The following is a 57671-nucleotide window of genomic DNA, read 5'->3' as shown; positions in this document are numbered from 1 at the left end:
AAATCAAGATTTTATTCCTATAGAAAAAGAGTTAGAGTTTTTAAATGTATATCTACAACTAGAAAAACTTCGTTTTGGTGATGATTTCACCTATACAATTACCTACGATGCTCATGAAGAATTGGAGGTTCCTTCTTTACTAATTCAACCTTTTATTGAAAATGCTTTAGTACATGGTTTACTACATAAAGAAGGAGAAAAAAAACTAGACATCACCTTCAATCTATCAGAAAACACCTTACAATGTATTATTACTGATAACGGTATTGGAAGAAAGAAAAGTAAAGAAATTAATCTCCGCCAAGGAAACCGTCATGAATCTTTTGCTTTAAACTCCATAAAAAAACGTTTAGAAATTTTTCAAAAACAATATGTTACTAAAATAGGTTTTGTTATTGAAGATATTTATAAAAACAACAATCCTAATGGCACAAGAGTAATTGTAACCATGCCTTTTAAGTATTTATTCTAAATTAACATCGCTTTTTATTTGCTTGCAAAAAACTATTCATAAACTCTTTTTACTGTTCACAAAACATTTTCTTACAAAATAACCCTTTACAACTACTATTGCATATCAAATACTAAAAATAGTAAAAATGAAAAGTTTAAAAGAAAGATTATTTATTTTAATGATTGGACTACAATTAATATCATGTGGAAATAATGATGACAATGTAGTTGATACTCCTAAAAACAAAAGTATCACAAAAGCCTATTTCACAAAAACGTTTGCTAACTTCAAAGACACCTATTTCATTTATGATTTAGGAGATGTAATTAATAATTTTTGGGTTCCAGAAGTTTCGGTTGAGGGATATAATAGTGATTACAATTATGAAATAAAAATTAAAGGAGATGTATTAAAACAAGAATATACATTACCTCTAGAATTTTCAAAAGTTGATGACACTAATGCAAATATCAATGTCTTAAATTTTATAAAAGAACATTTTAAAGCTAAAACAGACATTTACAAAGCTTTTATTGTAGAAAAAGAAAGTAACACAGAATTAGAAATAAGCATACCTCCTACTTCACCTAACAGACCTTATATTATGGTTGATGGAGATGAAGATGATTTTTTATATCACTTCTTTTTCCTAAATGATAGAATTTCAAGTGCTACAATTTTAACTGAATTAGACTTACCTACTCGTCAAAGATTCGATTTTCACTTTGGATCATCCGCAGCTTCTGCTATTGCCAACAACTTGACTATAAGTATGGAAATATATGATTTAAGTTTAAATAAATTAGGAGAAGTTTCTACTACTCGTTTCTTATCAGGAAACACTTGGGCATACTCTTTTATTACTTCAAATTTTTCAACCTATATTCCAAGTACAGGGAATTACTTTTTAAGATTAAAAGGTTTTACAACAGGTGAATTAAGATACAGTCCTTATCAGAAAATCAATATAATAAAATAATAGATGAAAAAAATATTCTTACTAAGTGTATTAACTTTGTTAGCAATAACAATACAAGCACAACAAAATCTTTTTGAAGCCTTAGAAAATAATGGTGATGGAGCTACCTATCATGGTTTTGGTGCTTTGGTAGCTAAAGGCGATGGAACTTATAATTTTAAAACAGATTATCTCCCTGTTAAAATTGAATTAGAGCGCACCCCATCGGGTATTCCTGTTGGTTTTGAAGCTAGATTTATCAGTGAAGATAAGCGTGCTTTTCGTGAAACTGAATTAAGCGATTATGGCACAATAGATAACTACATCCATCCTATTAGTATAAAACATAGGTACACAAAAGAAGGCTATGTGGTAATTGATGATTTACTATTCCGGTTAGATAAAATATACGACGGAAGTTTTCCTAGTATGGAAAATGTAGCTTCGGTTTATGTGCTTGAAAAAGACAGAAAAGCTACAACTAAAGCCCCAAAAAAGAAAAAAGGAGGTTTTCTATCTCGAATGAAAGCTAAAATTAAATCAGCCAGAAACTCATCAGTACCTTCTTCACCTACTTACAAATACCTTACTTCTTTAAACCTTGATAAAAAGTTTAATGATTATATCGCTGCTATGAAGCTAAAACAAGCAATTCCTTTAACAGCAAAAGACAATGCTAAAATAGAAGCTATTAAAAAAGCAAAAAAAATGGATGCTGATGAAATAAAACGTTACAACGATTCAGTTAAAGCTACTCCAGAATATAAAAGACTTAAAGAATACCAAGCATTTGTAGCCTCTATAGATGAAGAAAAAGCGTCAACTATTGTTACTATTATAAACCGAACAGGTAAAGATATTTATGTTTTTGAAGAAGGTTCAAGAAATGGTAGTAGAGTTGGTCATGCTAATTCAATAAAAGTACCATGTACTAAAAATTATTACTACAATTTCAATCCTAACTCTTCTAACAAATCTCATTGCTACAGTGCCAATAGCGGATGCAATGCTAGTGTAACAATTAAATAAAAACAATTAACAACAAATATTTTTTATGAAACTATTCAAAATTTTCAGTGTAATCTTACTTACACTAAGTACATTCTTTTTTACCGCTTGTAATAGTGACGATGATACTATTCCTAAAAAATTAAATGAAATTAAAATAGGAGCAAAAAGTTTTGAAATTAAAAACTCAGTACTTATTAAAAAAGGAACACATAATGATATTACCTATTTTACACTATATCTCTCTAGCTCAGGACTTACTATTGATGCTAGTGAAGATCCACAAGGCAGTGGGGATATTTTAGCCTTTCAAATTAATGCTGATGAACAAACAAAGTTAACCGAAGGGACCTATACTGTTAACAACCAAAGCAATAGTAGTTTTATTATTGAAAAAGGATTTCACTTTATAGGCTTTGATGCTTCTTTAGGAGATAATCAAACAGGTAATATTGATATAAAATCAGGAAGTATTACTGTTACTTCTAATACCAACGAATACACCATTACAATTACCTTAGTAGATAAAAACGGAACCAATGTTATAGGGTACTACAAAGGAAGTATACCAATTCTAAATTACGACGCCCCTTAATAAAACCAACTGCAAAATACCTCAACGTTATAAATTAATATTGAGGTATTTTATACAACAAATATAGCGTCATAACAAACTATTTCAATTTACTCTTCGTAAAAACGTTTTTTATAAAACTATATATTAAAAGTACTCTTATATTATTGATTATAAAAAAAGACAAATGAAAATTTTTAAATATATTTTCGTATTTATATTACCTTTTACAGTCTATGCTCAAAATGAAGTACCTACTAAAAATATTAATGGTCTTTATCATTTACTTGAAGGAGAAAGAACTGTTGGAAATAAGCAAACCAAAACTAAGTTTTTTCAATATAGCTTATTAGGTACTACAAAAACAGTAGCCGTAGCTGCTTGTAAAAAATGTATCCCTGCAATTTACAAATATCAAGAAGCAGAAAGTAAAGAGCTGAACAGGCCAGTTTTTTATAATAATATTGGTCTTTTTTTAATTTCATATGATAAAGAAAGTTTTGTTATGGTAATGGCAGCCAATAAGCAAGATGCAGATTGGACTAACTTTGCATACAGTAATTTTTACAGTAAAAATAGCACAAAGGTAAAGGCAATGTCTCAGAAAAAAATTAAAGAGTTTATTGTAGAAATAGCAAATTAGTAATCGTCTTTCATAAAACATGCCCCCTAAAATTTAATTGATTTTTAGGGGGTTCATGGTTTATCTTGAATTTACATTTTCAATTTACAAACTCAATTTACTCTTCGTAAACTGTTTTTTAAAATATCTACATATAAAAGTACTCTTGTACTATTAATTAAAAAAAGATCAAAATGAAATTATTTAAAAAAGGAATATTACTAGGCTTTATTGCACTACAACTAATTTCTTGTAGTAAAGACGACGAACCACAAAACACACCTCCTGTTATTAAAGCACAAAGTTTTACGGTAGCAGAAGACAAAGCTGCCAACACCAAAATAGGAGTTATTACTGCTACCGATGTTAATAAAGACGACCTAACTTTTAAAGTCACAAAAAACGACAACAATCTGTTTGCTGTTAATGTTGCTGGAGAATTAAGCATTGCTGCTAACAAAAGTTTAGACTATGAAACCCAGACCAAACACGAAATTACGGTTGAAGTAAGTGATGGTAAAGACAAAACCTCAGCAGTAATAACCATTAACGTTACCGATGTAAACGAAAATAGTCCTATTACCATTAACGATCAAAGTTTTACTGTTTCTGAAGATATTACAGATGCAGATTTGATAGGAACGTTGGCGATTAACGATACTGATGGTGATCTATCAAGTTTTTCAATAGAAAGTGGAGATGCTACTAATTTATTTGTTCTTAGCAATACAGGAGAATTACGACTTGCATCTGGTAAAACATTAGATTATGAAAATAATACTACGCATACATTAAATATAAAAGTAAGTGACAGTAATGGTAGTTCAGACAACGCTACTGTTACTATAAATGTAACGAATATAAACGATGTTGCACCTACTTTTACTGCATTTGGTCCCTTTGGCGTTCCTGAAGATATTAATGATACCTTAATTATTGGGCAAATACAAGCTACTGATGCAGAAGGCGACAACATTAGTTATAGTTTGCCAGGGTTGAGCACAACAGGAAACTTATTTGAAATTGATGCCAATAATGGTAAAATATCATTAATTACAGGTAAAAGTTTAGATTACGAAACCTCTACGTATCACATTTTAACAATAAGAATTTCTGATGGTGTACACAATGTAGATAAACAAATACGAATTAATGTTTCTGATGTAGTTGAAACCGGAGGCAACGTTGTAAACATACCAGACGCTAACTTTAAAGCAGTTTTAGTAGCAAATACTGCTATAAATACGAATGGAGATAACGAAATACAAGTAACTGAAGCTAATAACTTTACAGGAACTCTTAAGGCAAATAATAAAAATATTTCTGATGTAACGGGTATTGAGGAATTTATTAATTTAAATGCATTATTACTAGCTTCAAATCAAATTTCTAATATAAATTTAAGTAATAATACTAAACTAAAAATCATAAATATTTATAATAATCAATTAACCTCTCTTGACGTTTCTAAAAATATAAAACTAGAAACCCTAAGATGTTCTTACAACAATCTCTCAAATATAGATCTTACTCAAAATATTTTACTGGAAGGATTATATATTACAAATAACAAATTAAGTAGTTTAAACCTACAAAATAATTCTTCTTTAATTAATTTATTCTGTAGTGAAAATCAAATTACTTCAATAAATTTGGGTAGTTTAACTGAAATTAAAGACTTCAACATTAATAGAAACAAACTCTCAAGTTTAGATGTGAGTAAACTTGTAAAATTAAGACAATTACAAGTCCATATTAATAACTTATCTAGCATTGATTTAAGTAACAATATAAATTTAGAGAGTTTTATAGCTTTTAATAATAACTTAACAAGTTTAAATGTAGCTAATGGCAACAATACTAATATGACTTATATGGATGCATCATCTAATCCAGATTTAACTTGTATAAAAATAGATACTGGTTTTACCCCACCAAGCACTTGGACAAAAGATAGTACTGCTAGCTATAATACTTCTTGCCCTTAAAAATCATGCTATTAGAAGAAGGTCAAAACATACACTTGTTTTGACCTTTTTTACAGCACCTAAGCTTCTTTATAATTTCTACCTGCTGTTTATCAAATAACTTTTAATGGCCTTCATAAGAAATTGTGTGCCATTAGAAATAGTCCAAAAAGATCTATTAAATGAAACAAATAATAGGAATATTCCTGATTTTAATCACTTTAAGCGCTTGTTCTCAAGATAGAAAAAAAGTAAGCGAACAAAAAGAAACAATACTAAAAGAACCAAAAGTAGATAAACGCATAGAGTTATTAAGCATTGTTTTTAGGCTTGCAGATAACCATGAATACAGTCAAAATCTTTTTCCTAAGTATGTTGAAAACATTCAAAATCATTTTGAGAAATTTAAAAATCACGATTTAATTAAGTATGTAAAAAGTGAATTACATGAAAAAGGAATTGGTTTTAGTTCAGTTATGAGTATGGCTATACATATAACTGAACCTCCAAATATAAAAGCTTTGATAGTGCCTTTTTCAAATAAATCACTTGAGAAATCGTGGACTAAAAAAAACTCTACACAGTTTTTAAAACTGTTAAATGAATTTTATACTGATGCCGACTGTGAAACTTTTTTTAATAACAATAAAGAACTCTACAAAGCTGCATCAAATAGATTTAAAAAAGTTTATCAAAATTTAGACCTAGAATGGTATCAAAAATTTTATGGAGAAGACCCAAAAGGAGAATTTAAAATTATAAATGCCTTGGGAAATGGAGGAGCAAGCTATGGTCCAAAAATAATTTATCCGAATGGAAATGAAGTGGTCTATGCCATAATGGGAACGTGGAGTGTTGATAACTTAGGTATACCCAAATATGAAATGAAAGATTATTTCCCAACTATTTTACATGAATTCAATCATTCCTTTGTAAATCATGTTATAGAAAAACACCACTCTGAACTACAAGAAAGTGGAACAATCATCTTTGATAATGTTAAAGATGAAATGAATAAACAAGCATATAGTAATTGGAAAACTATGTATGATGAAGCTTTGGTTAGAGCGACTGTTATTAAATATATGAAGGACCATAACTTTGATAAAAAAACAATCAAAAAGGAATTGAATGAACAGTTAAATAACGGTTTTTTATGGACTCATGAGTTAGTCAAAGAACTAGAAAGATATGATAACAATAGAGACAGGTATCCAACATTAGAGAGTTTTATGAAAGAGTTAGTAATTTTTTTCAATAAAACGGCTTCTGAGATAGACAAACGAAAAAACATAGGTACTAAAAAATAGAGAACAGTTTTAGAATAAAAAATAACGAACGTACAACAACATTTAAACAAAAGAGCAAATGAAATTATTAAAAAAAGGAATATTATTAATGTACATAGCGCTACAACTAATTTCTTGTAGTGATGATTCTTCTATAATTAAAAGTCCAGCAGAAATTATAGATGATATTTTAAAAGGAAATGTAACTAGTATTGGCTCACAACCCGATTTGGTGGCCTTATCTGCATTCTCATTCCCTTCAGATGTTGTAGTAGATCAAAATGGTGACATTTATGTAGCTGATACTGGTGATAACAGCATCAAAAAAATCACTATCAATACTAGTGGAAACTACCATATAACAACAATTGCAGGAGATGGTTCATCAAATAGTAATGACGGTGTGGGTACAACCGCTTCTTTTCAAAGTCCGCTAACTTTAACCTTTAGCAAAGACTACAAAACATTATATGTAGCTACTCAAATTAAAATTAGAGCTATAAATATAAATACCAAAGAAGTAAGTACTATTGCTGGTAACGGTAGTTATGGAAGTACAGATGGGATAGGTGAAAATGCTCAATTTAAGCATCCTTCTCATATTATAACAAACACCAATGGAACTGTTTTATATGTTCTGGAAAGTGAAAATGGAATTGTTAGTACAGGAAGAATTAGAAAAATTAATATAGCAAACAAACAAGTATCTACTTTAAACTTAACGAATTTACCAACAACTTTTTACCCTCAAGGAATTGTGATAGATAGTAAAGATGAACATCTATATGTTGCAAATTGGCGAACCATATTAAAAATAAACTTACAAACAAACAATGCTACTATTATAGCAGGTTCTGACACCGAAAGTGGTACAACCAATGGTGTTGGTGAGGCTGCACGTTTTACATCGGCAAAAAGCTTAACTTTTAGCCCTCATGAAACCTTTTTATATATAGGCTCTCTTGGTGGTAATTATGGAATTAGGGCTATTAATATGCGTACTCTAGAAGTAACAACTGTAATCGGTAACGGCTATGGTTTTGTAAATGGAGGTGCTTCTACAGCACAATTTAAAGGTCCTTATAAATTGAATTATAACAATGTTTCTAATAAACTATACGTTGCTGATCCAAGCAACAATGCTGTTAGAGTTGTAGAGTAAACTGTTATTTAAAATTTAACATGAGTTGAATCTTTTTATACAATTGTGGAAATTGTTGCTGTAAATCTTCTGGAGTTTCAAAAAAGTGCTCCATAATTACAGCAACAAATTCCAATTTATTTGTTAATGCATATGCTCTAAAATAACCTGATGATTTAATTCTTTCTACATTCGCTTCATCTTTCATGAAACTTGTTATTTCTTCAAACAATCTGTAATAAATGCGTGCACTTACGTCTTTTGATTTTCTTCCGTGAAAGGTTAAGGCATGCGAAAACTCATGAATACCTAAGTTTAAATTATCGTTTAAAACAATATCTCCCAGTAAAAAATCTTCCCAAGAAAACACAATAGATTTTAACCCTGGGTTAAACTCTCCTTTATGATATTGTTTGGTTATAGTTGAATAAAAACTGGTAGGATATATTATAATTTTATCAAACGTAGTAGTTAAGTACTTTCGCATACCAAAAGTAAGCTTTATATATGATGAAGCTATTAAAACTTTTACTTCTGGAGTTAACTCAAAATTATCTCTTTCAACAAAGTCATAGGTTCTGATAAACTTGGTTAATCGATGCTCAAAATATGCTTGTTGTTTTTTATCTAGTCTTTTATAGAATTTTACATTTTCAACTAAAAACTCTTTTTTCTTCTTTGGTAACTTCTTCTTTACAAGATAAAAATGCACAAAAATAGGTCTGTTAAATATGTACACATAAATAGACTCTACAACATTAACTCCGACTCCTATAAAGCCTAGAAGGAAAGCGGTATATTTTATAAGAAAAACAGGTTTCATATCAATTTAAAAAATCAAATATAGTTTATGTAACTTAAGTTACACAAGCTCATATTTATGTTTTGTAATATTGCTCTCAGTTAAACAACTAATTCCCCCAATATTTCCTTAAATAAAAACAGCAGAAAATATATTTTCTGCTGTTTTCTTTTTGCGACCCAGAGAGGACTCGAACCCCCAACCCTCAGAGCCGAAATCTGATGTTCTATCCAGTTGAACTACTGAGTCTTTAAAATAATTATTATGCTAATTTAGCTTTTACAATTGCTGAAATTGTTTTTCCGTCTGCTTGTCCTGCTAATTGCTTCGATACAATTCCCATTACTTTCCCCATGTCTTTCATTCCTTCAGCTCCAACATCTGCAATAGTTTTCTCTACAATATTTCCAATTTCCTCTTCGCTTAAAGCTTCAGGCAAAAATTGCTCTAAAACAGCTGCTTCAGCTAATTCTGGTTCCGCTAAATCGTTACGTCCTTGTTCTGTAAACACAGTAGCACTGTCTTTACGTTGTTTTACCTGCTTTTGAATAATTTTTAATTCTTCTGCTTCTGTAAGCTCTCCTGCTCCCGCTTCGGTATTTGCTAGCATAAAAGCTGACTTTAATGCTCTTAATGCGGTTAAAGCTACTGTATCTTTAGACTTCATAGCTTCTTTCATTTTATCCATTACCTGTTTTTGCAAACTCATAATTTTATATTTTTAAAGTATTAAAAAATCCCGATAAATCGGGATTTTAAAAATAAGTGTTATTCTTTTATTAATCTACATTATCGTGTAAAAACGAGTTATTTGAACGCAATAAATCGTTGTTATCTGTATTTAATGCTGTATCTGACTTACTAATGTCTGATCCTGCTTCAATATCAACCCCTAATCTTTTATAAGCTGGTTGACGCTCAATTTCGTCTATGTTTTTACTAACTTGATCATTAAACTTGTAGTTAAAACCTTTCATCTTTTCACGTCTCTCTTGTGCTCTTTTTTGTAACTCAGAAATTGTTAAGTCTAAAGGAGAAACTTCCTCACTGGAAATATCTATGTTATTAATTTCTTGTTGCGTTTTAGATTTTACCTCAAATTGTAATTCCTCTTCTACCTCTTCTTTAATTGTTGGGGTAGAGCTTTTACCAATGGTTGGTTGTGCACTAAAATCATCTAGTACATAACGCTTTTCAACTTTATGATACTTTACTTCTTCTGCTTTTACTTCAATATTTTTTATCTCGTTAGTTGTTTCAACTAAATGAGAAGCTGGTTTTATTTCTTCGTAAGAATTTAATGGTAAGTCAAACAATAAGTCTTGCTGAGTTGGTTGTTCTTTTACTTCTTCTCTTTCTTCTACTTTAGGTTCAGCTATATTTGTGATGATAAAATCGTCTTCAGAAACGGTTTCTATTTCAATCTCATCATATACTACATCAATATTTTTTATTGCTTCTGTTGTAGGAATTATGTCTGACTTTGGTTCAGGCTTTTCTTCCTCTAAAACATGAACAACTTTATTTGATGGTGTATTTCTTATAGGCTCATCAATTACTGGAGATGTTTGTACTTGTTGATCTCCAAAGTTATAAGTTGCCTTTTGCTCATCTTCTAAAGTATGAACTATTTTTTTCACCTCTGTATTGGTAATATTTCCTTGCTGATCAGCAGCGAAACCCGTAGCTACAACCGTTACAGCTATGCCATCTTCTAACGACTCATCTTCTCCAATACCCATAATAATGTTGGCATCATAACCTGCTTCATCTTGGATGTAGTCATTAATTTCACCTATTTCATCTAGGGTAACTTCATTACCACCAGAAACGATTAATAATAACACGTTTTTAGCTCCTGTAATTTTATTATCGTTTAACAATGGTGAATCTAATGCTTTTACAATAGCATTTTTAGCTCTGTTGGCTCCTGTTTCTTTTGCAGAACCCATAATTGCTGTACCACTATTTGATAATACCGTTTTTGCATCATGTAAATCGATATTTTGTTTGTAGTGATGTGTAATTACCTCTGCTATACCTTTCGCCGCTGTTGCTAATACTTCATCTGCTTTAGAGAACCCTGCTTTAAACCCTAAGTTACCATAAACTTCGCGCAGTTTATTATTATTGATAACAATTAGTGAATCTACATTATTACGTAGCTCATCAATTCCTTTTTGAGCTTGTTTTGAGCGCATTCTTCCTTCAAATTGAAATGGCATAGTAACGATACCTACCGTTAAAATGTCCATATCTTTAGCAATTTTAGCAATGATTGGAGCTGCTCCTGTACCGGTTCCTCCTCCCATACCTGCGGTAATAAATACCATTTTGGTATGTGTACTCAACATTTGTTGAATTTCCTGCATACTTTCAGCCGCTGCTTGTGCTCCAATTTCTGGATTGGCACCCGCACCTAACCCAGAAGTTAAGTGTGCCCCTAATTGAACTTTATTAGGTATCGGACTGTTTTCTAATGCTTGTGCGTCTGTATTACAAATTACGAAATCTACTCCGTGAATTTGTTTACTATACATGTGGTTTACTGCGTTGCTTCCTCCCCCACCAACACCAATTACTTTAATGGCATTCGATTGTGTTTTTGGCATGTCGAATGAAATGTTATCAAATTCTGCGCTCATAATAACTTTTCTTTTTTATTAATTCTTATTCAATTTTACACTCCTTTTTAGGGGATTAATCAGGAGTATTCTTATATATACTAATTACTCTGCGTTATCTAAAAACTCTTTGAATCGCTCAGTAAACTTATCAAAAAACGATTTAGATTTTTTCGCTTTGTGTTCCTTCTCTTCTTGAACTTCTTCTATAACTTCTTTTTCTTCCTCAATAGTTTCTTCTACTAACGCTTCTGGCGCTTCTTCTACAACTACTTTTTCTTCTACTTCTTTTTGTAAACCTTCCATTAACAACCCTACAGCTGTTGCAAATGCTGGACTTGATAATGCTTCATCAGAGTCTCCTGCTAGGTGCTCATTTGGATACCCAATACGAACGTCCATTCCAGTAATATATTCTACTAACTGACGTAAATGTTTTAATTGAGCTCCACCCCCAGTTAATACAATACCTGCGATTAGTTTTCCTTTTTGGGTTTCGTGCCCATAGTTCTTAATTTCTAGGTATACATGTTCAATAATTTCTTGAACTCTGGCATGAATTATTTTTGATAAGTTTTTAAGCGTAATTTCTTTAGGCTCTCTTCCTCTTAATCCTGGAATAGAAACAATTTCTGTTTCTTTATTTTCTCCTGGCCATGCTGAACCGAACTTAATTTTTAATAATTCTGCTTGTTTTTCTATTATTGAACAACCTTCTTTAATATCTTCAGTAATTACATTTCCTCCAAAAGGAATGACTGCTGTATGACGAATAATCCCGTCTTTGAATATCGCTAAATCTGTAGTACCACCACCTATATCAATCAATGCTACACCTGCTTCTTTTTCTTCTTGACTTAATACTGCTGATGCTGAAGCTAAAGGTTCAAGAGTAATATCAGAAAGGTTTAACCCAGCACTTTTGATACACCTGCCTACATTTCGAATAGAAGATACTTGACCTACGACTACGTGAAAGTTAGCTTCTAATCTTCCACCATACATTCCAATAGGCTCTTTAATATCTGGCTGGCTATCTACTTTAAACTCTTGTGGTAATACATGAATAATTTCCTCACCAGGTAGCATAACCAGTTTATGTACCTGACTCACTAAATTTTCTATATCTGTTGCATCTATAACTTCTTCAGACTTTTCTCTTGTTATATAGTCACTATGATGTAAGCTACGTATGTGCTGACCAGCAATACCTACCACAACATTTTCTATCTTGTAACCCGAAATACTTTCTGCTTCTTCAGCTGCTTGCTGAATAGATTGAATAGTTTGCGTAATGTTATTAACTACCCCACGTTTTACACCTAAACTTTTCGCTTTACCAATACCTAAAACTTCAAGCTTACCGTATTCATTTTTACGACCAATCATGGCAACAATCTTGGTTGTACCAATATCTAAACCAACTGCAATTTTATTGTTTTCCATCTTGATTTTGTTTTGTGCACACAACTTGGTTGTGGTATTTTACATTTATCGCTTTATAGTTATTAATGGTTTTGTCTGTAAATGCTTTGTTATAAAAAGCTGTTAGCTTTTTAAACTTCATTGGAACATCTATAAACTCTCCAAAAATTATCTTATAATCGCCACTACGAACTGTAAATGTATATTCGTTTTGGGCGTCTCTTTGAATAGCAACAATTTCTTTAGCGAAAAAACTGTTGCTATTTATGGTCTTTATTAACGTTGTTAATTCTTTGATTTCTTCTGGCTCCCTTACTCCTAAAACTAATGGTACTCTTGCTGAAAAATTTGTTGATAACGGAATTTTCACCCCATACTTATCAACATAAAAAGATTTATCTTTATCAACAATTCGAGCTATCGGTGTTCGTTGTTTTATGGTAGTTTTTAACACCCCATCTACGGTTAAAAACACAGCTGTTTTTTCAACATACGGGTTCGCCGAAACATTAGCCTCTAGAAAGTGTAAATCTACCAATCTTTTTGGTTGGTTTTTAACAAATTCATTATTTTGTATTAACAATTTATCAACCATACTGTGTGTCAAAAAGTTATTGTCACCAGCAGCAAACTCTACCACCGTGTTTTTTACCTTTTTTGCTCCATTTCTATTGGTTGTAAAACCATATAAAAACACCAAAAACATCAACAGCAAGAAAAAAGATAGATATGTTGCTAATTTTTTCATTCTATTTTTTGTGTTTTTCCTCTAATTTATTTTTTACTTCATCAACTAATAAACCAATATCTCCTGCACCTAACATTGCTACTATTTTTGACTCTGATTTTATAATTTCGTCACTTAGTTTTTCCTTAGACACTAACTTTTTAGTATTAATGGTAATTTTCTCTAACAACCAACTTGAGGTAACTCCTTTTATCGGTAATTCTCTTGCTGGGTAAATATCCAGTAACAACACTTCATTAAACAATGATAATGCTCCTGCAAAGTCATCTGCAAAATCTCTTGTTCTACTAAATAAGTGTGGTTGAAATACAGCCAACACTTTTTCTTTTGGATACATTTCTCTAACAGATTGCGCTACCGCTTTTATTTCAGTAGGATGATGCGCATAATCGTCAATTAGCACAACATCTTCTGTTTTTATCTTATACGAAAACCTACGTTGTACCCCTTTAAAACTTCCTAATTGCCTTTTAACTTTCTCTAAAGGCACTCCATATACATCTGCAATAGCTAATGCTGCCAAAGCATTCATCATATTATGGTTCCCTGGTAAATGAAATGCTATATTTTTTATTTCTGATGTTGGTGTTTTTACATCAAAAACATATTTACCTTCTTCTATTCTTACATTATAAGCTTTGTAATCTGCTTCTTCATTAACAGCATATGTTAAACCTTTTAAGGGTAATCCTTTTGCTACAATTAAGGTATCAGAAACTTTGCTTGCAAAATCTCTAAATGATTGTTGTAAGAATTCGTTTTCTCCATAGATATCTAGATGATCGGCATCCATAGAGGTTACACAAGCAATATTAGGTGATAATTTTAAAAACGAACGGTCAAATTCATCGGCTTCAACAACAGAAACTTTATCTTCTCCTAAAATTAAATTAGAATTATAATTTTCTGCAATACCTCCTAAAAACGAAGTTGCTTTTTCAGGCTGCATAATGTGTCCTAAAATTGAAGAAGTTGTTGTTTTTCCATGTGTTCCCGCTACAGCCAAACAAAAAGTATTCTTTGTGATTTCTCCCAGCACTTCTGCTCTTTTCAAGACGGCATATCCGTTGTTTTTGAAATAATTTAATTGTACATGATTTTTAGGAACTGCTGGTGTATATACCACCAATGTTTTTTCTTTATGTAAGAATGAAATTGGAATGTTTTTTACAGCATCTTCAAAACTTACTTCAATTCCTATTTCTTCTAAACTTTTAGTGATAGGTGTTGGTGTTTTATCGTAGCCTGCAACTACTTTCCCATTGACAGAGAAATAGCGAGCTATGGCACTCATTCCTATTCCGCCAATACCAATAAAATAAACGTTATGTATCGTTTTTAAATTCACTAACTAATTAATTTTTCTATTTCGTTAACGATATTACTTGTTGCATTTGGCAACGCTAACTCGTTAATGTTTTCACTTAAACTTTCTTGTTTTCCTTTATCTTTTAATAAGGTTTCTAATACGACAGGAAAAGTGTCTAATTCACTCTCTTTAACTACTAGAGCTCCATGTTTATCGGCAATAGATTTTGCATTTTTTGTTTGATGATCTTCTGCCACATTTGGTGATGGAATAAAAATAGTTGGCTTCCCTACTATACATAATTCCGATACTGAACTTGCTCCTGCTCTCGATACGATGAAATCTGCAGCCGCATAGGCTAAATCCATTCTATTCAAAAACTGATGTACTTGAACATTTTCTAATTCATCATACTTTTTATATTCTTCATAATACAGCTTACCACATTGCCATATTAATTGAACTCCTTGTTTTTTGAAGAAACCTAAATTTTCTTCTACCAACTGATTTATCTTACGAGCACCAAGACTTCCTCCTAATATTAAAATTGTCTTTTTTGATGTATCTAATTCAAAAAACTCTTTCCCTTCTTCTATTTTCGTATGAATAAATAGTAAATCTTGACGAACTGGATTTCCTGTTTTTATTATTTTATCTTCAGAGAAAAAACGCTCTAAATTATCATATGCAACACAAATTTTCTGCGCTTTTTTTCCTAACAATCTATTTGTTATTCCTGGGTACGAGTTTTGTTCTTGAATTAAGGTCGGTATCCCTCTTCTATTAGCAACCATTAACGTTGGTCCACTTGCAAAGCCTCCAGTACCCACAGCAACATCTGGTTTAAATTTTCGTATAATTCTATATGCCTTCCATAAACTACTTAACAGTTTAAAAGGAAACATTAAGTTCTTTAAAGTTAGTTTTCTTTGGATTCCTGAAATCCAGAGTCCTTTAATTTCATATCCTGCTTGTGGAACTTTTTCCATTTCCATTTTATCTTTTGCTCCAACGAACAAGATATTAGCCTCTGGGTAACGAACTTTTACTTCGTTAGCAATTGCTATTGCAGGATAAATATGACCTCCTGTACCTCCACCACTTATTATGATATTAATCGATTGTTTCATGTAAAATATCTAAAGGGTTATCATCTAAAATTGTTTCTTCAGTTTCGTTTTTAGAAGCACTTACACTTAAAATCATTCCTAATGCGAAACATGTCATCCAAATAGAGGTACCTCCACTACTAATTAGCGGGAGTGTTTGTCCTGTTACTGGTAAAATATTCACTGCTACTGCCATGTTAATCATTGCTTGAAAAACAATGGGAATTCCCACACCCACAACTAATAAAGTTGCAAATATGGTAGTAGCTTTTTTGGCGGTTATTAAGATTCTGAAAAGCAACAAGAAATAAATAAATATTACCACTATCGCTCCTGCAAAACCGTATTCTTCAACTATAATTGCATAGATAAAATCGGATGAAGACTGCGGTAAAAAGTTTTTCTGTACACTTTTCCCTGGTCCTTTTCCTATTACTCCTCCTGTTGCAATTGCTATTTTGGCTTTTTCTACTTGGTAATCTTCTTCTCCATCTGGCTGAGAAAAGCTTTCAATTCTACTTTTCCATGTGTTTACACGATTGGGCATTGCATCTGGAAATGCTTTAGCTACTAAGATAAAAAACAGAAAAGCAAAAAGCCCTATTCCTAATATATATCCTATATATTTTAGTGGATATCCTCCAATAAACGAGACCATTAAAATCATAAAGAACACCATGGCTGTAGTTGAAAAGTTAGCTGGTAATATTAACACCAATACTAAACCTACTGGAAGCCATAACTGCAACAAGCTTTCCTTAAAAGAAATTACTTTTTCTTTATTTTTTGCCAAGTAACGCGCAACATATACCATCAATACCAAACCTGCCAATGTAGATGTTTGAAATCCAATACCTACAAAAGGAATACGGATCCATCTACTTGCATTAGCCCCTCCAATTGTGGTTCCTTGCGCCAAGGTAAAAACCAACAGTAAAACAACTACAGGTAGCATTAATACTGAACCTCCGCTAAAATATCTATATGGAATTTTATGCACTCCATAAATGACTGCAAACCCTGTAATTAATAATACAATATGTTTTACCAAATGCCCTAAGGTAGATCCATTTCCTACTACGTATACCAAATTGGTACTTGCACTGTATATTGGCATAAATGAAAATATTGCCAACATCGCAACTATAGCCCAAATGGCTCGATCTCCTTTAATATGTCGAAAGATGTTTTTCATCAATCTTTAGTGTACTTTATATATTTCTTACAGCTTCTTTAAATTTTCTTCCTCTATCTTCATAACTATCAAATAAATCAAAACTTGCACATGCTGGTGACAACAATACTGTATCTCCTTTTTGTGCTATTTTATAAGCTACTTTTACTGCTTCTTCTGCACCAGCAGTTTCCACCATAACATCTACTACATTCGCAAAAGTGTCTATGATTTTTTGGTTATCTAACCCTAAACAAACTATTGCTTTTACTTTTTCTCTTACTAAAGGTAATAAATCTGTATAATCATTTCCTTTATCAACACCCCCTACAATCCAAACTGTTGGATTGTCCATACACTCTAATGCATAAAAAGCTGCGTTGACATTGGTAGCCTTACTATCGTTAATGAATTCAATTCCATTTACTTTTTGCACTTTTTCTAAACGATGTTCTACTCCTTCAAAATCAGACAAACTTTCTGCAATTGTTTCTTTTCTTACTTTCAATAACCTTGCAGCCATTGATGTAGCCATTGCATTTTTAGTGTTATGCTTTCCTTGTAATGTTAGCTCAGAAACCTTCATTAATTTTTCTTCTGTATTAAATTTCATTATTATCGTGTCTTGTCTTAAAAAAGCCCCGTACTCTGATTCTTTTTCCATTGAAAATGGCACTAGCGTTGCTTCTGTTTTATTATTTTTTAACCAATTTTGAATTGCTTCGTCATCGGCATCATATATTAAAAAATCATCTTTTGTTTGATTTTTTGTTATTCTGAATTTTGAGTTTATATAGTTATCAAATTCATATTCATATCGATCTAAATGATCTGGTGTTATGTTTGTTATTATTGCGATATGTGGTTTAAATTTTTCAATTCCATCTAACTGAAAACTGCTTAATTCCAACACATATTCGTCATACTTATCTTCAACCACTTGTTCAGCGAAACTATCACCTATATTCCCTCCAACTCCCACATTTAAACCTGCTTTTTTTAACACATAATGTACTAGCATGGTTGTGGTTGTTTTTCCGTTTGAACCTGTAATTCCCACAATAGTTGCTTCTGTAAACTGAGCAGCGAATTCTATTTCTGAAATCACTTTAACTCCTTTTGAAATCAACTTTTGCACAAGTGTAACTTTCTCTGGAATTCCAGGGCTTTTCATTACTACATCAGCATTTAAAATTTTATCTTCTGTATGCTGATTTTCTTCAAAATCGATTGAATTATGTAAAAGAACTTTCTTATACCGCTCTGCTATACTTCCTTTATCTGAAACAAAAACTTCATATCCTTTTTGTTTTCCCAAAAGCGCTGTTCCTACACCACTTTCTCCTCCACCAAGCACAACTAATCTTTTCATTTTTAATTAATGATTTTAGATTTATTGATTGATGATTTACTTTTAACTGTTTTTATAGAAGCTACAATAATTGAAGTCAACTCGTTTGCCTCATTATGCAATCTTTTCAATTCTTCTTGATTATTTTCATGGATTGACATAAAAACCTCTAAAAAAAACATACTTTCATCTACTTCTTCTTCAACAATTTTTAATTTGTGAATAAAGTCAGCTGAAGATTTTGCTCTACAAGCAGCTCTATAATTAGCCCCAACCGAACTAGAACATCTTATCAATTGTCTACAATATGCATCAAACTCTCTTGTTTTAGGGTATTCTTTACATAACCTCCAACAATCAATAGCAAATTGTTTAGTTCTATTTTTAATCTGTTCTTTCATTCAATCTTATATCTTAAATCACAACTCCAAAATCTCCTTTATCTTAACTTCAATGTTACTATAGTAAATACCGCTAACAAAATTCCTACAATCCAAAAGCGTACTACAATTTTACTTTCATGATAGTTTAATTTTTGATAATGATGATGTAGAGGAGACATTTTAAAAATTCGTCTTCCTTCTCCAAACTTCTTCTTTGTGTACTTAAACCATGAAACTTGTAGTATTACTGATAAATTCTCGACCACAAATATTCCTGCTAAAACTGGCAGTAACAATTCTTTTCTTATGGCAATTGCTATTACCGCTATGATACCTCCAATAGTTAAACTTCCAGTATCGCCCATAAACACTTGTGCTGGATAAGTATTATACCATAGAAAACCGATTAAAGCTCCTGCAAACGCTAAAATAAACACAGTCATTTCTCCAGACTTTGGGATATACATTACGTCTAAATAATCTGCAAAAATGATGTTACCAGACACCCATGCAAAAATTGCCAGCGTTATTACCATAATTGCTGATGAACCTGCTGCTAATCCATCAATACCATCTGTTAAATTTGCGCCGTTTGAAACTCCTGTAACGATAAAAACGGTAACAAAAATGAAGATTATCCATCCATATTTTTCATATCCATCTCCTAAGAAGCTTAATGCTTTTGCATAATCTAACTCGTTATTCTTTAAAAAAGGAACTGTTGTTTTTGTCGATTTATGTGCTTCTCCAAACACCTTCTTTTTACCATCTACTTGCACAACTTGTTCTGAAGTTGGCAGTTGCTCTTTGATGGTTACATCTTGGTGAAAATACAGCATAGAACCTACGATTATACCTAATCCTACTTGTCCTAAAACCTTAAACTTTCCTTTTAATCCCGCTTTATCTTTTTTAAACACTTTTATGTAATCATCAGCAAAACCAATAAGCCCCATCCAAACAGTTGTAATCAATAAAATGATGATATATATATTTTCTAGCTTCGCTAAGAACAGTACAGGAATTAATGTTGCAAGGATTATAATTACACCTCCCATAGTTGGTGTTCCTGCTTTTTGTAGTTGACCATCTAAACCTAAATCCCTTACAGTTTCACCTACTTGCTGTCTTCTTAAGTAATTGATAATTTTTTTACCAAAAATGGTTGAAATCAACAGAGACAATATGAATGCCATTGCAGATCGAAATGTGATAAATTGAAACACACTTGCTCCTGTTAAGCTAAATTCACTTTCTAAATATTGAAATAAATAATACAGCATTCGTTAGTGTTTTTTTAGTTGATTAAAATAGTTGGTTACTTCTTCTAAATCATCAAAATGATGCCTAACACCATTTATTTCCTGGTAGGTTTCATGACCTTTTCCTGCAATAAGTACAATATCTCCTGAAGTTGCTAGCTTACAAGCTGTTTTTATAGCCTGTCTTCGGTCTACAATTGATAGTGTTTTTTTATAGTTTTCTGCCGCAACTCCAGTTTCCATTTCATCAATTATCGATTGAGGGTCTTCTGTTCTAGGATTATCTGAAGTAAAAACAACTTGATCACTTAATTGAGAAGCAATTAACGCCATTTTTGGGCGCTTTGTTGTATCTCTATCTCCACCACAACCTACAACTGTAATCACTGTTTCATTCCCTGTTCGGATGTCGTTAATAGTTTGTAATACATTTTTTAGCGCATCTGGTGTATGTGCATAATCTACTATTGCTGTAACCCCCTCGTCAGAAACCGTGTATTGAAACCTTCCACTCACACTTTCTAACTCACTTACAATACGTAAAATTTCTATTTTCTCTAGTCCCAACAACTTTGCTACTCCATAAATAGCTAACAAGTTATACGCATTAAATTCCCCTATTAACTTCGTCCAAACTTCTACTCCATTGATTATTAACAAGGTTCCTGAAAGACGTTTTTCTAACACTTTTGCTTTAAAATCTCCGATTGTTTTAAGCGCATAAGTTTGTTTATTCGCCTTTGTGTTTTGTAACATTATTTGCCCGTTCTTATCATCAATATTTACTAAAGCAAATGCTGTTTTTGGTAACGAATCAAAAAACGATTTTTTAACATCACGATACTCTGCAAAGGTTTCATGGTAGTCTAAATGATCATGCGATAAGTTTGTAAACACTCCTCCTGCAAACTCAAGGCCTTCAGTACGTTTTTGATGAATTCCATGAGAGCTCACCTCCATAAAACAATAATCAACTCCAGCCTCTACCATTTTTGACAAATAGTTATTTATCGCTACCGAGTTTGGTGTTGTGTGTGTTGCCTTATATTCTTCATCATCAACCATCACTCGCACAGTTGACAACAACCCTACTTTATATCCTACTTTTTTAAACAGTTGATACAATAAGCTTGCAATTGTAGTCTTTCCATTTGTTCCTGTTACTCCTACTAACTGCAAGCTTTTTGACGGGTTGTTATAATAATTTGCTGCTATTATTGCTAATGCCGCATTAGAATCTTCTACTTTAATATAGGTAACCTCTTCATTCTTATTGTCTGGTAAAGACTCACAGACAACAGTCTTAGCACCTAACGATACTGCTTTCGCTATAAACTGATGCCCATCTACTGTCGCTCCTTTTTGAGCTACAAAAACATCCTCTTCCTGCACTTGTCTACTATCAAACTGAATATTGCTTATATCAATATCAGTGTTCCCGTAAACTTCTTTTACAGCTACCTTATATAATATGTCTTTTAATTTCTTCAACTATGATAATTTTAAATATATCGTTGTACTTTTCGAGACTTTCTCTCCTCTTTCTACAGATTGTTCTGTTACTTTTCCTACTCCTGAAAATTTAACTTTCAATCCCATATTCTCTAACAAGGCAACTGCATCCATTCCACTCATACCAATCACTTTGGGCATAATTGTTTTATACTTCCTTAATTTTTGATAGTACTCTTGATATTCATTATCTAGGGCTTCCTCTGAAATTTCATCAGAAACAAACTGATTATTAATTGCTGTTGAAGTATAAATCTTTTGAGCTATTTCTTTAAATATAGGAGCAGCTACCGTAGCCCCGTAATATCCTTTTTCTTTTTTAGGACTATGAACTACTACAATGCAAGAGTATTTTGGTTCATCTGCCGGAAAAAAGCCTGCAAAAGAAGCTACATATTTTTGATTTGAATAATACCCTCCTTCGTACTCTCCCTTTGCATTTTTAGTTCTTGGAATATATTTTTTGGCCGTTCCTGTTTTTCCTGCCATAGAAAAGTTTGGTGAATAAATCCCTTTACCTGTTCCGTACTTTATAGTATTCTCCATCACTTTTCGGACTTTATCTAAGGTTTCTTGTGATGCTATTTTTTCTTTTATCACTTCTGTACCAAAGCTTTCTTCTACTTTTCCTCCAACTCTTAACTCTTTAACAAAGTATGGTTTTACCAATTTTCCATTATTTGCTACCGCATTATAAAACGCTAATGTTTGTAATGGTGTAAGAGATACTCCATAACCCCAAGCCATCCACTCTAATGAAATTGGACTCCAACTTTTTTCTGTTGGTTCTGGTATATAAGGTTTTCCTTCTCCTTTTATTTTTACACCTGTTAATTGATCTAAACCAAAAGATTTGATCTTATCCGTGAATTTTTTAGGGTTTTTATCGTAGTGTTTTTGTATTGTTTTTACAATTCCTACGTTTGAAGAAACCTCGAATACTCTTCCTAATGATATTTTCCCGTACCCTCCTCTTTTACTATCTTCTACTTTTCGGTTATTAATGTAAATCCTTCCCTTTTCACAATCTACCACAGTTGAAGTATCTGCAACTTTATCTTCTAGTGCTACCATTAAGCTAGCTAACTTAAAAGTTGATCCAGGCTCGTGACTTTCCCAAACAGCGTAGTTTCTTTTTTCGTAATATTTACCTTTAGAAGTTCTTCCTAAATTAGATATTGCTTTAATCTCACCTGTTTCTACTTCCATCACTACAGCACAACCATGATCCGCTTCAAAATATTCCATCTGCCTTAACAAAGCATGATGTGTAATGTCCTGAATATTTACATCTATTGTAGTAATTACATCACTTCCATCTACAGGTTCCTTCTCATTTACATCATTAATAGGTTTCCATTGTCCTTTAGCTATTTTTTGCTTTAAACGCCAACCATTTTCACCTTGCATATAATCTGCGAAAGCACCTTCAATTCCTGCACCACCTCTGTAATCATCATAACCAATAGTACGTTCTGCAATTTTCCCTATAGGATGTACTCGTACTGTTTTTTGCTCCGCTATAAAACCTCCTCTATATACTCCTCTATTAAAAATCGGGAAGCTTTTCATTTTTACATAGTCATTATACCCTACGTTACGAGCTATTAATAAATATCGGTTTCTACGTTTTTTTGCATTACGTAACCTTTTTTGATAATAACTAGCTGGTTTCCCTAACAATCCAGAAAGTGACTCAGAAAGTGCTCGGATATTTTTTTCAAAAACTTCCGAATCCACCGCTACCACATCCATACGAATGGTAAATTTTGACATTGAAGTTGCTAACAAATTTCCGTCTGCCGCATACACATTACCTCTATTCGCAAAAATAGTATCGTTTTTAACTGTTTTTTCTTCAGAAAGTTTTCTATACTTATCCCCTTCTACATATTGAAGCTTAAAAAGTCTAAAAATGATAACTACAAAGAAAAGCGTCATTAAAACAACAACCACGTAGAGTTTGTTTAATATGCCTTTTTTTACTACCATTTTATATTACTCTTTATTATATGTTACTTTTATTTTTTGGGGCGGTTTTTTTGCAGGGTACAACCCTTTACTTTTTACTTTATCTCGAATACTGCTCTCTAACTTCATTCTCATTAGCTCAGTACTCGTATCTACATCTTCAGCCCGCAACTCTCTTTTCTTTTTATTAAGTGTAGCTATTTGTACTACTTTTGCATCTGCACTATGCGAGCTATAAATCATTATTAACAACAGCGCCACAACAAAAATTAAGATCCGCCAATTTTTAAATGAACTTTCGTCCGTAAGAAAACTTCCTCTTAAAAGATCGTATATATTCTTCCTGACTTTAGACATTACTTTAATGTTGCTATTCTTAGTTTTGCACTACGTGCTCTATTATTTTCTTTTATTTCTTCTTTTGTTGGCACAATCATTTTTCCAACTTTTTTAAGTGGCTCACTGGTATTACCATAAAAGTCTTTTTCTGGCTCACCACTAAACAGACCCGTTCTTATAAATCGCTTCACCAACCTATCTTCTAACGAGTGATACGAAATCACACTCAATCGTCCTTCTTCATTCAACAAGTCTGGGATTTGCTGTAAAAATTCTTTCAACACCTCCAACTCTTGATTTACCTCTATTCGTATTGCTTGAAAAATTTGCGCCAATATTTTATGCTCTTTCGCCTTTGGCAAAAATCTTTGCAACACCTCTTTCAACTCAAAACTTGTTTTAATCTCCCTATCAATTCTCGCCTCCACAATGGTTTTTGCTAAGGCTCTTGCATTTCGTAATTCTCCATACAAAAACAACACATCCGCCAAATCTTCCTCACTATAGGTATTGATTATTTTTTTTCCTGATAATTCAGATTTCTGATCCATTCGCATATCCAAATCTGCATCAAAACGAGTTGAAAAACCTCTTTCTGCTTCATCAAACTGATGCGAAGACACTCCTAAATCAGCCAACACCCCATCTACTTTCCTAATACCATAAAAACGCAAAAACCTCGATATGAATCGAAAATTCTCACCAATCAACACAAAACGCGGATCGTCAATCTTATTTTGTTGCGCATCTGGATCTTGATCAAAGGCAAACAATTTTCCTTCTTCCCCTAATCGTCTTAATATTTCTCTAGAATGCCCCCCTCCTCCGAAGGTAACATCCACATAAATCCCATCTTCCTTTATATTAAGTGCATCCACACTTTCTTTCAATAAAACTGGATTATGATAACTCATCTGCTTCCGTATTACCCATTACTTCTTCTGCTAATTCAGCAAAATCAACAACAGCATCATCAATTACTTTTTCGTACTTATCCTTATCCCAAATTTCAATAATATTCACAGCAGAAGAAAGCACCACCTGCTTTTCTATTCCCGCAAACTGACATAAATCTTTCGGAATCAATATCCTCCCTGAAGCATCTACATCTACCATCTTTACACCAGCTGTAAACCTTCTGATAAAATCATTATTTTTCTTTACAAATCGATTTAGTTTATTGATTTTTGCCATCATCAAATTCCACTCTTGCATTGGATACAACTCCAGACAAGACTGAAAAACAGAGCGTTTAATCACAAAACCTTCTTGCAACACAGAAGACAACTGCTTCTTGAACGCCGATGACATCATCAACCTTCCTTTAGCATCTACCTTACACTCATATGTTCCAATTAAATTTATCATGTAAAGAAACTATAGTTTGCATCAAAAATAAAAAATATTTACCACTTTTTACCACTTTTTACCACATTGTTAATAAGTTTTGGTTTTCAAGCTAAAAAACTGATACTAAAAGACTTCTATACCGCTACCACAGATGAAATAATAAAAATGAAAAAGTAATAAAAAAGAACTACATTTGTGGTTAAGTCAAATCAGAAACATAATGACTGAATTTTTAAAGAAAGAAGACAAATTTACATACGCTGAAGCAGGAGAAGGAAGCCCAATTATCATCCTTCATGGACTAATGGGTGCTTTAAGTAATTTTGACTCCACTTTTAATCATCTTTCACAAAAAGGATATCAAGTTTTTATTCCAGAATTACCCTTATATACATTACCTCTCCTTAAAACTAACGTAAAAAATTTAGCCAAATTTTTACATGATTTCATAGAGTACAAAGGACTTAAAAATGTTACTCTATTAGGAAATTCTTTAGGCGGACATATAGCTTTATACTATACAAAACACTATTCTGAAGATGTTAAAGCATTAGTTTTAACTGGTAGCTCAGGTTTGTACGAAAACTCAATGGGTGATAGCTACCCTAAGAGAGGAGACAAAGAGTTTGTTAGAAAAAAAGCGCAAGATGTTTTTTACGATAAAGCTATTGCTACAGACGAACTTGTTGATCAAGTATATGAAGTTATTAACGACAGAAACACCTTGATTAGAACATTAGCTATTGCTAAAAGCGCCATTCGTCATAACATGGCTAAAGATTTACCCAACATGAAACAACCTACTTGTTTAATTTGGGGAAAACAAGACAGCGTTACTCCACCAGAAGTTGCTGAAGATTTCAAAAAGCTTTTACCTGATGCCGATTTATTCTGGATTGACAAATGCGGACATGCAGCTATGATGGAAACACCAGAAGAGTTTAATGAAATTTTAGAAGAGTGGCTTTCTAAACGCGAAATATAACAGCTAAACTAGCTTAATTATAGTATGAAAATAAAATCTGCTGAATTTGTAATGAGTAACAGCAATGTTACCAAGGCTCCTAAAGACAGAATACCTGAGTATGCTTTTATAGGCCGCTCAAATGTCGGAAAATCTTCATTAATCAATATGTTGATGGAGCGTAAAGATTTGGCAAAAACCTCTGGTAAACCAGGAAAAACACAACTTATTAACCATTTTAAAATTAATGACGAATGGTTTTTAGTAGATCTTCCTGGATATGGTTATGCACAGGTTTCTAAAAAGAAACGTCAAATTTTTCAATTTTTTATTGAAAACTATTTTAAAGAACGTGAACAGCTGGTTTGTACTTTTGTTTTAATCGATTCTCGCCACGATCCACAGAAAATAGATTTGGAGTTCATGCAGTTTTTAGGTGAAAACCGCATTCCGTTTTGTATTGTTTTTACCAAAGCTGACAAACTAGGGAGTTCTAAGCTCAACAAACAAATTACCGCTTACAAAAAGAAGTTATTAAATTACTGGGAGGAGTTACCAATTTCTTTTGTTACCTCGTCTTCTACAGGAATGGGGCGAGATGAGTTTTTAAACTTTATTGATCAAGTTAACGAAGATGTAGCGGAGAATTTTAAATAATTTTCACCATACCTTAAGGGAAGTATTAATAATGCACTCTACAAAAGAAAACTTACAAGTTCTACATGAAGACAATCACATTATAGTGGTTAATAAGCGTGCAGGTGATATAGTGCAAGGTGACAAAACAGGCGACAAACCACTTTTAGATGTTGTTAAAGAATACATTAAGGATAAATACAACAAACCCGGAAACGTATTTTTAGGAACCGTTCATCGATTAGACCGTCCAACTACAGGTATTGTTATCTACGCACGTACTTCAAAAGCTTTAGAACGACTAAACAAAATGTTACGTGACAAAACCATTAAAAAAACATACTGGGCAGTGGTTCAACAGCAACCTAAAAAAACAACCGACACCTTAACAAATTACTTAAAAAAGAATCCAAAAAATAACAAATCGACCGCTTACACTAAAGAAGTTAACGGAAGTAAAAAAGCCATACTTCACTACAAAACACTTAAAAATTTAGATAATTATTCATTATTAGAAGTCGACTTGGAAACTGGACGTCACCATCAAATTCGCGTACAGCTTTCTAACATTGGCTCTATTATAAAAGGAGATTTAAAATACGGTGCTAAAAGAAGCAATAAAGACGGAAGCATTCATTTACATGCTCGAAAAATTCAATTTACGCATCCTGTTAGTAAAGAACTTATTAAAATCACTGCCCCAACTCCTTCTGACCCCGTTTGGGATGCTTGTTTGTAATTTGTATATTTAGACAAATTTCACCCAAGATGAAAGCTCTTAAATTTTTAGCAATTTTAACACTTCCAATCACTGTTTACATTTCGTTTACAAATGTGGGATGGTTAACACTCTTACCTTTACTTGTTTTCTTCGGCTTAGTTCCTCTTCTCGAATTACTTTTTAAACCAGATAAAAATAATTTTAACAAAGAACAAGAAGAGCAAGAAAAAGAAAACAAGCTCTACACCTATATTTTATATGCGACAGTACCTGTCCAATTAGTTTTCCTAGGATGGTTTTTATGGATGATGAAAGATGCACAATTAACTACCTTAGAATATATAGGAAAAATCTCAGCTATGGGCTTGCTATGTGGCGTTATTGGTATTAATGTTGGACATGAATTGGGACATCGTAACAATCGTTTTGATGAGCTTTTAGGAGAAATTTTATTATTAACTTCATTGGACACTCACTTTCTACCCTACCATAATGCAGGACATCATTTGAATGTAGCCACTCCAAAAGATGCCGCGACTGCCAGAAAAAATGAGATTGTTTACCTATTTTGGATTCGTTCTCATTTTCAAAGTTATTATCAAGCTTGGGAAGCAGAAAATATACGTTTAAAAAATTCTGGAAGAAGTTGGTTTCATCTACAAAACAGAATGCTCATCTACACACTTTGTAACATACTGTTGTTAGCAGGTATTTTCTTTTTATTTGGATTAAAAACATTACTAGCTTTTATCGCCGCTGCTGTTTTTGGAATTTTATTACTTGAAACTGTAAACTATATAGAACATTACGGACTACTACGTAAACAAAACGAAAAAGGTCGTTATGAACGTGTAAAAAGAACTCATTCGTGGAATTCTGATCACAGAATTGGCATGTTAATGTTGTTTAATTTATCTCGTCACTCTGACCATCACTATAACGGAAGTAAACATTACCAGCTCTTAAAATCCCTGCCTGAAAGTCCGCAAATACCAACAGGATACCCAGGTATGATGCTGGTTGCCTTGGTTCCTCCATTATGGTTTTCAATAATGAATAAAAAAATACAAGACTTATAGCTTATGAATATTCCCGAATTGGTTCAGTCGCAAAAAAACTATTTTGCTACTCAACAAACCAAAGATATTTCTTTTAGAAAAAGTGCCTTAAAAAGATTACAAAAAGAGCTTATTACAAGAGAAAAAGACATCATAAAAGCACTACACGATGACTTTAAAAAACCGGAATACGAAGCAGTAATGACCGAAACTTCTATTGTGTTAGCGGAATTAAAAATGGCTATAAAAAATATACACTCTTGGAGCAAACCTCAACGTGTATTACCGTCGTTACTAAATTTTCCGTCCTCTGCAAAAATTTATAAAGAACCTTACGGAACTGTACTTATCATCGCTCCTTGGAATTACCCGTATCAACTAGCATTCGCACCATTATTAGGTGCTATTGCAGCAGGAAATACAGTTGTTTTAAAACCTTCAGAGTTGACACCGCATACAAGTAAAATTACCAAAGAAATTATTGAAGTTGTATTTGATAAAAATCACGTAGCTGTGGTAGAAGGTGGTGTTGACGTTTCTACAGAATTGCTAGCGCAACGTTGGGATTATATTTTCTTTACAGGTAGTGTTCCTGTAGGTAAAATTGTTGCCAAAGCTGCTGCCAATCATTTAACTCCTGTTACCTTAGAATTAGGAGGAAAAAGTCCATGTATTATTGATGAAACAGCCAATATTAAATTGGCAGCAAAACGTTTGGTTTGGGGAAAATTTATCAACGGCGGACAAACTTGTATTGCTCCTGATTATTTACTTATTCACACCTCAATTAAAGAACAATTTATACAACAGTTTAAAGAAGAGATTTTTAGAGCTTACGGAGAAAACCCTCAAAACTCTCCTGATTTCTCACGCATAGTAAACACTAAGAACTTTGATAGGCTAGCTTTGATGCTAGAAAATGAAAAGTGTGTGATTGGCGGACAAACTGATAGAGACGGTCGCTACATTGCTCCTACATTAATTGACGAACCTAATTTGGATAGTGAAGTTATGAAAGGTGAGATTTTTGGGCCTATTTTCCCGCTAATTTCTTACGAAAACGAAGTAGATATTGAAAAAATCACTGCTAAATACGACAAACCTTTGGCTTTATATGTATTTACCAATCGAAACTCATTTGCTAAAAAAATGATGCAACGCTTTTCATTTGGAGGCGGAACCATAAACGACACCACGGTTCATTTTGCCAATCACAGACTGCCTTTTGGTGGTGTAGGTGAAAGTGGTATAGGTGCTTATCATGGAAAGAAAACTTTTGATACGTTTTCTCATCATAAAGGAGTGGTTTCTCGCGGTACTTGGCTGGATGTTCCTACTCGATATGCCCCATACAAAGGAAAACTACAACAATTAAAAACCTTAATGAAACTGGGATAGTTTTGTTAGACAAAAGACAATCAGACACAAGAATCAAGACACCATAATAAATGAGTGAAAAAACAGTATCAGAAGCAGTTAACTACCGTCGTTCAGTAAGAGTATATGATCCTGAAAAACCTATAGACACTACTGTTGTAAAAAAATGTTTAGAACAAGCTAGTTTAGCTCCTACCAGTAGCAACATGCAACTATGGGAATTTTATCATATCACCTCAAAAGAAACAATCGACAAAATAGCTCCTTTATGTTTTAATCAAAATGCTGCTAAAACCGCACAACAACTAGTAGTTTTTGTGGTTCGTAAAGATTTATGGCGTAAACGCGCTAAAGCTAACTTAGCTTTTATGGATAGAGTTTTTGGAAAAAACAATCCGAAATCGGAACAACGAAGTCGAGAAAAAGTAGCACGTAACTACTACGGAAAATTGATTCCGTTTACCTACTTTGATGTTTTTGGGATTTTTGGCTATCTTAAATACTTAATGATTCTTGTTGTCGGACTTTTCCGACCTATTTATCGTGAAGTTCGCAATAGTGATATGCGTGTAGTGACACATAAAACCTGTGGATTAGCAGCACAAACATTCATCCTCTCAATGGCTGCTGAAGGTTACGACACTTGCCCTATGGAAGGTTCTGATACTTGGCGTGTAAAACGTTTGCTGGGGTTACCTTTTGGTACAGAAATTAATATGATTGTTTCTTGCGGAATCCGTAAACCTGAAGGAGTGTATGGGGATCGTTTTAGAATTCCTTTTGAGGAGGTTTATAAAGAAGTATAATTAATGGATAAAATTTATAAACCTATAAAACAAAAAAAATATTGGCACAGATTTATGTCTCTATTTTTCCCTTCTGTTTTTTTCATATTCTTACTTTCCTTAACACCTCTTAAAAGATTTTCCATAGACTCTTCTATTACCATTACTTTGGGATACTCAATAGTTTGGGGTATTATGTCTCTTTTTTTAACCCAAAATTATATTAAAGAAATACAAATTAACAATGCTCAGGTTTTCATAAAAGGAACAACTTTCAATAAAGAATGGGAAAAAACTCATGAATTAAAAGATATTTCTATCGAAATAAAATCTCAAGGTTCTCGTAGTGGTAGAGTTAAGTATTTTTTAAAATTACACACCCCTTCTTCATCATACAGAATTAACAAATTTAAAGAATGGAAGTACTCAGATCTTGCCGAAATATGTCAAGCTCTAAATCAAAATAAAAAAGTAGATATTCATCTCCTAAATCTTTTAAAATCTAAAATATAAATTAAGACATATTCACAAAGAACTAATCATTACAAAGGAGATACAACTGAAGTAATCTGTTACTTTAGTAAGATTTCTCCCTCTGGTCGAAATGACATATTTAACTTATTACTGTTTCGGTAAAAACACCAATTTATTTTTACTCTTCTTTATAACTGCTTCATTTAGGATCATTTTCACAAACTCACCATCTACATATTTTTGTGCTTGGTCTTTGTAATACGGACTAAACACATTTCCTGATTGCCCTGTGGGCAAAATCGCAATGCTATTTTCTACATCAGAAAAGTCTATAACCCTACGTGTTGAAGGTCCTCCGTGAATTTTATACACCCCTGTACTATCCAATTTAAAAATCTGATTGTTTATCACTTCATTTCCTCCAATGGTTTCAAACGGACCTACATTAAAGAACTTACGTAACAAACCACCTGCTTTACCAATAGCGTGTTCATACTCCACAGAAATTACGCGATTCCACGTCCAATTTTCTACATTCTCTCCTAATTGATTTTGTAAAAATGTGATGGATTTTTGAAAAGCTGTGGTAATTATTTCATTTCTAGTTTCAACTTTATTTGTTGTTGAAATATCATCCCACCAAACCGATTGCTCTCTTTTAGCTTGTTGTGCTAATACTTGATCTTGTAATTGCGTATCAATAAACAACTGAAAGCTATCTCCTAACTCATCTTTATAAGTAGCAGTTAAGAATTCATACAAAAATCGATTATAAATAGTCGGAGCTACATTAGTTTTTAAATATTCTCCATTCCACTTTTCTAACACCGAATATGCTTTTTTAGCCGAAGGAGATAGTGACGACTTATCTACACTTGCTAACAACTCTCTTCCTATTTCTGGAACAACAAGTGAAGTAACATCGTAAATCATTTCAGCCACATCCTCTTTCGTAAAATCATTTTTAGGTTCTAATAACTGAACAATTCTCTTCGCTCTATCTTCAGGCTGATAGTATCCAGGATATAATTTTCCTCTTACCGAATCAGGTTGATTATTGGCAGAATACACATAATTCCAACTAGGATTTTCCGCTTGCGGATTTTCTTCAAAATCTAAATACTCTATAATTTCATCCTTACCAGAAGCTCCATTTAAGTACATTTTAGAAGACAAACTACCTCTTAATTCATATAATTTAGCCGATGCAAACCAACCTACATTCCCTTTCGCATCTCCATACATTACATTTAATCCTGGTGCATGAATTTTAGCGGTTCCTGTTTTAAAATCTTCTAACGAGTTTGCATGCGACATTTTGTGTGACGCTTCTAACAATTGATTAGGCAACTGCGTATAAATCCAGTTCATTGCAATTGGTCTTTCATCTGTTACATGTTCTATTAATCCGTTCATAATCGGACCATGTTTACTAACTTTAACTTGATACGTAGTATCTTTTCCATCCTTAACCTTTATATGCTTATCCCACAACTCATATTTCTGGTATCCTTGAGGAGTTTTGTACTCCATTGAATTCTCTGGATTATTTTTTTCTTCATAAAAATTCAAATCATCATTTGCCAACATCGTTAACCCGTAAGCATACTCTTTATTGTGTCCTAACAACGGAAATGGCATCAAAGCCAGATTAAATCCGTAGATTTCAAAATCAGGGGTTTTAATATGATTCTGATACCAAACCGATGGTTGAGAAAAATTAATATGCGGATCATTTGCAAAAATCACCTTACCGTTTTTTGTTTTAGACGGCGCAATTACCCATGAGTTACTTCCTATAAAAGGAGCTACAGGTAATTGATCCATAATTTCACTCACCGCTAAAGACAATTCTGCTTTGATTTCTTTTGTATTGGTCGTTTTGTTCAGGGTTAAATTTTCATTGAATGAGTTTAGCAATTCATTTACATACGGTTCTCCTAATTTTTCTTTTACTTCTGTTAGTAACGGATCTGTTTTATGAGCAATCGCAAAACTAAATGCCATATAACCAAAAACATTATACACATCTTTAATTGTATAATTTTCTTTATCCAATCCTACTAAATAAAACTCTAAGGGCGTTGCTCCTTCTTCAATAAACTGATTGATTCCGTTTAAATACGCTTCTGTTAATTTATAGGCTTCTGAATTTTTATCTAATTCTTCAATTGTTTTTTCAGCAGCTTCTTCAATTCCTAATCCAGAGAAAAACTTATCTACTCTAACCAAGTCTTTTCCAAAAACTTCTGCTAACCTTCCAGCAGCAATTCTTCTGATGAGTTCCATTTGCCACAATCGGTCTTGTGCATGTACATACCCTAAAGCAGTATAAGCATCTTGTTGATTTTGCGCATTTATATGCGGCACTCCAACTTTATCATAATACACGGTAACTTTATCTGAAATATCAGCTAATGCTAACTCTCCTTTATACGTTGGGTGTAAAGTTTTTGTAAATAACCAAACACCAATACTTAATAGCACTAAAAGTAATAGAACAATTTTTAAAGATTTTTTTAATAATTTCATTAGGGATGATTTTCTTCAAAGATAACAGAATTATTTATTGCCCTTCTCTAGGCGAATCGTGTATTTTTTACACAGTCTTCTTAAGTATTTACACACTTTTTACACATAAAAATATTCCCCATCAAAACAAACAAAAACAATAAACAACTAAAAAACAATGCATTAACAGTTTTTATCATTTAACTCAAAGTTGATGGCATATTTATTTCAATACAACAAGCAAACAGTAAATAACTTAAAAACTTAATATCATGAAAAATTTAATTTTAGCAGCAGCAATTTTAGCAGGAGCTTCAACCTACGCAACAACAAACAACACTATTTCTCCAATCACTCCAGTTCACACGGTTGTAGAAAATGGTTTTAAAGAGGTTTCTTTAGACAAGTTACCGGCAGCTGTTGTAAAATCTGTAAAAGAGAGCTTTCCTAAAGGTAAATTAAGTAAGGCTTTTGTAAATGAAAAAGAGCAATACAAATTAGAAATTAGTTTAGAAAGCGAAAGCAAAACTCTTTTTGCTGACAAGGAAGGAAATTGGTTAGACGCTAAAGAAGTAAAATAACCCATACAAATTTCCCTTATTGTATTACAATATTAAATAATTATAACTTATAAACTTAATGTCATGAAAAAATTAATCTTAGCAGTAGCAATCTTAGCAGGTGTATCAACTTATGCAACAGTTAACAACACTATTTCCCCTATAAACCCTGTTCATACAGTTGTAGCAGATGGATTCCAAGAAGTCTCTTTAGACAAGTTACCAGCAACATTAGTAAACTCTATTAAGGAAAGCTTCCCTAAAGCTACCTTAAGTAAAGCTTTTGTTAACGAAAAAGAGCAGTACAAATTAGAAATTAGTGTAAATAACACAACCAAAACTATTTATACTGATAAAGAAGGTAACTTATTAGACGAAAAAGAAGTTAGCAATTCAAAAAAGTAATTTTTTTATTTCCCTCCTCAATTTTATTGAAGAAAGAGCGTTTTCATGTAAAACGCTCTTTTTATTTTTACAAAAAGTTATATTATACAAACAATTTAGAATAAACATTTTTTATGAAAAAGATTTTATTGGTAGAGGACGATGTTACTTTTTCTAATATGTTAAAGCATTTTTTAGAGCGACATCAGTATTCAGTAGAGGTTAGCTATACTATTAAAAATGCTTCTGCTCTCTTAAAAAAGCATTCTTATAATTTAATTTTTACTGATTTACGCCTTCCTGATGGTAATGGTATTGATTTATTGAAACAGAGTAAAAATACAGACAGTGATATTCCTGTTGTTTTAATGACGAGTTATGCTGAAGTTTCCACGGCAGTACAAGCAATGAAACAAGGTGCTTTTGATTATATTTCTAAGCCTTTTAATCCTGATGAAGTTTTAGAAGTAATTAGTAATGCTCTTGAGGTTAAACCTGAAGAAGTTACCCAAACAAAAAAGGAAGACAATAAAGTTTCCAGCTCAAGTTCTAATATTGTTTCTGGTATAAGTTCAGCTTCTAAAAGCTTATACGAGCATATTCACTTAGTAGCTCCAACTGATATGTCTGTTCTTATTACAGGTGAAAGTGGTACAGGTAAAGAGGTTGTTGCAAACACCATTCATACCCAAAGTTTACGCAAAGACAAACCATTTATTGCAGTAGACTGTGGAGCTATTCCTAAAGAAATTGCTTCAAGTGAATTTTTTGGACACCAAAAAGGATCTTTTACTGGAGCTATAAATGATAAAATTGGACACTTTGAAACTGCAAATGGAGGAACTCTTTTTTTAGATGAAGTTGGAAACTTAAATTACGAAAGTCAGGTACAATTGTTACGCGCTTTACAAGAAAGAAAGATTAAACCTGTTGGAAGTAGTAAAGAAATTATGGTAGATATTCGTTTGATTACAGCTACCAATGAAGATTTATTATTAGCTGTTGAAAAAGGTAACTTTAGAGAAGATTTATACCATCGTTTAAATGAGTTCTCTATTAAGGTTCCTAGTTTAAAAGATAGAAAAGATGATTTAATTCTATACGCTGATTTCTTCTTAGAAAAGGCTAACAAACAACTTAACAAGTCAATTGCTGGGTTTTCTCAAGAAGTTCTAGCTTTATTTCAACAATATAATTGGCCTGGAAACTTACGAGAGTTATCTAATGTTATAAAAAGAGCTACGCTTTTATCTCAAACTGAAATTATAGAAAAAGAAGTTTTACCTGAAGAATTAAAAAACACTGAAGGTCAATACAGTTTACCTAATGATTTTTCTACCAAAGAAAATGAAAAAAAACTTATTATTAGAGCTTTACATGAAGCTAAAAATAACAAAACTAAAGCTGCAAAACTTTTAAATATTACTAGAAAAACCCTGTATAATAAATTAAAAGAACACAAGATTAGTTAAGATAAGATTTTAGTTCAATTAAAAAGGTCTCTACCTCTTTTTTAAAGTTCCTCCATGAGGTTTTATCTATCTCGTTACTAACCTCAAACTCTTCTAAAAAAGCGATTAATTTAGTTGCTTTTAATTGTTTTGACATTCCCAACATTTTATGGCTGATATTATTAAACTCTTCTAAGTTATTCTTGTCTACAAACCTCTTTAATAACAATAAGTTCTCTTCAGTATCTTTTAAAAAAGATTCTAATGTTTTTTTTATCTCTTCCTCATCATTATTTAAAAATGTTTTCAAGGAAGTAATATCAAAACTATTTGCTTTCTTATTATCACACTGATTATCAAATATATTATCATCTTTAATTTTAAAATCAAAGAACCGTTGTAAAATTTCTTTTAACCTTTTAGAGTGAAAAGGTTTAATCAATGCGTCTGAAAAACCATTTTTAATATATTCACTTTCCGATAAATTCGCTCTCCCTGTCATTGCCACAATGGGCTGACCTTTATAAGATTTATGTTTCTTTAAGGTCTCCATAAAATGGATACCATTCATTTTAGGAAGCTGTATATCAGTTAAAACCAAATCGCAAGTAATATTATCTATTTCTTTTAGTGCTTCTTGAGCATTCCCAAAAGAGGTTACCATCATTCCTAATTCCTCTAAAACATTCTTTAACAGTGATCTCAAAGAAGCATCATCTTCTACTATTACAGCATGAATACTAATTATTTCCTGTTGAGATTCTATTTCTTTCTCTTTTGGTTTTTCTTCGGCAAATGTAACTGGTACAAACAATGAAAATTTACTTCCTTTTCCTAAGCTACTTTGCAAAGTTAACGACCCTCCTAAAAGCTCTGCTAACCTTCTAGAGATAGTCAAACCTAGCCCAAATCCATTCTGACCATTCTCTTTTTCATGCACCTGTGTAAATTCTTTAAACACTTTGTCTTGCTTATCTTTATCTATCCCAACTCCTGTATCAATTACTATAATTTCTATATAGCTTTGTTCTTTTACACTTCTTAACTTACTCTTTATTATTATTGAACCTTCTTTTGTAAACTTACAGGCATTGGTTACTAAATTATATAGTATTTGCTTTATTCTAAAAGGGTCACTAATAATTAATGAGTTTATTTTTTCATCATGCTTTACTTCTACTGAAATAGGTTTGTTCTGAACTAAATTCTTAGCACTATCAGCTACTTCTTCTATATTTTTTTTTAAATCAAAAGGAATTGCCTCGATAGTTATTTTACTATTTTCTAATTTTGAAAACTCTAAAAGATCACCAACAAGTTGTCCCATGTAAACCGATGCATTTTGTATATGCACTATGTAATTTTTCTCCTTCCTGTTAGTTATTGATTTTTGCAACAACTCACTAAATCCAGTAATAGTACTTAAAGGAGTTCTCAAATCATGACTTACCATAGATATTAACTGCTCTCTACTTTTTAAAAGTGATGAGGTTACTGCATTTGCACTTTCCAATTCTTGTCTGTAATGCTGACTTCTCCAAAAATCATTTAAAATTATTATTGAAAAAAGTACAATGATCACAAAACCAACTCCTGTGGCTAAAAGAATTATATTCTTGCTACGTCCTAGCGTTTCTTCATGCTTTTTATGAGCTTGGTTTGCATTAAAAATAACATCCCTTTCTAATACACTTAAAACCTCTCGTAACTTTCTTGAAATTGTAATATCGTTTTCTATTAACTCTCTTTCTTTTATTCGTAAAAACCTTCGTTTAATAGTTGTTTCTCTTTGGGCTTTTTGAAGTATTTCTTTTGAAGCTGAAACTAGGGAGTCTATTTGTTTTTGTTCTTCAACATTAACGGGTTTTTCTTCATCTTCTCTATCAAATAATTTAAGGTATCTTTCTAAACTCAATCCTGTTTTTTTATTAAAAACCTCGGCATCATCAACAAGGTCTTTTACTGAACCTTTCCCTAGCAATGAATCTATAGACCCTAACTTATCTATAGCTTCGTTTATTGATTTTTCTGAAGCATTTCTTTGATTTAACCTTCTTAAACTAGTTATGTTTTTTCGCTTTTTATTTAAAACCAACTTAACACTATCTAAAATCGTTTTTTTTGACACATCTTTTGTAAGGAAATTAAGTGAGTCAATCTTTTTTAATAACGATTTATTTTCCGTTACATACTCATTATATCGCTTATAAGAATTCAATTGAATTGCTGCTCTCCCTAAATTTTCATTTTCATATATATCGGCAATTAAGCCTCCTGTCTGTATAATATTACTTCTATCAGAAACACCTTGCTTTTGTATTTCTATGTAAGTTTTTATTTCAGAAAACAACAAGATTCCTGAAATAACAGCTAAAACCGCAAGAGTGGCATAACCTATTAAAACTTTAAAAGCTATTTTACGTTTAGATGTTTTCATTTAGTGATACTTAATCTTAGTTTCTCCTCTCTACAAAACGCCAATATTCAGCCTTTGTTGCTCTATATTTTATTTATTAAACATATTGTACAATCTTATACAAAACATACTGTTATTCCTTTTATTATTTTCTGTAAAGACCTCGTAACAATGAAAGATAGTTTGTATTTTTGATGTTTATAAAATCATGTCAAAATGAGAAAAATTCAAATGGTTGACTTACAAAGTCAATATCAAAAAATAAAAGATACAGTTGATGCTTCTATTCAAGAAGTTTTAAATTCTTCAGCATATATTAACGGACCCTATGTTCATGGATTCCAAGCAGATTTAGAGAATTATTTAGGTGTTAAACATGTAATTCCGTGTGCTAATGGTACTGATGCTCTACAAATAGCCATGATGGGCTTAGGGTTAGAGCCAGGAGACGAGGTAATTACTGCTGATTTCACATTTGCTGCAACTGTTGAGGTTATCGGTTTATTAAAATTAACTCCTGTTTTAGTTGATGTTGAACCTGATACTTTTAATATTGACATTGAAGCTTTAAAAAAAGCAATTACTCCTAAAACAAAAGCTATTGTCCCTGTTCATTTATTCGGACAATGTGCTAACATGGAAGCTATTTTAGAAGTTGCTAAAGAACATAACTTATTTGTAATAGAAGATAATGCCCAAGCCATTGGAGCAGATTATACTTTTTCTAACGGAACGAAGAAAAAAGCTGGAACTATTGGAAATGTAGGAACTACCTCTTTCTTCCCTTCTAAAAACTTAGGTTGCTATGGTGATGGTGGAGCTATTTTTACTAATGATGATGAATTAGCACATACACTTCGCGGAATGGTTAATCATGGAATGTATAAGCGCTACTACCACGATGTTGTTGGAGTGAATTCTCGTTTAGATTCTATTCAGGCTGCTGTATTAAAAGCTAAATTACCTTTATTGGATAGTTATTGCGATGCTCGTAGAAAAGCTGCGGAATATTATTCAAACGCTTTTGCTAACAATCCAAATATTATCACACCAACTATAAGTGATTTTACAACGCATGTTTTCCATCAGTATACATTGAGAATTACTAACGGAAAGCGTAATGAGTTACATCAACATTTATTAGATAACGGAATTCCAAATGCTATTTATTATCCTGTTCCGTTACATGCTCAAAAAGCATATCAAGATGATAGATATAATGAAGATGACTTTACAGTAACTAACCAGTTGATTGATGAAGTTATTTCGTTACCAATGCATACAGAATTAGATGAAGAACAACTAGCGCTTATTACTAAAACTGTGAATGACTTTATTCAATAATTTGGACTGAAATCTTATGGATCAAAAAATTAAAACCTTAAAAGTTATTCACCTTGCTTTAGTTGCTGGAGTTGCTCTTGCTTTTACAATTCTGGGTAATTTTAAAACTATATTTGATATGGTGATTGATAACTCATCGTTATTATATGCTTTTATTCCAGCAATTGCTTATGTTGCTAGTAACTTCATCTTTAAAAACATGTTGAGAAACATTCAAAAAGATGCTAGTAATGAAGAGAAACTTGCGATTTATCAGTCTGCTTCTATAGCTAGATGGGCTATTATTGAAGGTGCTTGCTTTTTGATTTTAATTTTAAAACCTGATTTTTTATTGTTAGGAGTAATCTTATTAATTTATTTAATTCTTTTAGCTCCAAAAAAAGCACAAATATTCCAAACCTTAGATATCAGAAGCTAAGACTTCTTATATAAAAAGACAAAAATCACTCATTTTTGATTATTTTCAATCAATTTTGAGTGATTTTTTATTCATTTTAGCAAAAAACAGCTTTTTTACACCTCTAATTTGTGAATTGTTTCTGTTTCCTATTATCATATTCTTAAAATAGTACACTCCAAATTTAAGAACACATATTTATTAGTTGATTTTTAATGTTTTAACGATTATTAATTGACATCACGCTTTAAGCTTTTTAGCTTTGTACCCTAATTAAATGATACTAGAATAATGAAATTGATTAAAATTAAAAGAGAAACACGTTTAGAAAAACGATTTTCAAGAAAAATGGGTAAACTTCATACTAACGTTACCTACATTAAAAAAATGTTTTTAAATATTATACCGCTTGAAACGGTACACAAATACAGAGAAACCTATTATGGTGAAGTTAAAGATTGTAAAGACTGTGTCTTAGCTAAGTAACAATTTTCTTTTCACAAAAGCAAAAATCCCGTTCTTTTGGAACGGGATTTTCTATACTATATGTTTTTACTATTTATGCTAAAGAAGCACCACTAGCAGCTACACTTCTATCAATTTTACGCATTAATCCTTGTAATACTTTACCTGGACCAACTTCAACAAACTCAGCACCACCATCAGTAATCATTGCTTGCACACATTGCGTCCATCTTACTGGCGCTGTTAATTGCGCTATTAAGTTTTCTTTAATTTCAGCAGGATTTGTTACTGCTTTCGCTACCACATTTTGGTATACTGGACACATAGGCTCATTAAATGTAGTTTCTTCAATAGCTGCAGCTAATTCTTCACGAGCTGGCTCCATCATTGGTGAATGAAATGCTCCTCCTACTGGTAAAAGTAACGCTCTCTTTGCTCCTTTTTCTTTTAATACTTCACATGCTTTTTCTACAGCTTCAATTTCACCAGAAATTACTAATTGCCCTGGACAGTTATAATTTGCTGCAACTACTACTCCATCAATTGAAGCACAAACTTCTTCAACTACAGCATCTTCTAATCCTAACACTGCTGCCATAGTAGACGGTTGAATTTCACATGCTTTTTGCATTGCTAAAGCACGTTTAGAAACCAATTTTAATCCATCTTCAAAAGACAATACACCATTCGCTACTAACGCTGATAATTCTCCTAAAGAGTGACCAGCAACCATTTCTGGTTTAAAATCATCTCCTAAAACTTTTGCTAAAATTACTGAATGTAAAAAGATAGCTGGTTGCGTTACTTTAGTTTGTTTTAATTCTTCAGCAGTACCTTCAAACATTACGTCGGTAATACTAAATCCTAATATATTATTTGCTTTTTCAAAAAGTTCTTGAGCTAATGGAGAGTTTTCATATAAATCTAACCCCATTCCTGTAAATTGTGCTCCTTGACCTGGAAAAATATACGCTTTCATTTGTTTGTTTTGTTGTTTATTTAACCATGCAAACATACAACTTTTAAAATTACTATCTTCGTTTTATGACTGTACAACAAAAATCTCAAGCACAACTTATTTATCTAGTTTTAGCTTCGTTATTTATAGCCTCTCTTGTAACTTCAAACCTTATTTTTCAGAAGTTTTTTTATTGGGAACCCTTTAATTTATTTCGTTTTGAAGTATCTGTTGGAATACTTCCGTATCCTATTACTTTTTTAATTACAGATATTCTTTCTGAAATTTATGGTAAGAAAAAAGCGAATAGAGTTGTCGTAGCAGGAATTTTTGCTTCCTTTTTTTCTATGTTAATTATTTTAGTAGCTGATTATGCTCCTGCAATTGACAGCTCTCCTATTGATAATAAAATCTTTACCAAAGTTTTTGGTCTTTCTCCTTTAGCGGTATTAGCTTCTATGTTAGCTTACTTAGCTGCTCAATTTATAGACATTCGTATTTTTCATTTTTGGAAAAGATTAACTAAAGGAAAACATTTATGGCTTCGTAATAATTTTTCTACCTTTTTGTCACAATTTATAGATACTTTTACCGTATTATTTTTATTGAGTTCTTTTAAAATACTTCCTTGGAGTATTTTTGGTAGCCTTTTACTTAGCGGTTTTTTATTCAAAGTCATTATTGCAGCACTAGACACCCCTGTTTTGTATGTTGTTGTATATTGGTTTAGAAAAAAGTTCGGCTTAAAAATAGGAGAAGAAATCACAGAATTTTAACTTAACACTACTATGTTTAACAAGTTTTTTTACAGAATTTTTAAAGAACATTTTTCATTCTCAGAAACGCTTGCCATTTACCTAAACTTATTTACAAACCTAATTGTATTTGGAATTTTAGGTTATATCTTATTCAAAATATTTAGGTATATTGGTAAAAGAACAGTGAATAAAATGGCTGCAAAAACATCAACTAGTTTTGATGATATGCTTATTAAAAACAAAGCTTTTTTAAATCTTTCTAGAATTGTTATTCTTACTATTGTTTTTAATTTTTTAAAAGACATTTTAGTTGATTTCCCTCACTTGTTTACTTATGCTGAACGTATAGCCACTATTGCCATTATTTTTGCTATTGTTTGGTTTATACGCAGTATTTTACTGAGTGTTAAAGATTTTCTTCGTACCACCAATGCTTTTAAAGACAAACCTTTAGAAAGCTATGTGCAAATTTTCATGGTAATCATGTGGCTTATTGCTGCTATATCATCTTTTTCTGTATTAACAGGAAAACCTTTAATTAGATTCTTAACTGCATTAGGTGCTTTTTCAGCAGTATTATTATTAATTTTTAAGGACACCATTCTTGGTTTTGTATCAAGTATTCAAGTAGCAGTAAATGATACTGTTAGAATTGGAGACTGGATTACTATGGAAAAATATGGTGCTGATGGTGATGTGGTTGAAATTAACCTTACTTCTGTAATTATTAGAAATTTTGATAATACAATATCTAGCATTCCTACGTATTACCTAACATCCGATTCTTTTAAGAACTGGAGAACAATGAATACTTCAGGTGGTAGACGTATAAAGCGCTCAATTTTAATTAAAATAAATAGCATTCACTTTCTTTCTGATGAAGATATTGAGCGCTTTAAAAAGATTGAGTTAATTTCTGACTATATTGAAAAAAGTAGCAAGGAAGTAAAAAAATACAACGAAGAAAACAATGTAGATAAATCGGTAATTCTAAACGGTAGAAACCTTACCAATTTTGGAACTTTCAGAATTTATTTAGATAAATACATTGAAAATCATCCAAAAATAAATCAAGATATGTTGTTAATGTCTCGTCAGTTAGAACCTACTCCTAATGGAATTCCACTAGAAATTTATGCCTTTAGTAGAGAAAAAAACTGGGTAGATTACGAACGTGTTATGGCTAATATTTTTGATCATATTTTAGCTTCTGTAAAATATTTTGATTTGGAAGTTTTTCAAAATCCATCAAGTATTGATATCAATAACTTGAAAGAAATACAAAAGAGTGAATAATAATACAGGTACATCTTTATGGCAAATAGCCATCCAAAAATTTAAACGTAGTAAAACAGGCATGTTTAGTTTTGGGTATATTATTTTATGCGGATTTATTGCTGTTTTTTGTTATGTTTTAGCTCCAGACAACAGTAACTCTGCCAATCAAATGCATTTAGAAATTCATTCTAAACCTCCTGGTTTTTCTGTGCAACTATTAAGCATTCCTTCAGAAATAAAAAACCAACAATCGTGGTTTTCTGTTTTTATGGAGGGAAAGCAAAATTCATCAACAGAAATACCTATAAAATCATTTTCTGTTAAAAATAATCAGTTAGAAATTATTAAGTACTCCGATGGTTTACCAAAAGAATTTCCTGTTTCTTACGAACAATACATTCAGCAAAAAACATTTTATTTAGGAACTGATAAATATGGTCGTGACTTATTAAGCAGGTTATTGATTGGTGCTAGAATTTCGTTTTTTATTGGATTTATAGCTGTATTTATTTCTCTTTTAATAGGAATTCCTATTGGAGCTATTGCAGGTTATTTTGGTGGAAAGATAGATGATTTTATTATGTGGGTTATCAATATCACTTGGTCTATTCCAACTCTCTTACTTGTTATTGCCATCACTTTGGCTTTGGGTAAAGGTTTTTGGCAAGTTTTTATTGCGGTGGGATTAACTATGTGGGTAGAAGTTGCCCGTGTAGTTCGTGGTCAAGTAATTACTACCAAACAGCAGCAATATGTAGAAGCTGCCAAAGCTTTAGGTTTTTCTGATTTTAGAATTATCTTCAAACATATTTTACCTAACATTTTAGCGCCTATCATCGTAATTTCCGCCGCTAATTTTGCAGCTGCTATTTTAATTGAAAGCGGATTGAGTTTTTTAGGTATTGGAGCCCAACCTCCTACTCCTTCTTGGGGTGCTATGATTAAAAATCATTATAACTACATTATTCTTGGAAAACCTTATTTAGCTCTTATTCCTGGAATTGCTATTATGAGTTTGGTAATGGCATTTATGTTAATTGGAAACACACTTCGTGATGCTTTGGATGTGAAAGCTTAAAATTTGTAAATTCGCTTTCTTAAATTTTTTTGATATGAGTTTTAGTGTTGAGTTTAAAACACGATGGGCAGATTTTGATGCCAACATACACATGCGTCATACCGCATATAACGATTATGCTGCTGAATTACGTTTACGTTTTTTTAAAGAGCATAATGTAACTGTTCAAGATTTTACTAAGGAAAAAGTTGGTCCTATTTTATTTGAAGAAAACACCAAGTTTTTACGTGAAATACATATGGGTGAAGATATTACTGTAAACCTAAAAGTTACTGGTTTATCCGGAAAAGGTGAACGTTGGAAAATTCAACATGAAGTTTTTAATCAAGCAGGTAAACTCTCTGCAATTATCACTGTTTATGGTGCTTGGTTAGATTTGGTTAAACGTAAACTAACTGTACCTCCTGTTAAATTTCAAGAGATTTTTAATGAAGTTGAAAAAACTGAAGATTTTAAAGAAATTGTGTTAAGTAATTAAATGAGTACTTCAAGGAAAATAAAGGTTGTTATTACCATTGTTGCTTTACTTGTAGGTTATTGGTTACAACAAAAAGAAGAAGCTAATAGTTCTTCTCAACCTACAACTGAAACAGCCAGTAATAAAACTAATAACTTCAATTACTTTCCTACCTCAACAACTGGAGTCATTATAAAACATAATGGCTACCAGTTATCATATAGCGAAAAACACGAACAAGCCGAATGGGTTGCTTATCCTTTAGATAAAAATGATATTGTTTATACCAATCGTAAGCGTCCATTTTTTATTGTAGACCCCAAGGTGAAGACAAAATCTGCAGATTGGAGAAATTATAAAAGATCTGGTTATGACAAAGGACACTTATGTCCTGCTGGTGATAGACGTGCCTCTAAAAATGCTCATGATGAAACTTTTTACACCTCAAACATTTCTCCTCAAAACCACGAGTTTAATGCTGGAATTTGGAATAAATTAGAACAAAAAACTCGTTATTGGGCAAAGAAGTATAATCATTTGTATGTTGTTACTGGTGGTGTTTTAGAACCTAATTTGAAAACTATAGGAAAGGAAAAAGTAAGTGTTCCTAATTATTTTTATAAGGTTTTACTAGATTATACTCAACCTGAAATTAAAGCCATTGCTTTTTTACTTCCCCATAAGGAAAGTAACAAACCGCTATCTGATTTTGTAGTTTCTATTGATGAATTAGAACAAAAAACAGGTATTGATTTCTTCCCTGAATTACCTGATAATATTGAAAATCAACTAGAGGCTTCTGCTAATTATAAAAATTGGAGTTTTAGGTGAGTTTAAATTCCTTTTTATACAAAAAACAAAAAGTGTCCTGCAGATATGATAACATACTACATGACACTTCTTATCAAAAACCACAAAAATTTGTGTACTTATTTAGCGGGTTTTAGAGAGTTTAAATTATTAATAATCATATACTCTAACAGTATTTCTTTTGAGTAATTGTCAAACAAATTATCTGCTTCAAACAAACGACTTTCTAGTCCGCTTAAATATAATTTACTAAACAATTTAAGGTCTACATCTGGTCTGATCTCTCCTTGCTCTTTAGCTTCTTCTAGTAAATTCATTATATCTGTAGAAACAACATCCGTAGTAATTTCCTTATAAGCATCATAAGCATTAGGATAGTATTTTTTTAACCCAAAAATAAATGATGGTTTAAACTTTTCTACATACTTAAAAATTACTTTATATATCTCTATTACTTTATTTAACGCTGTTTTATCAGATTTTAAAATAGGTTCTGTGTCAATTTTGAATTCATTTATTAATTCTTTGATACTTTCAATTATCAATTCTTCTTTTGAAGAAAAGCAAGCGTAAATAGTTTTTTTTGAAATTCCGAGTAACTCAGCTATTTCATCCATTGTGGTATGCTTACTGCCAAATGCTATAAATTTTTCTTTGGCTACCTTAATAAGTTTTGACCTATTACCCATTATCATCTATTTACTTCCAACCACCTCCTAATGCTTCATATAAATTCACGACACTTAATAACTGATTTAGTTTGTTATTGATAACATTTAACTCAGCATTCAATGCTCTTTCTCTTGCTGTTAATAAATCTAAATAATTTGCATATCCATTTTTTAACAACTCTTCTGAGTTTGCTTCTGCTCTTCGTAAAGCTTCAACTTCATTTTTTCTATATTCAAACTTTTCAGTTTCTGCTTTATAGTCAAAAAGTGCATTTGAAACTTCATTTCCAGCAGTTAACAAAGTCTTTTTAAAGCTCAACAGTGCTTGTTCTTGTTGTGCTTTAGCAACTTCATGCTGTGTTTTAATTTTTCTTTGATTGAAAATAGGCTGTGTTAAACCTCCTATAATATTTGCAAATAAGGAGTTGGTACTTAACAACTCATCTAACTCTAAACTTTGAAATCCTCCACTTGCTGTTACTGTTAACGATGGATAAAAATTACTCTTAGCAACATTTGTCATCTCAAAAGCATTAATTAAACCATACTCAGCAGCTATAACATCTGGTCTATTTCTTAATAATGTAGCTGGAACACCTACTTTAATAGCTGCATCTAATTGTTGCTGTGAAAGTTTACTTCTTTCAACAACTACTGATGTTCTTCCTAGTAATAGATTTAAAGTATTCTCAATTTTAAAGATGGATGCTTCTAAATCTACTTTCAATGCTTTTGCATTGTTATACTGTGCTATATTTTGATCTACTGCTACTTGATTTACCTGACCTGCATCTTTTAAAGCTTTAATGGTATTTACACTACTCTCTCTTGTTTCAATAGTTTGTTCAGTAATTTCCAATTGAGCATCTAAAGCTACTAACTGATAATAAGTAGTTGCTATTGCTGAAACTAATTGAGTTTTTACTGCTTGATGTGCCGCTACACTTTGTAAATAACCTGCTTTTCCTGCTCTTTTATTACTACGTATTTTACCCCAAATATCAGCTTCCCAAGAAAGATTTCCTGTTAACTCATATTGTTGTAAACTTCCATTGAAAAAAGATCCAAACTGACTGTTTTTTGCCAACTCTTGGTGTGTAGCTTTTGCTCCTACACCAATACTAGGTAAATACCCTGCTTTACCTTGTTTCATATAAGCTTCTGCTGCTGCCATTTGTTGTATGGCTACACGGATATCTAAGTTATTTTGAAGCCCTTCATCAATATATTGTTTCAAATGAGCATCAGTAAACATATCCTTCCAAGACACATCTGCCATCGAGATACTGTCTTTTGGTAAATTATCTGTTCTATACAAATGTTCTGTTTCTTTTAACTCAGGACGTGCATAATCCTTAGCAACAAAACAACTTTGTAAGGTTGTAGCCATTACAGCTACAACCAAGGTTTTATTTAGTATACGTTTCATAATTAATCTTCTTTAGTTTCAATAACAACTGGTTTGCTTGATACTTTTTCTTGTAGCCATTGAAATACTACAAATAGTACAGGAATAACGAATACCCCTATTAAGGTACCTATTAACAGTCCTCCTGCAGCACCAGTTCCGATAGAGTTATTTCCTTCAGCTCCTACTCCTTTTGCTAATACTAACGGCATTAATCCAAGAATAAAGGCAAACGAGGTCATTAAAATAGGTCTTAAACGAACTTTTGCTCCTTCAATGGCCGCATCGTATAAGCTTTTTCCTTGTTTACGACGTTGTATTGCAAATTCTACAATAAGAATCGCATTCTTTGCTAACAGACCTAATAACATAATTAAGGCTATTTGGAAATAGATGTTGTTTTCTAATCCTGCTAAATACGTTGTGTAATATGCTCCTGCTACCCCAATTGGTAATGAGAAAATTACTGATAATGGTAATAGGTAACTCTCGTATTGTGCTGCTAATAAGAAATAAACAAACAAAATACTAATCATAAAAATAATGGTAGATTGTCCTGATGATGCTATTTCTTCTCTAGTAATTCCTGAATAAGCAACACTATACCCTTCTGGTAAATTATTTTCTGCTAATGTGTTTATTTTAGTAATGGCATCTCCTGTACTAAATCCTGGAGTTACACCTCCGTTTACTGTTACTGAGTTAAATAGGTTGAAACGATTTACCGTTTGTGGACCATATACACGTTTTAGACTTACAAATTGAGAAATTGGTGTCATTTCTCCACTTGGAGTTTTTATAAACATGCTATTTAAGCTTTCTTCATTTACTCTGTCTTCAGGTAGTGATTGTACAAAAACTCTAAACTGTTTTCCAAATCTACTAAAGTCAGCTGCATAATTACCTCCAATATATCCTTGTAAAGCAGAAAGAATAGCACTTGTTGATACTCCTGCCTCTTTAGCTCTTTCTACATTGATATCTAATTCTAACTGAGGGAATCCCGTATCAAAAGAGTTAGACGCAAATGCTATTTCTGGTTGTTGATTTAAAAGACCAACAAACTCTTTTGCTGTTGCATCCATTTCGGTTAATGGTTTAGCACTACGATCTAATAATCTCATTTCAAAACCATCTGCACTACCAAAACCTGGTACACTTGGTGGTGTAAAGAAAATAATTTTTGCATCTGGTATCATTGCTGCTTTTCCGAACAATTGCCCCACAATACTTTGAACTGATTCTGCATCGCTTTCTCTTTCACTCCAATCTTCTAGAATGATAAAGCCCATTGCATATGAACTCCCTGAACCAGAGAAAAAGTTTTGTCCACTAATAAATGATGCTCCTTTTATTCCTTCAATTTCTTTAATACTTTCATATAACTTTTCTGTAACCTTATATGATCTATCTAATGAAGAACCTGCTGGCAATTCTGCATTCATAAAAACTACCCCTCTATCTTCTGATGGTACAAAACCGGTAGGGATTGTATTACTTGCCCATACAATGGCTAAAACACTTACTCCTAAAATACCTGCTGTTACCCATTTATGTTTTACTAAAAACCCTAAAGACTTGGTATATTTATTAGTTACCACATTAAATCCTGCATTAAATGCATCATAAAATCGCTGTAATAATCCTTTTTTCTTGTGAGTATCGTTATGTGGTTTTAATAGTAATGCACTTAAAGCTGGTGTTAGTGTTAGTGCGTTTACTGCTGAAATTAAAATAGCAACCATTAGTGTTACCCCAAATTGCTCATAAAACACTCCTGATGGACCTTGTATAAAAGTAATTGGTACAAATACAGCCATCATTACTAAAGTAATTGATACAATAGCTCCACTAATTTCACTCATCGCAGAAATGGATGCTTTTTTTGCACTTTCTGCTCCGTCTTCCAATTTAGCATGTACCGCTTCTACCACTACAATGGCATCATCTACCACAATACCAATTGCCAAGATTAAAGCGAATAACGTTAGCAGGTTAATAGAGTATCCAAATAGATTAAGGAAAAAGAATGTACCAATAATTGATACCGGAACCGCTATTGCGGGTATTAAAGTAGATTTAAAATCTTGTAAGAAAATAAACACTACAACAAACACTAATAAAAAGGCTTCTATTAAAGTACTTTTTACTTTGTTTACAGATGCTGTTAAAAATTTATTTGTGTCATAGTTAATTATGTAATCTAATCCTTCTGGAAAATCTTTCTTTAAATCTTCAAGTTTTACATAGATGTTTTCAATAATTTCCTGTGCATTAGATCCTGGTGTTTGAAAAACTCCAAAGTTAAGTGCCGGATTCCCGTTTGTACGTGATAATGACGAATAAGAAAATGCATCCAATTCTACTTTTGCCACATCTTTAACACGTAAAAACTGTCCGTTACCTAAAGCTTTTACAACAACATTTTCATATTCTTTTGCTGTTTTATATCGTCCTTTATATTTAATTACATACTCAAAAGATTCTCCTGAGTTTTGTCCTAAAGATCCTGCTGCTGCTTCTAAACTTTGTTCATTAATTGCTGCTATTACTTCTCTAGGCTCTAACTTATACGATGCCATTTTTGCTGGATCCAACCATACACGCATCGAATAATCTTTTGCTCCAAACACATTTACAGCTCCTACTCCAGAAACACGTTGTAATTCTGGTTTTACATTTATATTCAGATAATTCTGAATAAAAACATCATCATATTCAGGGTTTGTTGAAAAGATAGCAGCATATAAAAGTGCCGAGTTTTGTTGTTTTGCTGTAATAACCCCTGCTCTTGTAACTTCGGAAGGTAATAAAGCATTTGCTCTAGCAACTCTGTTCTGTACGTTTACCGCAGCAATATCTGGGTCGTAACCTTGTTCAAAAAATACTTGAATACTTGCTGTACCTGTATTACTTGCAGTAGAAGTCATATAAGTCATTCCTTCTACCCCATTTATTTGTTCTTCTATAGGAACAATAACACTTTCTAAAATTGTTTCGGCACTTGCTCCTGGATAAGAAGCAGTAACCTGCACCGTTGGGGGTGCTATATCAGGGTATTGCGTTACCGGTAATTGTGTTAATGACAGTACTCCTAATATTACTATGATAATAGAAATTACTGTAGAGAGTACCGGACGCTCTATAAATTTTTGTAACATGATTTTCTTTTATTATTTAAATACCGTATCGAATGAGTTAACTATACTATCTAAAGGCGTTGGAACGGGTTTAATTTTTGCTCCTGAACGCACTTTGTTTAAGCCTTTAGCTAAAATGGTTTCTTCTTTTTCTAATCCTGATTTTACCACGTAAAGCTTTCCTACTTGTGCTTCTACTTCAATAGTTTTTTCTGCCAAAGAATCATTATTTACTGTATAAGCATACACCTTACCTTGACGTTCAAATGTAGATTCTGAAGGTATAATTAACGCATCGTTATGTACTTTAGGTATTAAAATTGTACCACTACTTCCGTTACGTAACAAACCTGCTTTATTATCAAACTTTGCTCTAAAACTAATAGTACCTGTTTGCTGATTAATATCTCCTGCAATGGTTTCAATAACTCCAGTTTGTTCATACTCTTTTCCGTTAGCTAACAATAACTTTACTGGTGGTAATTTTTTAATTTTTTCATCCATTGTATCACCTTCTGCTGAATCAATAAAGTTTAAAAACTCTTTTTCATTCATAGAAAAGTAGGCATATACATTTTTTATAGAAGCTACTTTTGTTAGTGGCATTGCACTTTGTGCACTTACTAAAGCTCCTTTTCTATAATTAATTGAGCCTACAAATCCGTTTACAGGGCTTTTTATATTAGCATAATTAATATTAGCTGCAATACTATTGTATGTACTTTTAGCCTGTGCTAAACTTGCCTTAGCTGTTTCTAACTGAACTGGACTAATAATATTCTTTTCTACTAATGGTTTTAATTTATTAACTTCAACCTGCGCTGTATTTACAGCTGCTCTTGCTGCTTCAGCATCTTGACTTAATGATTGGGTTTCTAACTTAAACAATAGTTGTCCCTGTTTAACTTTCTGCCCTTCTTTTACCAAAACATTCTTTACGTATCCAGAAACCTTTGGTCTTATTTCACTATTTACTTCTCCCTCAATAGTTACTGGGTAACTTTGATAATTTGTTATTGATTTTTCAGCAACCTTTACTACTGGAAAAGGTAGCGCTGGCATTTGTTGTTGGTTTTGTTGTTGTTGTTTTCCACAGCTTGTAAAAAATAATGCAACAATGCTAAGAATAGCAATACCGTATATAGATTGATATTTCATTTTATATATAATAATTAGTGTTTGTGGTTTATAATTTTTTCTTTCAGTTTAGTAATAGATTCAATAGCTCCGTCTAAAAACTCAATAAAACTATCATGAAAGCCTAGATCAAACCTATCTTCTTCTTTCAACGTTTTATTAATATCTTCTTTGTATTCTTTAACTTCTATGTGCAGTTCCTTTTCTCCTTCCCATTCTTCTACCATATTACTTATTCCTTGAAGCATAGTGTCACTATTAAGGATAAAGTATTTTTTCCTATCTCCTGTTTTTGTAAAATAGCTTACCTTTTTTAATCCTTGTAAATGATTAAGGTGTGTTGAAATTGTACTTTTACTAGCACAAAGACCAGACACCAAATCTTCAAAGGTTGTTCCTTGTTTTCCTGTTAAAATAATGTGTGAAAATATTCTTGCCGCCACTGGAGCTAACTGTTCTTTTTTTTCTAAAAAAATTCCTAGCTTCTCAACTAATTCACATTTTCTCTTTTCTACTTGATTCATCATCATTAAAATTTACCATGCAAAAATAAAGTTTGTTCGGAACAAACCGAACTAAACGAAGTTAAAAAAATGTTAATAGATTCTTAACAGGAAGGAGTGATGTATTTTTGTTTCCTTTAACCACACAACCGACTATAAATAAATCACAAAAAAACAACCAAACACTTAATAAAAAGACACTTAAAACAAAAAACTACAACACCTTTTACTTTATTTATTGTATTTTTTTACTATATTCACACTACAGTAAGAGTAATAAATGTAATTATGATTTTTTTCTCTTACCCCCCTTAAAGTTAAAATACTATTTACTGTCAATAACTAGTTATTGACTGTTGAAAACTAAGTAACTCCTTTTTTTGGGGCTTACTGGAACACATTTTAAGTTTTTTAAATTTAAGTCTCTCGCATTATGATTATTTTTCTCTTACCTCATCAAAAAGGTTAGCTATAATTAAACACTATTATTTTTAACCAAATTTTCTAGATCTAACCTACTGCTATTTCAACTACTAAGCTGTTGCTTTTTAGACTACCATTCATTTGGAAGTTTTACTACTATACCAATTATTCGTAACAAACTATACCCCCGAAAAATGAACTACGACTCGTTGCTTTGTTAAAAAATTAGCTATAACATCTTATACTCAGAAGCTATTTTCCAACATTATTAAACTAATGTAATGGCTGTCTTTGTCCGTAAACCACTAATTAGGACTTGACAGGTTCTTTACAATGTCTAACCAACCAATTATTATGAAAAGAACTACCCATAAGCATCTAATGATGCAAAAAACTTGCATACAATTCAAATTCACTTCAATACTTTTCTTGTTTTTGACTCTTTCGTCTTTTTCAGAAAAACGAAGTTCAAGTGATAATATTAATTATTCTCCACCTATAACTGTTGCCTGTAACACCGATTCTCCAGTTGCCATTTCTTCATCTAGTTTTACCGATTTAACTGTTACTGAAGATACTAGTGGGCTTTGTTTACTTGGTTGCGGTATTTCAAACCTCAACAATTTAACAGATTCCGATCTTACAAATTACACTACTGTTTCTACACTGCTAGGTTTAGGTGTAACTCATACAATAACAGTGACAGACAATACTACTGATGAATTTTTTGAAGCTGGTAGTTATGCTGGTTTTTTAATAGAAAACGGTTCTGTTGCTCAAATAGACTTACTCGGTGCTATTACCGTAAAAACATATTTAAACGGAGTTGAACAAGAAACAAATGCTGGAACTTCCTTAGTTACACTAGACAGTTCTTTACTTAATAACGACCAATTTTACGTAGGCTTTTACACTACATTAGATTATGATAGTATTGAGATTTCAATAGCTAGCTTAGCTGGTATTGCTTCAAGTACCAATATTTATTACCCTGTTACTAATAATTTTTGCGTTGGTCCTAATTTAGAACCTAACACTCCTACAATAATAAACAAACCAGATTTTCCCGCTCGTATCGTTGATGAGCATACAGGAATGGGAGGTGTTTTAAATGTTGGAACAGTTACAAATACTAATTCGGCAATAGATTCAAACAACAATACGTACGCCAGTATTGACTTTACTTTAGGAGTTATAGCTACTGGAAGTATTTCTATAAAAGATGAGCTGACAAATTATCTTGCACAAACTTATGTAGGCTTTGACATTGAAAATGCTTCTGTTTTAAATCTTGAACTACTTGATGGAATTACCATAACAACTTATTTAGATGGTGTTCAACAGGAAGTAAAAACAGGTAGCTCTGAATTATTATCGGTAGACAGTGGTTTATTATTTACTGGAACCGAACGTTCTCAAGTAGGTTTTGTTACTTCATTACCTTTTGATGAAGCTCAATTATCCATTCAACAAACTCTTACTTTAGACTTAGGGAGTACTCGAGTTTATGGTCTCATATTAGAAGCTTTTAGCGAAGGGAATTTAAACTGTGATACTGCTACATTATTAAACAATCCTTCTCAACCTGTAATAATTAATAACACAAATACTGGTGTAAACGGAGTAGCTTGTGTAGCTTGTGAAGTAGATAACGCAACAAATGTTATTAGCGAAAGTGAATCTGACTTTGCTATGATAAATGTAACTGCTGGTGTTGCAAGTACAGCTTCTATTTCAGTTGAAAATGTTCTAAGTAATTTTCCTTCTGGAAGCGCTGCTGGTTTTGTTATTAGGGATACAAATGACCTTTTACAATTAGATTTATTAAATTCTATAACTATAACAACTTATTTAGATGGTTCAGTACAAGAAACACAATCTGGAAACAATTTACTAGCTCTCGAAGCATTAGGTTTAATAAATATAACTCCTTCTACAACTAATGGTTTTTATTGGGTTGGCTTTTCTACTTCACTTGAATACGATGAAATTCAACTTACAGTTAGCTCCCTAGCTTCAGTTATTAATAGTATTGAAGTTTATGGGAGCTATGTAGATAACTCTATACAAATATCAGGAAGTTCTATAAAAGAAACTTCTATTGGAGCATCAGACGGGAGTATTTCTTTATCCGTATCTGGAGGAACACCTCCTTACACTTATCTATGGAGCCCCGGAGGCCAAACATCTTCTTCTATTTCTGGATTAACTCAAGGAAGTTACAATGTAACAGTAACAGATGCGAACGGATGTCAATCTACAGCAGAGTATATTATTTATACAGATGGCGTACAATACCCTGTTCCCTGTAATACAGAAAATCCTGTAGCAATAACAAATGATAATTTTACAGATTTAACAGTAGATGAAAACACTTCTGGACTCTGTGTAGTAGGTTGTGGCATTTCAGATGCTAGCAACATTATAGACACAGATCCTTCTAACTTTGCTTCTGTATCAACACTTATTGGTCTTGGAGTAACACATACATTAACTGTAACTGACAATACAGCTAGTGAGTTTATCGAATCGGGTGGTTATGCAGGTTTCTTAATAGAAAATACTTCCATTCTTCAAGCTGATCTTTTAAATGCTATTACCATAACAACCTATCTTGACGGTGTACAACAAGAAACTAACACAAGTACTTCTTTACTTGCTTTAGACAGTCCTATTTTAGGTGCTGATCAATTCTATGTTGGTTTTTACACTTCAATGAATTATGATGCTGTAGAAATTTCTATTGCTAGTTTGGCAGGAGTTGCATCGACAACAAACGTTTACGCTGCTGTAACTAATAGATTTTGTGAAGGACCTGAGTTAGCTTGTAATACCGCTACCCAACTTACTAAACCAAACTTTCCTGTAAGAGCTGTAGAGGAACACACAGGAACTGGAGGGCTTTTAACACTAGGAAGTGTTAACAACACAAATAATGCTATTGATTCTGATACTTCAAACTATGCTTCTATAGATTTATTAGCAGGTGTTGCAGGTACATCTACTATAGCCTATAAAAATGAAATTACCGATTACACCGCAAATACTTTTGCTGGTTTTGACATTGAAAATACTACACTTTTAAATACTCAATTGTTTGATGCTATAACCATTTCAACCTATTTAGATGGAACACTTGTTGAATCTAAAACAGGTACTACTGAATTACTTCCTGTATATTCTGGATTATTATTAACAGGAAGTGAATCGGTAAGATTAGGATTTATTACCACAGCTCCTTTTGATGAAGTACAGCTTTCTATAACACAAACTCTTTCATTAAACCTAGGCAGCACTAGAATTTATGGAATGGTACTTCAATCTTTCTGCCCAGGAATAATTAATTGTGATGAACCTTACGTAATATCAAATCCTAGTAGTTCGGTTATTATTAACAACGAAAATACAGGAACCGACGGTGTTGCTTGTATCGCTTGTGAAGTTGATAATGCTGTAAATGTTATATCTGAAGACAATTCTGATTATGCTCTTATAAACATTGTAGCTGGTGTAGCAGGAAGCGCTTCTATTTCAGTTCAAGATGTACTTGTTGATTATCCTGCTGGTACACAAGCTGGATTTGTAATTAGAGATACAAACGACTTACTTCAAGCAGACTTATTAAATACACTCACCATCACAACTTATCTTGATGGCGTTCAACAAGAGCAACAAACAGCAAACAACCTACTCGCTCTTGAAGCCCTGGGTTTAGTAAATATTACTCCAACTAGTACAGATAGTTTTTACGTTGTAGCTTTTAATACTAGCACTACCTTTGATGAAATTCAATTAACAGTAAACTCATTAGTTGCCGCTGTAAATTCAATCGAAGTTTACGGTGGATATATTGATGCTACTAACTCAACTTTTTGTCAACAAGCTGGTATTGCTTTATTAAAAGAAGGTGTTTTTAATGACACAGACAGTGACGGATGCGCAAATCCAGGCGAAACAATTACATATACGTATACCGTAACCAATACTGGTAATGTAAGTATTACAAACGTTGAATTAACCGATCCTATTTCTCCTTCTCCTTTAACACTCAATTCTGGAGATACTGATGATGATAATGAACTAGATGTTGACGAAACATGGGTATACTCACTAGACTATATTATCACTCAAGACG

General features: G+C 32.2%; 51 protein-coding genes and 1 tRNA gene (2 of these 52 only partly in view). 27 read left to right on the top strand and 25 right to left on the bottom strand.

All coding sequences use genetic code 11. The features are described from left to right. From D6T69_RS05030 to D6T69_RS04995, 8 genes are all read left to right on the top strand, one after another. A protein-coding gene (locus D6T69_RS05030; RefSeq protein WP_125066735.1) for a sensor histidine kinase crosses the window boundary here: on the top strand, positions 1 to 472 show its 3' end. Its footprint begins 2486 nt before the window's first position; only the last 472 of its 2958 coding nucleotides appear in the window; the start codon falls outside the window, past its left edge; its stop codon occupies positions 470 to 472. A 127-nt stretch (positions 473 to 599) separates the two neighbouring features. Beyond that, positions 600 to 1433, top strand: coding sequence for a hypothetical protein (locus D6T69_RS05025; RefSeq protein ID WP_125066734.1), 834 nt, complete (start codon positions 600 to 602; stop codon positions 1431 to 1433). Positions 1434 to 1436: 3 nt separating this feature from the next. Continuing rightward, the gene (locus D6T69_RS05020) at positions 1437 to 2441 is read left to right on the top strand and encodes a hypothetical protein (RefSeq protein ID WP_125066733.1); all 1005 of its coding nucleotides are present in this window, start codon (positions 1437 to 1439) and stop codon (positions 2439 to 2441) included. 25 nt (positions 2442 to 2466) lie between these two features. Further along, positions 2467 to 3015, top strand: coding sequence for a hypothetical protein (locus D6T69_RS05015; RefSeq protein ID WP_125066732.1), 549 nt, complete (start codon positions 2467 to 2469; stop codon positions 3013 to 3015). 166 nt (positions 3016 to 3181) lie between these two features. Further along, positions 3182 to 3637, top strand: a complete 456-nt coding sequence (locus D6T69_RS05010) for a hypothetical protein (protein WP_125066731.1) — start codon at positions 3182 to 3184, stop codon at positions 3635 to 3637. 173 nt (positions 3638 to 3810) lie between these two features. After that, the gene (locus D6T69_RS05005) at positions 3811 to 5604 is read left to right on the top strand and encodes a cadherin domain-containing protein (protein WP_125066730.1); all 1794 of its coding nucleotides are present in this window, start codon (positions 3811 to 3813) and stop codon (positions 5602 to 5604) included. A 161-nt stretch (positions 5605 to 5765) separates the two neighbouring features. Continuing rightward, positions 5766 to 6893 carry a DUF4932 domain-containing protein gene (locus D6T69_RS05000; RefSeq protein ID WP_125066729.1) on the top strand — a complete coding sequence of 376 codons (1128 nt, stop codon included), beginning with the start codon at positions 5766 to 5768 and terminating at the stop codon, positions 6891 to 6893. A gap of 58 nt (positions 6894 to 6951) precedes the next feature. Next, entirely contained in the window at positions 6952 to 8034 is a 1083-nt protein-coding gene (locus D6T69_RS04995) for a beta-propeller fold lactonase family protein (protein ID WP_125066728.1), read from the top strand. Between the two features lie 4 nt (positions 8035 to 8038). Here D6T69_RS04995 and D6T69_RS04990 read toward each other — a convergent pair whose 3' ends face one another. From D6T69_RS04990 to mraZ, 17 genes are all read right to left on the bottom strand, one after another. After that, positions 8039 to 8836: a zinc-dependent peptidase gene (locus D6T69_RS04990; RefSeq protein ID WP_125066727.1), complete on the bottom strand. Its 798-nt coding sequence runs from the start codon at positions 8834 to 8836 to the stop codon at positions 8039 to 8041. Positions 8837 to 8990: 154 nt separating this feature from the next. Then, a tRNA-Arg gene (locus D6T69_RS04985) sits at positions 8991 to 9064 on the bottom strand. A gap of 13 nt (positions 9065 to 9077) precedes the next feature. After that, positions 9078 to 9524: a GatB/YqeY domain-containing protein gene (locus D6T69_RS04980; protein ID WP_125066726.1), complete on the bottom strand. Its 447-nt coding sequence runs from the start codon at positions 9522 to 9524 to the stop codon at positions 9078 to 9080. Positions 9525 to 9594: 70 nt separating this feature from the next. After that, positions 9595 to 11460: a cell division protein FtsZ gene (gene ftsZ / locus D6T69_RS04975; protein WP_125066725.1), complete on the bottom strand. Its 1866-nt coding sequence runs from the start codon at positions 11458 to 11460 to the stop codon at positions 9595 to 9597. Between the two features lie 84 nt (positions 11461 to 11544). Continuing rightward, on the bottom strand, positions 11545 to 12885 hold the full coding sequence (gene ftsA / locus D6T69_RS04970; protein WP_125066724.1) for a cell division protein FtsA: 1341 nt from the start codon (positions 12883 to 12885) through the stop codon (positions 11545 to 11547). Next, complete coding sequence (locus D6T69_RS04965; protein ID WP_125066723.1) at positions 12872 to 13612, bottom strand: cell division protein FtsQ/DivIB; 741 nt, start codon at positions 13610 to 13612, stop codon at positions 12872 to 12874. Before D6T69_RS04965 ends, ftsA begins: the two co-directional genes overlap by 14 nt. A gap of 1 nt (position 13613) precedes the next feature. Then, positions 13614 to 14960 carry a UDP-N-acetylmuramate--L-alanine ligase gene (gene murC, locus D6T69_RS04960; RefSeq protein WP_125066722.1) on the bottom strand — a complete coding sequence of 449 codons (1347 nt, stop codon included), beginning with the start codon at positions 14958 to 14960 and terminating at the stop codon, positions 13614 to 13616. After that, the gene (murG, locus tag D6T69_RS04955; RefSeq protein ID WP_125066721.1) at positions 14960 to 16051 is read right to left on the bottom strand and encodes an undecaprenyldiphospho-muramoylpentapeptide beta-N-acetylglucosaminyltransferase; all 1092 of its coding nucleotides are present in this window, start codon (positions 16049 to 16051) and stop codon (positions 14960 to 14962) included. Before murG ends, murC begins: the two co-directional genes overlap by 1 nt. Then, positions 16035 to 17225, bottom strand: a complete 1191-nt coding sequence (locus tag D6T69_RS04950; protein WP_125066720.1) for an FtsW/RodA/SpoVE family cell cycle protein — start codon at positions 17223 to 17225, stop codon at positions 16035 to 16037. The genes murG and D6T69_RS04950 overlap by 17 nt, the downstream gene beginning before the upstream one ends. Before the next feature lie 16 nt (positions 17226 to 17241). After that, a complete protein-coding gene (murD, locus tag D6T69_RS04945) occupies positions 17242 to 18576 on the bottom strand; it encodes a UDP-N-acetylmuramoyl-L-alanine--D-glutamate ligase (protein WP_125066719.1) in 1335 nt (444 codons plus the stop codon). Positions 18577 to 18578: 2 nt separating this feature from the next. Beyond that, positions 18579 to 18956, bottom strand: coding sequence for a four helix bundle protein (locus D6T69_RS04940; RefSeq protein WP_047790366.1), 378 nt, complete (start codon positions 18954 to 18956; stop codon positions 18579 to 18581). Positions 18957 to 18994: 38 nt separating this feature from the next. Beyond that, positions 18995 to 20221 (bottom strand): phospho-N-acetylmuramoyl-pentapeptide-transferase, encoded by a 1227-nt coding sequence (gene mraY / locus D6T69_RS04935; RefSeq protein ID WP_125066718.1) that lies wholly within the window; start codon positions 20219 to 20221, stop codon positions 18995 to 18997. 3 nt (positions 20222 to 20224) lie between these two features. After that, positions 20225 to 21691, bottom strand: a complete 1467-nt coding sequence (locus D6T69_RS04930) for a UDP-N-acetylmuramoyl-L-alanyl-D-glutamate--2,6-diaminopimelate ligase (RefSeq protein WP_125066717.1) — start codon at positions 21689 to 21691, stop codon at positions 20225 to 20227. Continuing rightward, the gene (locus tag D6T69_RS04925; RefSeq protein WP_240628368.1) at positions 21692 to 23704 is read right to left on the bottom strand and encodes a penicillin-binding protein; all 2013 of its coding nucleotides are present in this window, start codon (positions 23702 to 23704) and stop codon (positions 21692 to 21694) included. Between the two features lie 6 nt (positions 23705 to 23710). Beyond that, entirely contained in the window at positions 23711 to 24040 is a 330-nt protein-coding gene (locus D6T69_RS04920) for an FtsL-like putative cell division protein (protein ID WP_125066716.1), read from the bottom strand. Continuing rightward, on the bottom strand, positions 24040 to 24936 hold the full coding sequence (gene rsmH, locus D6T69_RS04915) for a 16S rRNA (cytosine(1402)-N(4))-methyltransferase RsmH (protein ID WP_125066715.1): 897 nt from the start codon (positions 24934 to 24936) through the stop codon (positions 24040 to 24042). Before rsmH ends, D6T69_RS04920 begins: the two co-directional genes overlap by 1 nt. Further along, a complete protein-coding gene (mraZ, locus tag D6T69_RS04910; protein ID WP_124590512.1) occupies positions 24923 to 25390 on the bottom strand; it encodes a division/cell wall cluster transcriptional repressor MraZ in 468 nt (155 codons plus the stop codon). Before mraZ ends, rsmH begins: the two co-directional genes overlap by 14 nt. A gap of 202 nt (positions 25391 to 25592) precedes the next feature. Between mraZ and D6T69_RS04905 the strand changes: the two genes are divergently transcribed. The 7 genes from D6T69_RS04905 to D6T69_RS04875 are packed head-to-tail and all read left to right on the top strand — an operon-like array spanning position 25593 to position 31426. Further along, positions 25593 to 26357 (top strand): alpha/beta fold hydrolase, encoded by a 765-nt coding sequence (locus D6T69_RS04905; RefSeq protein ID WP_125066714.1) that lies wholly within the window; start codon positions 25593 to 25595, stop codon positions 26355 to 26357. Positions 26358 to 26381: 24 nt separating this feature from the next. Beyond that, on the top strand, positions 26382 to 26993 hold the full coding sequence (gene yihA / locus D6T69_RS04900) for a ribosome biogenesis GTP-binding protein YihA/YsxC (RefSeq protein WP_125066713.1): 612 nt from the start codon (positions 26382 to 26384) through the stop codon (positions 26991 to 26993). A gap of 31 nt (positions 26994 to 27024) precedes the next feature. Beyond that, the gene (locus tag D6T69_RS04895) at positions 27025 to 27711 is read left to right on the top strand and encodes an RluA family pseudouridine synthase (protein WP_125066712.1); all 687 of its coding nucleotides are present in this window, start codon (positions 27025 to 27027) and stop codon (positions 27709 to 27711) included. Between the two features lie 29 nt (positions 27712 to 27740). After that, positions 27741 to 28772, top strand: coding sequence for an alkane 1-monooxygenase (locus tag D6T69_RS04890; RefSeq protein ID WP_125066711.1), 1032 nt, complete (start codon positions 27741 to 27743; stop codon positions 28770 to 28772). A gap of 3 nt (positions 28773 to 28775) precedes the next feature. Next, positions 28776 to 30149 (top strand): aldehyde dehydrogenase, encoded by a 1374-nt coding sequence (locus D6T69_RS04885; protein ID WP_125066710.1) that lies wholly within the window; start codon positions 28776 to 28778, stop codon positions 30147 to 30149. Between the two features lie 50 nt (positions 30150 to 30199). Next, positions 30200 to 30934: a nitroreductase family protein gene (locus D6T69_RS04880; RefSeq protein WP_125066709.1), complete on the top strand. Its 735-nt coding sequence runs from the start codon at positions 30200 to 30202 to the stop codon at positions 30932 to 30934. Between the two features lie 3 nt (positions 30935 to 30937). Continuing rightward, a complete protein-coding gene (locus D6T69_RS04875; RefSeq protein WP_125066708.1) occupies positions 30938 to 31426 on the top strand; it encodes a hypothetical protein in 489 nt (162 codons plus the stop codon). Between the two features lie 108 nt (positions 31427 to 31534). Here D6T69_RS04875 and D6T69_RS04870 read toward each other — a convergent pair whose 3' ends face one another. After that, complete coding sequence (locus D6T69_RS04870; protein WP_125066707.1) at positions 31535 to 33919, bottom strand: penicillin acylase family protein; 2385 nt, start codon at positions 33917 to 33919, stop codon at positions 31535 to 31537. Between the two features lie 251 nt (positions 33920 to 34170). Between D6T69_RS04870 and D6T69_RS04865 the strand changes: the two genes are divergently transcribed. The 3 genes from D6T69_RS04865 to D6T69_RS04855 all read left to right on the top strand — a co-directional run bounded on the left by D6T69_RS04865 (position 34171) and on the right by D6T69_RS04855 (position 36314). Beyond that, positions 34171 to 34479 (top strand): hypothetical protein, encoded by a 309-nt coding sequence (locus D6T69_RS04865; protein ID WP_125066706.1) that lies wholly within the window; start codon positions 34171 to 34173, stop codon positions 34477 to 34479. 63 nt (positions 34480 to 34542) lie between these two features. Next, a complete protein-coding gene (locus tag D6T69_RS04860) occupies positions 34543 to 34863 on the top strand; it encodes a hypothetical protein (protein ID WP_125066705.1) in 321 nt (106 codons plus the stop codon). A gap of 113 nt (positions 34864 to 34976) precedes the next feature. Further along, positions 34977 to 36314 (top strand): sigma-54-dependent transcriptional regulator, encoded by a 1338-nt coding sequence (locus D6T69_RS04855; protein WP_125066704.1) that lies wholly within the window; start codon positions 34977 to 34979, stop codon positions 36312 to 36314. Here the strand turns inward: D6T69_RS04855 and D6T69_RS04850 are convergent. Next, a complete protein-coding gene (locus D6T69_RS04850) occupies positions 36307 to 38730 on the bottom strand; it encodes a hybrid sensor histidine kinase/response regulator (protein WP_125066703.1) in 2424 nt (807 codons plus the stop codon). The genes D6T69_RS04855 and D6T69_RS04850 overlap by 8 nt on opposite strands. 195 nt (positions 38731 to 38925) lie before the next feature. Between D6T69_RS04850 and D6T69_RS04845 the strand changes: the two genes are divergently transcribed. The 3 genes from D6T69_RS04845 to D6T69_RS04835 all read left to right on the top strand — a co-directional run bounded on the left by D6T69_RS04845 (position 38926) and on the right by D6T69_RS04835 (position 40936). Continuing rightward, the gene (locus tag D6T69_RS04845; protein ID WP_125066702.1) at positions 38926 to 40053 is read left to right on the top strand and encodes a DegT/DnrJ/EryC1/StrS family aminotransferase; all 1128 of its coding nucleotides are present in this window, start codon (positions 38926 to 38928) and stop codon (positions 40051 to 40053) included. A gap of 16 nt (positions 40054 to 40069) precedes the next feature. Continuing rightward, positions 40070 to 40471, top strand: a complete 402-nt coding sequence (locus D6T69_RS04840) for an MFS transporter (RefSeq protein WP_125066701.1) — start codon at positions 40070 to 40072, stop codon at positions 40469 to 40471. Between the two features lie 270 nt (positions 40472 to 40741). Then, the gene (locus D6T69_RS04835) at positions 40742 to 40936 is read left to right on the top strand and encodes a hypothetical protein (RefSeq protein ID WP_125066700.1); all 195 of its coding nucleotides are present in this window, start codon (positions 40742 to 40744) and stop codon (positions 40934 to 40936) included. A 73-nt stretch (positions 40937 to 41009) separates the two neighbouring features. On the opposite strand, the gene fabD is transcribed toward D6T69_RS04835, so the two are convergent. Then, on the bottom strand, positions 41010 to 41894 hold the full coding sequence (gene fabD, locus D6T69_RS04830) for an ACP S-malonyltransferase (RefSeq protein WP_125066699.1): 885 nt from the start codon (positions 41892 to 41894) through the stop codon (positions 41010 to 41012). Positions 41895 to 41959: 65 nt separating this feature from the next. On the opposite strand from fabD, the gene D6T69_RS04825 reads away from it, so the two are divergent. Genes D6T69_RS04825 through D6T69_RS04805 form a run of 5 tightly spaced genes read left to right on the top strand, consistent with a single transcriptional unit; the run spans position 41960 to position 46275 of the window. Then, positions 41960 to 42649, top strand: coding sequence for a queuosine precursor transporter (locus D6T69_RS04825; RefSeq protein WP_125066698.1), 690 nt, complete (start codon positions 41960 to 41962; stop codon positions 42647 to 42649). Positions 42650 to 42661: 12 nt separating this feature from the next. Continuing rightward, positions 42662 to 43927 (top strand): mechanosensitive ion channel family protein, encoded by a 1266-nt coding sequence (locus tag D6T69_RS04820; protein WP_125066697.1) that lies wholly within the window; start codon positions 42662 to 42664, stop codon positions 43925 to 43927. Next, positions 43920 to 44987, top strand: a complete 1068-nt coding sequence (locus tag D6T69_RS04815) for an ABC transporter permease (protein ID WP_125066696.1) — start codon at positions 43920 to 43922, stop codon at positions 44985 to 44987. The genes D6T69_RS04820 and D6T69_RS04815 overlap by 8 nt, the downstream gene beginning before the upstream one ends. Positions 44988 to 45021: 34 nt before the next feature. Next, entirely contained in the window at positions 45022 to 45465 is a 444-nt protein-coding gene (locus D6T69_RS04810) for an acyl-CoA thioesterase (RefSeq protein WP_047790796.1), read from the top strand. Next, the gene (locus tag D6T69_RS04805) at positions 45466 to 46275 is read left to right on the top strand and encodes a DNA/RNA non-specific endonuclease (RefSeq protein WP_125066695.1); all 810 of its coding nucleotides are present in this window, start codon (positions 45466 to 45468) and stop codon (positions 46273 to 46275) included. A gap of 98 nt (positions 46276 to 46373) precedes the next feature. On the opposite strand, the gene D6T69_RS04800 is transcribed toward D6T69_RS04805, so the two are convergent. The 5 genes from D6T69_RS04800 to D6T69_RS04780 are packed head-to-tail and all read right to left on the bottom strand — an operon-like array spanning position 46374 to position 53137. Next, the gene (locus tag D6T69_RS04800) at positions 46374 to 46943 is read right to left on the bottom strand and encodes a TetR/AcrR family transcriptional regulator (protein ID WP_164506687.1); all 570 of its coding nucleotides are present in this window, start codon (positions 46941 to 46943) and stop codon (positions 46374 to 46376) included. 10 nt (positions 46944 to 46953) lie between these two features. After that, complete coding sequence (locus D6T69_RS04795) at positions 46954 to 48354, bottom strand: efflux transporter outer membrane subunit (RefSeq protein ID WP_125066693.1); 1401 nt, start codon at positions 48352 to 48354, stop codon at positions 46954 to 46956. Positions 48355 to 48356: 2 nt separating this feature from the next. After that, positions 48357 to 51494, bottom strand: a complete 3138-nt coding sequence (locus D6T69_RS04790) for an efflux RND transporter permease subunit (RefSeq protein ID WP_125066692.1) — start codon at positions 51492 to 51494, stop codon at positions 48357 to 48359. A 12-nt stretch (positions 51495 to 51506) separates the two neighbouring features. Continuing rightward, positions 51507 to 52631: an efflux RND transporter periplasmic adaptor subunit gene (locus D6T69_RS04785; protein WP_125066691.1), complete on the bottom strand. Its 1125-nt coding sequence runs from the start codon at positions 52629 to 52631 to the stop codon at positions 51507 to 51509. 14 nt (positions 52632 to 52645) lie between these two features. Next, positions 52646 to 53137 carry a GbsR/MarR family transcriptional regulator gene (locus tag D6T69_RS04780; protein WP_125066690.1) on the bottom strand — a complete coding sequence of 164 codons (492 nt, stop codon included), beginning with the start codon at positions 53135 to 53137 and terminating at the stop codon, positions 52646 to 52648. 753 nt (positions 53138 to 53890) lie between these two features. Here D6T69_RS04780 and D6T69_RS04775 point away from each other — a divergent pair. Beyond that, on the top strand, positions 53891 to 57671 hold the 5' portion of the coding sequence (locus tag D6T69_RS04775; protein ID WP_164506686.1) for a DUF7507 domain-containing protein. Its footprint extends 2786 nt past the window's final position; only the first 3781 of its 6567 coding nucleotides appear in the window; the start codon lies at positions 53891 to 53893; its stop codon lies off the right edge, out of view.

This window comes from Tenacibaculum singaporense, assembly GCF_003867015.1.
Classification (GTDB): Bacteria; Bacteroidota; Bacteroidia; order Flavobacteriales; family Flavobacteriaceae; genus Polaribacter; species Polaribacter singaporensis.
This window is presented reverse-complemented; position numbering and strand designations above follow the sequence as displayed.

Coding starts and splice junctions, on each gene's coding strand:
- D6T69_RS05025 (WP_125066734.1), top strand. CDS start 600: ATGAAAAGTTTAAAAGAAAGATTATTTATTTTAATGATTGGACTACAA.
- D6T69_RS05020 (WP_125066733.1), top strand. CDS start 1,437: ATGAAAAAAATATTCTTACTAAGTGTATTAACTTTGTTAGCAATAACA.
- D6T69_RS05015 (WP_125066732.1), top strand. CDS start 2,467: ATGAAACTATTCAAAATTTTCAGTGTAATCTTACTTACACTAAGTACA.
- D6T69_RS05010 (WP_125066731.1), top strand. CDS start 3,182: ATGAAAATTTTTAAATATATTTTCGTATTTATATTACCTTTTACAGTC.
- D6T69_RS05005 (WP_125066730.1), top strand. CDS start 3,811: ATGAAATTATTTAAAAAAGGAATATTACTAGGCTTTATTGCACTACAA.
- D6T69_RS05000 (WP_125066729.1), top strand. CDS start 5,766: ATGAAACAAATAATAGGAATATTCCTGATTTTAATCACTTTAAGCGCT.
- D6T69_RS04995 (WP_125066728.1), top strand. CDS start 6,952: ATGAAATTATTAAAAAAAGGAATATTATTAATGTACATAGCGCTACAA.
- D6T69_RS04990 (WP_125066727.1), bottom strand. CDS start 8,836: ATGAAACCTGTTTTTCTTATAAAATATACCGCTTTCCTTCTAGGCTTT.
- D6T69_RS04980 (WP_125066726.1), bottom strand. CDS start 9,524: ATGAGTTTGCAAAAACAGGTAATGGATAAAATGAAAGAAGCTATGAAG.
- ftsZ (WP_125066725.1), bottom strand. CDS start 11,460: ATGAGCGCAGAATTTGATAACATTTCATTCGACATGCCAAAAACACAA.
- ftsA (WP_125066724.1), bottom strand. CDS start 12,885: ATGGAAAACAATAAAATTGCAGTTGGTTTAGATATTGGTACAACCAAG.
- D6T69_RS04965 (WP_125066723.1), bottom strand. CDS start 13,612: ATGAAAAAATTAGCAACATATCTATCTTTTTTCTTGCTGTTGATGTTT.
- murG (WP_125066721.1), bottom strand. CDS start 16,051: ATGAAACAATCGATTAATATCATAATAAGTGGTGGAGGTACAGGAGGT.
- D6T69_RS04950 (WP_125066720.1), bottom strand. CDS start 17,225: ATGAAAAACATCTTTCGACATATTAAAGGAGATCGAGCCATTTGGGCT.
- murD (WP_125066719.1), bottom strand. CDS start 18,576: ATGAAAAGATTAGTTGTGCTTGGTGGAGGAGAAAGTGGTGTAGGAACA.
- D6T69_RS04940 (WP_047790366.1), bottom strand. CDS start 18,956: ATGAAAGAACAGATTAAAAATAGAACTAAACAATTTGCTATTGATTGT.
- mraY (WP_125066718.1), bottom strand. CDS start 20,221: ATGCTGTATTATTTATTTCAATATTTAGAAAGTGAATTTAGCTTAACA.
- D6T69_RS04925 (WP_240628368.1), bottom strand. CDS start 23,704: ATGGTAGTAAAAAAAGGCATATTAAACAAACTCTACGTGGTTGTTGTT.
- D6T69_RS04920 (WP_125066716.1), bottom strand. CDS start 24,040: ATGTCTAAAGTCAGGAAGAATATATACGATCTTTTAAGAGGAAGTTTT.
- rsmH (WP_125066715.1), bottom strand. CDS start 24,936: ATGAGTTATCATAATCCAGTTTTATTGAAAGAAAGTGTGGATGCACTT.
- mraZ (WP_124590512.1), bottom strand. CDS start 25,390: ATGATAAATTTAATTGGAACATATGAGTGTAAGGTAGATGCTAAAGGA.
- D6T69_RS04905 (WP_125066714.1), top strand. CDS start 25,593: ATGACTGAATTTTTAAAGAAAGAAGACAAATTTACATACGCTGAAGCA.
- yihA (WP_125066713.1), top strand. CDS start 26,382: ATGAAAATAAAATCTGCTGAATTTGTAATGAGTAACAGCAATGTTACC.
- D6T69_RS04895 (WP_125066712.1), top strand. CDS start 27,025: ATGCACTCTACAAAAGAAAACTTACAAGTTCTACATGAAGACAATCAC.
- D6T69_RS04890 (WP_125066711.1), top strand. CDS start 27,741: ATGAAAGCTCTTAAATTTTTAGCAATTTTAACACTTCCAATCACTGTT.
- D6T69_RS04885 (WP_125066710.1), top strand. CDS start 28,776: ATGAATATTCCCGAATTGGTTCAGTCGCAAAAAAACTATTTTGCTACT.
- D6T69_RS04880 (WP_125066709.1), top strand. CDS start 30,200: ATGAGTGAAAAAACAGTATCAGAAGCAGTTAACTACCGTCGTTCAGTA.
- D6T69_RS04875 (WP_125066708.1), top strand. CDS start 30,938: ATGGATAAAATTTATAAACCTATAAAACAAAAAAAATATTGGCACAGA.
- D6T69_RS04870 (WP_125066707.1), bottom strand. CDS start 33,919: ATGAAATTATTAAAAAAATCTTTAAAAATTGTTCTATTACTTTTAGTG.
- D6T69_RS04865 (WP_125066706.1), top strand. CDS start 34,171: ATGAAAAATTTAATTTTAGCAGCAGCAATTTTAGCAGGAGCTTCAACC.
- D6T69_RS04860 (WP_125066705.1), top strand. CDS start 34,543: ATGAAAAAATTAATCTTAGCAGTAGCAATCTTAGCAGGTGTATCAACT.
- D6T69_RS04855 (WP_125066704.1), top strand. CDS start 34,977: ATGAAAAAGATTTTATTGGTAGAGGACGATGTTACTTTTTCTAATATG.
- D6T69_RS04850 (WP_125066703.1), bottom strand. CDS start 38,730: ATGAAAACATCTAAACGTAAAATAGCTTTTAAAGTTTTAATAGGTTAT.
- D6T69_RS04845 (WP_125066702.1), top strand. CDS start 38,926: ATGAGAAAAATTCAAATGGTTGACTTACAAAGTCAATATCAAAAAATA.
- D6T69_RS04840 (WP_125066701.1), top strand. CDS start 40,070: ATGGATCAAAAAATTAAAACCTTAAAAGTTATTCACCTTGCTTTAGTT.
- D6T69_RS04835 (WP_125066700.1), top strand. CDS start 40,742: ATGAAATTGATTAAAATTAAAAGAGAAACACGTTTAGAAAAACGATTT.
- fabD (WP_125066699.1), bottom strand. CDS start 41,894: ATGAAAGCGTATATTTTTCCAGGTCAAGGAGCACAATTTACAGGAATG.
- D6T69_RS04825 (WP_125066698.1), top strand. CDS start 41,960: ATGACTGTACAACAAAAATCTCAAGCACAACTTATTTATCTAGTTTTA.
- D6T69_RS04820 (WP_125066697.1), top strand. CDS start 42,662: ATGTTTAACAAGTTTTTTTACAGAATTTTTAAAGAACATTTTTCATTC.
- D6T69_RS04810 (WP_047790796.1), top strand. CDS start 45,022: ATGAGTTTTAGTGTTGAGTTTAAAACACGATGGGCAGATTTTGATGCC.
- D6T69_RS04805 (WP_125066695.1), top strand. CDS start 45,466: ATGAGTACTTCAAGGAAAATAAAGGTTGTTATTACCATTGTTGCTTTA.
- D6T69_RS04800 (WP_164506687.1), bottom strand. CDS start 46,943: ATGGGTAATAGGTCAAAACTTATTAAGGTAGCCAAAGAAAAATTTATA.
- D6T69_RS04795 (WP_125066693.1), bottom strand. CDS start 48,354: ATGAAACGTATACTAAATAAAACCTTGGTTGTAGCTGTAATGGCTACA.
- D6T69_RS04790 (WP_125066692.1), bottom strand. CDS start 51,494: ATGTTACAAAAATTTATAGAGCGTCCGGTACTCTCTACAGTAATTTCT.
- D6T69_RS04785 (WP_125066691.1), bottom strand. CDS start 52,631: ATGAAATATCAATCTATATACGGTATTGCTATTCTTAGCATTGTTGCA.
- D6T69_RS04780 (WP_125066690.1), bottom strand. CDS start 53,137: ATGATGAATCAAGTAGAAAAGAGAAAATGTGAATTAGTTGAGAAGCTA.